We start from the raw sequence: 57,509 nt of genomic DNA on the forward strand, positions 1-57,509 counted from the left end.
CGGTGAGGACGTCGAGAACATCCTGTTGAAGCTCATCCAGGCCGCCGACTACGACGTCAAGCGGGCCGAGACGGGCATCATCTACATCGACGAGGTCGACAAGATCGCTCGAAAGAGTGAAAACCCGTCGATCACGCGCGACGTCTCCGGCGAGGGCGTGCAGCAGGCGCTGTTGAAGATCCTGGAGGGCACCACCGCATCGGTGCCACCGCAGGGCGGCCGCAAGCACCCGCACCAGGAGTTCATCCAGATCGACACGACGAACGTGCTGTTCATCGTGGCCGGTGCCTTCGCGGGCCTGGAGAAGATCATCCAGGACCGGGTCGGCAAGCGCGGCCTGGGCTTCGGTGCCGAGGTCCGCTCCAAGGCCGAGACGGACGCGGCGGATTACTTCGCCGACTCCATGCCGGAGGACCTGATCAAGTTCGGTCTGATCCCCGAGTTCATCGGGCGTCTGCCGATGGTCGCCTCCGTCACGAACCTCGACAAGCCGTCGCTGGTGCAGATCCTCACCGAGCCGAAGAACGCGCTGGTCAAGCAGTACCAGAAGCTCTTCGAGATGGACGGGGTCGAGCTGGAGTTCACCAAGACCGCGCTCGAGGCGGTGGCCGACCAGGCCATCCTGCGCGGGACCGGTGCCCGAGGGCTCCGCGCGATCATGGAAGAGGTCCTGCTCCCGGTGATGTACGACATCCCGAGCCGCACGGACGTCGCCAAGGTCGTGATCACCGAGCAGACGGTGAAGGAGAACGTGAACCCGACCATCGTGGCCCGGCAGCCCTCGCGCCGGGAGCGTCGGGAGAAGTCCGCGTAGTACTCGCTCGTGAGAAGGGCGCCGGTGAGCTCACCGGCGCCCTTTCGCGTTTCCGGGGGGATCGGGATGTCGTTCGACGCGCGGGTGGCCGCTCACGGGGCCGTGTCCACGGCGCTGGCCGGTCTCGGGGACGAGGAGCTGGCCGCTCTCGTGGCCGCGGCCAGGCCGCTGGGGGCGGGGATCGGCGGGACGTCGGCGTTGCTGCACGTCGACGGGGTTCCGGTCTTCGTCAAACGGGTGCCGCTGACCGAGCTGGAGCTGCGGCCGGAGCACGTCCGGTCCACGGCGAACCTCTTCGGCCTGCCCGCCTTCTGCCACTACGGCGTCGGGCTCGTCGGCGCGCCGGGGTTCGGTGCCTGGCGCGAGCTCGCCGTGCACGAGCTGACGACGGACTGGGTGCTCGCGGGCGACCACGAGGGCTTCCCGCTGCTGCACCACTGGCGGGTCCTGCCGCACCTCGGGCAGTCGCTGCCCGACGAGCTGGCCGACGTCGACGGGGCGGTGGCCTACTGGGAGGACACGCCGGCGGCGCGGCACCGGATCGAGGCGCTGCGGGACTCCACGGCGAGCATCGCGTTGTTCCTGGAGCACTTCCCGCACGACCTGCACGACTGGTTGCGGCAGCAGGTCCGCGCCGGCGCCGAGGCCACCGCGAACGCTTGCGCGATGGTCGAGCGGGAGCTGGCGGCCGGGATCGCCGCCATGAACGCCCGCGGCCTGCTGCACCTCGACGCCCACTTCCGCAACGTCCTGACCGACGGCGAACGGCTGTACTTCGCCGACTTCGGTCTCGCGCTGACCGCGGACTTCGACCTGGCCCGGGACGAGGCGGACTTCTTCGCCGGGCACCAGGGCTACGACCGCGACTACGCCGCCACCCACCTGGTGCTCTGGCTGACCGCCGAGCTGTACGGGCACCGCGGCGCCGAGCACAGCGCGTTCCTGCGCGCGTGCGCCCGCGGGGAGCGTCCGGCGGGGGTGCCGCGGCAGGTCGCCGACGTCCTCGTCCGCCACGCGCCGACCGCCGAGCTGATGACCGGCTTCTACCGCCGCTTCCAGCAGGAGAGCCGGCACGTTCCGTACCCGGCGGCCACTAGGGTGGTGCCATGTCGCTGCCCCACGTGCTCCTGATCCACGGCTGGACCGGTTCGGGCCCCGAACACTGGCAGAGCAAGCTCGCCCACGCGGTCGCCGAACACGGCGGCCTGGTCGACATGCCGCACTTCAGCGACCCCGACCAGCCTGACCTGACCACGTGGCTGCGGGAGCTCGACACCCACCTCGAAGCCGCGCCGGCCGACCGCGAACGGGTGGTCATCGCCCACTCGCTGGGCTGCTACCTGTGGCTGCACCACGCGGCCCGCGAGGGCATCGCGCACGTCGACCGGGTCCTGCTGGTCGCCCCGCCCGCCCCGGACTACCCCGAGCCCGCCATCAAGACGTTCTTCCCGGCACCGCTCGACCCGGCCGGGCTGCGGCGCGCGGCCACCGACACGCGGCTGGTGCTCGGCGAGGGCGACCCGTACCTGCCGGTGGCGGCCGGGAAGCAGCTCGCGGAGTCGTTGCGGATCGAGGTCGACGTGGTGCCGGGTGCGGGGCACATCAACGTGGACGCGGGCTACGGCGAGTGGCCGGCGGTGCTCAAGTGGGTCCGGTCGAAGACGGTGCCGCTGACGCCCCGCTAGGCGCTAGACGGCCTGCTTCGCGTACTTGGCGAGGAACCGGACCACGTCCGGCGTGATCTTGCGGTAGAAGCCGTCGTCGTGCCCGCCGGGCTTGACCGTGCCCACCTCGGGCCGTTCGTCGCGGATGAACTGCCGCGTGCCCACGATGAACCGGTCGCGGTCGCCGATCCACACGCCCAGCGCGGTCGGACCGGTCGCGCGCGGGTGCCGCAGCGGGTCCAGCGCGGCCCACTCGGCCTCGCTCTTGAACGCCCTGCGCTTGGCCATCTCCGGCCACGACGTGAGCAGGCCGGGGGAGATGGCGGCGGCCGCGGTGACCGGGTCGCCGCGCTCGGCCCTGCGGCGGGCGTACAGCAGCGCGCCGAAACCGCCCATGGAGACCCCGGTGATCGCGAACGGGTCGCCGTAGCCGCGGTCGTGCAGCCAGGTGGGGACCTCGTCGAGCAGCATCTTCATCGGGTCGTCGCCGGGGACGTTCTCGTGCCAGTAGTTGTCGCCGCCGTCGACCGCGACGAAGCCGAACGCGGGCACCGAGCCCTTGGCGACGGCATCGGCCAGGTTCTCGGCGAGGCTGCCGACCGCCGCGTCGCGAGCGCTGCCGTGCAGGCCGTGCAGCAGGATCGACATGGGCAGGCCGCGTGGGGCCTTGTTCGTCGGGGTGAAGAACGCGAGCGTGATCTCACGGCGGCGCGCGGACGAGTAGACCCGCTCGAAGCGGATGGCGGGTTTCGCACCGGACTTGGTGGCGACGCGGTTGGCGGTGGCGACCTGGTGCTGCGCCGCGCGGTGAGCGGAGACGTACACGGCGGTGCCGACGGCCATCGCGACGACGACGCCGACAGCCGCCAGCAGTGTGCGGCGACGGCGGTGGTTCGGTTCCCCCATGCTCACCTCATCGCGCAGGTTCCTGTCCTCGTTTCCAGAAGACGGAACGCGCGCGCAACGAGGTCAGTTCCTCGTCGGAGCATCCCAGCCAGCGGAGCACGCGGTCATTGTGCTCGCCGAGGGCGGGCACCGCACCCGGTGACCACTCCCAGCCGCGCACCGGCGGCGGCAGCATCCGCACCGAACCACCGGGCACCGCGACGTCCGTCCACGCGCTGAGCTGCGGGTGTTCTGGCAGCTCGGTGATCGAGCGGGTCAGCGCGGCCGGCACGTCGGCCTCGTCCAGCGCGGCCAGCAGCTGTGCGGCGGTCATGTCCGCGAACGCCCGTTCGAGCAGTGCCTGCAGCTCGCCGCGGTGCTCCACCCGTGAGCTCACTGTGGCGAACCTCTCCTGCGGGGCGAGGCCGATGAGCGTGCTGAGACGCTGCCACTGGCCGTCGTTCTGCACGGCCAGGTGCACCGCGCCGTCCGCACAGGCCACCGGCCCGTAGGGCGCGATGCTCGGGTGGTGCGCGCCCGACCGCGGCGCGGCGGCTCCCGTGCCGACGGCGTAGAGCATCGGCTGGTGCATCCACTCCGCGAGCGCGTCGAACAGCGACAGCCGCAGCCGGGTGCCCAGTCCCGTGCGCGCCTTCTGCAGCAACGCCGCCAGCACCGCCGCGTGCAGCTGCACCCCGGCCGCGATGTCGGCCACGGAGATGCCGGCGCGCGCCATCACGTCGCCCTCGCCGGTCAGCGACACCAGGCCCGCCTCGGACTGCACCAGCGCGTCGAACGCCTTGCGGTCCGCGTACGGGCCGTCCCAGCCGTAGCCGGACAGCTCGGCCACCACGAGCGTCTCGGGCAGCTCCAGCCCCAGCCGGTCCCACACCCGCGGCGACAGGTTGCACAGCAGCACGTCGGCGCGGTCGACGAGCCGGTCGAGCCACGCCCGGCCGTCCGGGTGGAAGACGTCGAGCGACACCGACTCCTTGCCGACGTTCGTCCACGCGAAGTACGACGACACCTCGCCGCACGCCGAGTCGTAGTGCCGCGCGAAGTCACCGCTGCCGGGTCGTTCGACCTTGATGACGCGGGCGCCCAGGTCGGCCAGCAACCGCGTCGCGTACGGCACGGCGACGGCCTGCTCCAGGCTCACCACCACGACGCCGTCAAGCGGCCTCAACGACGCGCTCCCCGCCGGTGTAGACGTTCATCGAGTCGCCGCGCAGGAACCCGACGAGGGTCATGCCCTGCTCCTCGGCCAGCTCGACGGCGAGCGACGACGGCGCCGACACCGCGGCCAGCAGCGCGATCCCGGCCATCGCGGCCTTCTGCACCAGCTCGAACGACGCCCGCCCGGACACCATCAGCACCGACCCGGTCAGCGGCACCAGGTCCTGCAGCACCGCCCAGCCCAGCACCTTGTCCACGGCGTTGTGCCGGCCCACGTCCTCGCGCACGACCAGCGGCTCGCCGTCGCGGAACAACCCGGCCGCGTGCAGCCCGCCGGTGGAGGAGAAGACCTTCTGCCTGGCCCGCAACGCGTCCGGGAACGCCGTCAGCTCCTCCGGGGTGACCCGCAGCGGGTCGGCGGCGGGCGAGAAGCGGGTCTTGAGCTTCACCGCGTCCAGCGCGCCCTTGCCGCACACCCCGCACGACGACGTGGTGTAGAAGTTCCGCTCCACTCCGGTGTCCGGCTCCGGGACACCGGGTGCCAATGTGACGTCGAGCACGTTGTAGGTGTTCATCCCGTCCGGCCCGGTGCCCTCGCAGAACCGCGCGACCGACACGTCCTGAGCGGCCCCGATCACGCCCTCGCTGAGCAGGAAGCCGTGCGCGAGCTCGACGTCCTGGCCGGGCGTGCGCATCGTGACGGCCAGCGCCCGCCCGTTGACCCGCAGCTCCATCGGCTCCTCGGCGGCCAGCGCGTCGACCCGCCGCCGCCGGTCACCCGGCGACACCCGCTCGACCGCCCGGCGCACCGTCACTCGGCCCATGTGCACCTCTCCTTCGGACCGCTATGTTCCCCACGACCAGGCTACGTGGGAGGGATCTCGGGGCATGGACGACGTCGTGATCGTGGGAGGCGGCCACAACGGGCTCGTGGCCGCCGCGTACCTGGCCGGGGCCGGCCGGTCGGTGACCGTGCTGGAGAAGCTCCCGCACGTCGGCGGCGCCGCTGTGAGCGCGTCGCCGTGGGCCGGTGTCGACGCCCGGCTCTCCCGCTTCTCCTACCTGGTGAGCCTGCTGCCGGACCGGATCGTCTCCGACCTCGGGCTGAGGCTGGCGCTGCGGTCGCGGGCCGCGTCCTCCTACACGCCCGGTGGCGGGTCCGGGCTGCTCGTCGAGCGGTCACCGGGCGAGGCGACCACCCGGTCGTTCCAGGAGGTGTGCGGTGACCTCGGCGACTGGGAGCGCTGGCAGCGCTGGTACGCCGACCTCGACCTGATGGCCCGCGCGCTGGCGCCGACGCTGCTGGAGCCGCTGGTCTCCCGCGAGCACCTGCGCGTGCACGTCGACGCGGTGGCGCGCGGCCGGGTGTGGGAGCAGGTCTTCGAACGGCCGATCGGCGCGACGCTGCGGGAGCTGTTCGAGAACGACCTGGTGCGCGGCGTCGTCGCGACCGACGCGTTGATCGGCACGCACTCGTCGCTGCACTCGTTGCAGGCCAACAGGTGCTTCCTCTACCACGTGATCGGCAACGGCACGGGGGAGTGGAAGGTCCCGGTCGGCGGCATGGGAGCGGTCACCGCCGAGCTGGAACGGGCGGCGCGCGCGGCCGGCGCGAAGATCGTCACCGGCGCCGAGGTGACCTCCGTCGAAGCCGACGGGAAGACGGCCTCCGTGGCGTACAACGGCACCTCGGTGGACGCGAGGTTCGTGCTGTCGAACGTGGCCCCGTCCGTGCTGGGACGGTTGCGGGGCAAGGAGGTCCACGACTCGCCCGGCTGCCAGCTGAAGATCAACATGCTGCTGCGCAGGCTGCCCGCGCTCAAGTCCGGTGTGGACGCGCGGCTCGCGTTCGCCGGCACGTTCCACCTCGACGAGTCCTACGACCAGCTGGAGACCGCCTACCGGGAGAGCGCCGCCGGACGGGTGCCGTCGGTGCTGCCGGGCGAGATGTACTGCCACTCGCTGACCGACCCGTCGATCCTCGGCCCGTCGCTCGCGGGCCACGAGACGCTGACGCTGTTCGGCCTGCACCTGCCGGCGGCGCTGTTCGAGGGCCGCAACGAGGAGCTGCGCGACCGGCTCGTCGAGCGCTACCTCGACCAGCTCAACGCCCACCTCGTCGAGCCGGTGCAGGACTGCCTGGCGGTGGACGCCGACGGCAGGCCGTGCATCGAGGCGCGCACACCGCTCGACCTGCAGGAGGAGCTGGGCCTGCCGGGCGGCAACATCTTCCACGGCGAGCTCGCGTGGCCGTTCGCCGAGAGCGAGGACGAGGTCGGCCGCTGGGGCGTGGAGACCGACGTGGACAACGTCTTCGTCTGCGGCGCGGGCTCCCGGCGCGGCGGCGGGGTCAGCGGCATCGGCGGCCACAACGCGGCGCGGGCCGTGCTGGAACGCGGCTGAGACATTCTCGATGACGTCAGTCGTCATCTCTGGTTACAGTGGTGCCCGTGGGGGACTTCTACGGGATCGCGGAGATCGCCGACGCCATGGGCCTGAGCCGCCAGCTCGTCACGGTGTGGCGCAAGCGCCGTTCGCACGGCATCCCGGAGCCGGACGCGGAGCTCGCGTCCGGCCCGATCTGGCGCCGGGAGACGGTCGAGCCGTGGATCGATCGCACCCGCGGCCGGCTGGGGCTCGCCGGCGGCCCGGAGTCGGCGTCGCGCAGCCTGCGGTTGCGCACGAGCCGGCGGGTCCTGCGGCTGGCGGCACTGATGCTCGAAGAACCCCTGCGCCCGCGCGTGCTCAACGAGGCCGCCGCCCAGCTGCGCGACCTGGCGCACGAGATCGACTCCACGGCGGACGACGTCGTGGGGGCGTTGCTGCGCGAGCTGGTCGAGCCGGTGCGTGACCCCGACGTGCCCGCCGAGCTGCTGCGGGTGCCGGTCATCGAGTCGTTGCCGCTGGTCACGGCGGTGGCCCGGAACTCGCCGGACTGGTGACGCGGCTATCTCAAGACTTCTATATCAAGAAACCTTGCTAAGGGTTCCTTGATACGCGTACCGTCGTGTCATGACCGACGCTCCCATCACCGACCCCAAGGCGCTCCGGGCGCTGTCGCACCCGTTCCGCTGGAAGGTGCTCCAGCTGCTCACCGAGCAGGGGCCGCAGACCGCGACCCAGTGCTCGGCGGTGCTCGGTGAGAGCGTCGCGAGCTGCTCGTACCACCTGAACATGCTGGCCAAGTACGGCTTCGTCGAAGAGGTCGAGGGACCGGGCAGGCAGAAGCCGTGGAAGATCGTCCCGAAGCGCCAGTCCATCTCGACCGAGGGCCTGGAGGGTGAGGCGGCGCTCGCGGCCGAGGCGGCGTCGACGGCCTACCTGGACCAGGAGTTCGAACGCATCCGGTCGAGCCTGCGCCAGTTCGACCGGATGCCCGCGGAGTGGCGCCCGGCGATCGGCACCGAGGGCACGGTCAAGTTCGTCACCCCCGAGGAGGCCGTCGCCCTCGTCGAGGAGCTGCGGGCCGTCTTCGAGAAGTACGGCGAGCGCAAGCTGAACCCCGGGCTGCGCCCCGAGGGCGCGCGGGCGGTCCGGTTCTTCCTGAGCCACACGGTCGCACCCGAGTAACCAACCGACTCGAAGGAGAGCTCGCATGATCCCGCACGACCACGTGTTCGCAATCGCGAAGTCCCGTCAGCAGGACTTCGAGGCCGACGCCGCCGCGCGCCGGCTCGTCAGGAAGACCGAGCAGGAACCCGCGGCCGAACCCGAGCGGCGCCGGTTACGGCTGTCCGTCCGGGTCCGGCACGCCTGATCAGGCCGCCGGCTCCAGCCGCACGACCACCGACTTGGAGGTCGGCGTACCCGAGATGTCGGCCTTGGAGTCCAGCGGCACCAACGGGTTCGCCTCAGGGAAGTACGTCGCCGCGCACCCGCGCGCGGTCGGGTACGACACGATCCGGAACGACTCGGCGCGGCGTTCGACGACGCCCGTCGGGTCGTCCTTCCACTCCGAGACGATGTCGACCATCTGGCCATCGGAGAACCCGAGCGCCTTGAGGTCGTCCGGGTTGACGAACACCACGCGCCTGCCGTCCTTGACGCCCCGGTAGCGGTCGTCCAGGCCGTAGATCGTGGTGTTGTACTGGTCGTGGCTGCGCAGGGTCTGCATGAGCAGCCGGCCCTCCGGCACCTCCAGCACGGTCAGCTCGTTCGCCGTGAAGTTGGCCTTGCCGGTGGCCGTCGCGAACTCCTGCGAGTCGCGCGGCGGGTGCGGCAGCACGAAACCGTCCGGCTGGCGCACGCGCGTGTTGTAGTCGGTGCAGCCCGGCACGACGCGCGCGATGTGCTCGCGGATGACGTCGTAGTCCTTCTCGAACTCCTCCCAGGCGACCGGGTGCGCGGCGCCGAGCACCTTGCGCGCCAGCCGGCAGACGATCGAGACCTCGGACAGCAGCCGGTCGGAGGCGGGCGCCAGGCGGCCCCGCGAGCGGTGCACGACCGACATCGAGTCCTCGACCGTCACGAACTGCTCGCCGGAGTGCTGCACGTCGCTCTCGGTGCGGCCCAGCGCGGGCAGGATCAGCGCGGTGCGGCCGTGCACGACGTGCGAGCGGTTGAGCTTCGTGGAGACGTGCACGGTCAGCGAGCACTGCTCCAGCGCCTTCTCGGTCACCGGGGTGTCCGGGGTGGCGCTGACGAAGTTGCCGCCCATCGCGATGAACACCTTGCCGCGGCCGTGGCGCATGGCGTTGATCGCGTCGACGGTGTCGAAGCCGTGCTTGCGCGGGACGGAGATGCCGAACTCGTTCTCCAGCGCCAGCAGGAACTTCTCCGGCATCTTCTCGTAGATGCCCATCGTGCGGTCGCCCTGCACGTTCGAGTGGCCGCGCACCGGGCACAGGCCCGCACCCGGCTTGCCGATCATGCCGCGCACGAACATCACGTTCGTGATCTCGCGGATCGTCGGCACGCTGTGCTTGTGCTGCGTGAGGCCCATGGCCCAGCACGCGATCGTGCGCTGCGAGTCGACGAACATGCCGGCGACCCTGGTGATCTGCTCGCGGGTCAGGCCGGTCGCGGTGAGCACGCGGTCCCAGTCGAGCTCGCGCAGGCTCTCGGCGTAGGCCTCGAACCCGTGCGTCTTCGCGGCGATGAACGCCTTGTCGAGCTTGTCCCACTGCAGCAGCAGGTGACCGACCGCCTGGAACAGCGCCTGGTCGCCGCCGACCTTGATCTGCACGAACTCGTCGGACAGCGCGGTGCCGCGGCCGACGACGCCGGCGACGTTCTGCGGGTTCTTGAACCGCATCAGGCCCGCCTCCGGCAGCGGGTTGATCGCGATGATCTTCGCGCCGTTCTTCTTGGCGTCCTCCAGCGCGCTGAGCATGCGCGGGTGGTTCGTGCCGGGGTTCTGGCCGATGACCACGATCAGGTCGGCGAGGTCGAAGTCCTTGATCGACACCGAGCCCTTGCCGATGCCGATTGTCTCGTTCAGTGCGGAGCCGGACGACTCGTGGCACATGTTCGAGCAGTCCGGCAGGTTGTTCGTGCCGAACGAGCGGACCAGCAGCTGGTAGAGGAACGCGGCCTCGTTGCTGGTGCGGCCGGAGGTGTAGAAGATCGCCTCGTCCGGCGCTGACAACGCTGTCAGCTCGTCGGCGATGAGCGTGAACGCGTCGTCCCAGTCGATGGGCGTGTAGTGGGTGGCGCCGGGGCGCAGGACCATCGGCTCGGTGATCCGGCCCTGCTGCCCGAGCCAGTAGTCGGTCTTCGTCCGCAGGCTCTCGAGGGAGTGGGCGGCGAAGAACTCCGGCCCGATGCGGCGCTTGGTCGCCTCCTCGGCCACGGCCTTCGCGCCGTTCTCGCAGAACTCCGCCATCTTGCGGTGGCCCTGCGGCTCCGGCCACGCACAGCCGGGGCAGTCGAACCCCTCGCGCTGGTTGAGCAGGCGCAACGTCTTGACCGTCCGGGTCACGCCCATCTGCTCGACCGCGCGGTCGAGCGAGACGAGGACACCCGGAACACCCGCTGCCCAGCTCTTCGGCGTGGACACTTCGAGCGCGGACTCGTCGACGTCGTGCTGCGGAGGCTTGCTGCTCATGTCCTTCATTCAACGCCGATGGACGTCGGCGCCGCCAGCGCCCCCGAAGAACGCGGCGGCGTCGCCATCACGGGCCCCAAGGGGTTGAACGGTCCGTGACAGTCAATTGTGATCGCCGTCACGGTCGATCGGCACCTCTGAACGAGTGATCAGTGGCATCCGCTCTCGGTGGGGATCGGCGCGTCGGACGCGAACCACTCGTCGGGCCCGCGTCCGCTGCCCCCGTCGTCCCGCTGCCGCTTCTCGGTGAACATCGGCGCCAGGTAGCCGTCCTTCGACGCCTGGCAGGCCATCAGGTAGTGGTAGCCGTCGACCCTGGTGACCCACAGCCCCTCGGCGTCGAGCTGGAAGTCCACGTCCGCCCGCACCATCGCGAGCAGGTCGGTCTGCTCGAACAGCGAGTTCCGCATCTCGCCCGGCTCGAACGCGTAGGCGAACCGGTAGCTGGTGTGCACGACCGGCAGCCCGTTCTCGTCCTGGCCCGGCCACATCCGCCCGTCCACCTTGACCGGCACCGGCAGCAACGCCGTGCCCGCCTTGGTGCGCGTCCACAGGACCGTGTCCTGCACCGGTTCGAAGTGGTCGGCGACCTCGGGTGCGAGCAGCGCGAGGAACGGCGCCCGGTCGCGCTCGACCACCATCCTCGGGTCCAGGTGCGCGGCGATGATCGCCCCGCGTGCCGCCTCGTAGATCGGCGCGTACCGCGGGTCCTGGTCCGGCGCGACGATCCCGGCCTCCCCGTCGGCCCACTTCTCGGCCGGTGTCCGCGCGTACGGCTGCGCGGTGTCGACGCCCTTGTGGGAACCCCGCAGGTCCGGCATCGACAGCTCGCCGAACGTGCCCGCCCTGTACAGCCCCACGACCACGCCGACGATGACGACGAGCGCGACCGCGGACACGACCTTGCCGCCGTGCCTGCGCATGCGGGCCTGTCTGCGCTGCCTGCGGATGTCCTGCTTCGCGCGTCTGTTCGCCGCGCGGAGCCAGGCGTCGTCCTTCAGGTCGGGATGGTCTTCGATTCCCCCCGGAATGCTCACAGCCCGCGGATCTTAGGGGCTCGCCCGTCCGTTAGCAGGTATCTCGGTGTAAGTCGATAGCCACGCCTCCGTAGACTTGTCAGCTGTGACTGAACTCGACACCGCAACCCAGCGTCCTGACCTCCCCGCCGCGTGGACTCCGGCGGAGGTAGAGGCGGAGCTGTACCAGCGGTGGGTCGACCGGCGGTACTTCGAGGCGGACGTCAAGAGCGACAAGCCGCCGTTCACGATCGTGCTGCCCCCGCCGAACGTCACCGGCAGCCTCCACATGGGCCACGCGATGAACCACAGCGTGATGGACGCCCTGACGCGCCGCCGCCGCATGCAGGGCTACGAGGTCCTGTGGCTGCCGGGCATGGACCACGCCGGCATCGCGACGCAGAACGCCGTCGAGCGCGACCTCGCGAAGCAGGGCCTGTCGCGGCAGGACCTCGGGCGCGAGAAGTTCGTCGAGCGCGTCTGGGAGTGGAAGGAGGAGTACGGCGGCAAGATCCTCGACCAGATGAAGCGGCTCGGCGACGGCATCGACTGGTCGCGCGAGCGCTTCACCATGGACGAGGGGCTGTCGCGCGCCGTCCAGACGATCTTCAAGAAGATGTACGACGACGGTCTGATCTACCAGGCCGAGCGGATCATCAACTGGTGCCCGCGCTGCCAGACGGCGCTGTCGGACATCGAGGTCGACCACAGCGACGACGAGGGCGAGCTCGTCTCGATCCGCTACGGCGACGGGGACGCGTCGATCGTCGTCGCGACCACGCGCGCCGAGACGATGCTGGGTGACACCGCGGTCGCCGTCCACCCCGACGACGAGCGCTACCGGCACCTGATCGGCACCGAGGTCGAGCTGCCGCTGACCGGCCGCCGCATCCCGATCGTCGCCGACGCGCACGTCGACCCGAAGTTCGGCACCGGTGCGGTCAAGGTGACGCCCGCGCACGACCCGAACGACTTCGAGATCGGCCAGCGCCACGGCCTGCCGAACCTCACGGTCATGGACGGCCGCGCCACCATCACCGTGCCCGGCCCGTTCCTCGGGCTCGACCGCTTCGAGGCGCGCCCGGCGATCGTCGCCGCGCTGCGCGCCGAGGGCCGGATCGTGGCGGAGAAGCGGCCGTACGTCCACTCCGTCGGGCACTGCTCGCGCTGCAACACCGTCGTCGAGCCGCGGCTGTCGCTGCAGTGGTGGGTCAAGGTCGAGGGCATCGCGGCCAAGGCGTCCGCCGCCGTCCGCGACGGCCGCACCAAGATCCACCCGGCCGAGCTGAACAAGCGCTACTTCGACTGGACCGACAACCTGCACGACTGGTGCATCTCGCGCCAGCTCTGGTGGGGCCACCGCATCCCGGTCTACTACGGCCCGAACGGCGAGGTCGTCTGCGTCGGACCCGACGACGAGGTGCCCACCGGTGAGGGCTGGCGCCAGGACGAGGACGTCCTCGACACCTGGTTCTCCTCGGGCCTGTGGCCGTTCTCGACGCTGGGCTGGCCGGACTCCACCGAGGACCTGAAGAAGTTCTACCCGACCAGCGTTCTGTCGACCGGCTACGACATCCTGTTCTTCTGGGTCGTCCGGATGATGATGTTCGGCCTGTACGCGATGGACGAGGTCCAGCCGTTCGACCACGTCTTCCTGCACGGTCTCATCCGGGACCAGCACGGCAAGAAGATGTCGAAGTCCAAGGGCAACGGCATCGACCCGCTGGACTGGATGGAGCGCTACGGCGCGGACGCCACCCGGTTCACGTTGCTGCGCGGCACGAACCCCGGTTCGGACATGGCCGTCGCCGAGGAGTGGGCGGCCGGCTCCCGCAACTTCACCACGAAGCTGTGGAACGCCACCAGGTTCGCCCTCTCCAACGGTGCGACGGTGGCCCGCCCGCTGCCCGCCCGCGACGAGCTGACGGCGGCTGACCGCTGGATCCTCGACGAGCTCGACGCCCTCGTGTCCACGGTGGACACGAACTTCGAGGCGTTCCAGTTCTCCCGCGCCTGTGAGGCGCTGTACAGCTTCACCTGGGACGAGTTCTGCGACTGGTACCTGGAGATCGCGAAGGTCCAGATCGCCGACGGCCGGGTCGAGGCCACGCAGTCGGTCCTGGGCCACGTCCTCGACACGCTGCTGCGCCTGCTGCACCCGGCGGTCCCGTTCATCACCGAGACGCTGTGGACCACGCTCACCGGCGAGGAGTCGCTCGTCGTCGCCGCGTGGCCGCAGGCCTCCGGTGCCGAGCGCGACGCGGACGCCAAGGCCGAGGTCGAGGGCCTGAAGAAGCTGGCCACCGAGATCCGCCGGTTCCGCTCGGAGCAGGGCCTCAAGCCGGGGCAGAAGGTCGCGGGCAAGGTCCGCGGCGCGTGCTGCGTCGGCCTGACCGACCAGGTGCCGTCGGTCCGCTCGATGACGCGCCTGACCGAGCCGGGCGAGGACTTCACCGTCTCCGCCACGCTGGAGGTCGGCCTGCCCAAGGGAGCGGTGAAGGTCGAGCTGGACCTGTCCGGCGCGATCGACGTCGTGGCCGAGCGCAAGCGCCTCGAGAAGGACCTCGCGGCAGCGCAGAAGGAGCTCGCCCAGACCTCGGGCAAGCTCGGCAACGCGGGCTTCCTCGCCAAGGCGCCGGCCGACGTCGTCGCCAAGATCGAGGAGCGCAAGGCCACCGCCGAGGCCGACATCACCCGCATCAACGAGCGCCTGGCCGCGCTGCCGGAGAAGTAACCGATGGACACCAACCTCGACGAGTTCCTCGACGTCGAGAACGAGCTCAACCAGCGCTGGCCCGAGACCAAGCTCGAGCCGTCGCTGGACCGGATCAAGGCGCTGGCGCACGTGCTGGGCGACCCCCAGACGAGCTACCCGGTCGTGCAGCTGACGGGCACGAACGGCAAGACGTCGACGTCGCGCATGGTCGACGCGCTGTTCACGCGCATCGGCCTGCGCACCGGCCGCTACACCAGCCCGCACCTGCAGCTGGCCACCGAGCGGATCAGCCTCGACAACCAGCCGATCAGCCCCGAGCGCTACGTCGAGGTCTTCCGCGACATCGAGCCGTACGTAGCGATGGTGGACGCGCGGTCCGAGATCCGGATGAGCAAGTTCGAGGTGCTCACCGGCATGGCCTACGCCGCCTTCGCCGACGCACCGGTCGACGTCGCGGTCGTCGAGGTCGGCATGGGCGGCACGTGGGACGCGACCTCGATCGCCGACGCGAAGATCGCGATCCTCACGCCGATCTCGATCGACCACACCGAGTACCTGGGCAACCGGATCGAGGACATCGCGACCGAGAAGGCCGGGATCATCAAGCCCGGCTCGGTCGCCGTCATCGGCGAGCAGACGCCCGAGGCGATGCGGGTCGTCCTGGAACGCGTGGCCGAGGTCGACGCCACGGTCGCGCGCTTCGGCAGCGAGTTCGGCGTCGTCTCCCGCTCGGTCGCGGTCGGCGGCCAGCTCGTGACGCTGCAGGGCCTCGGCGGGGTCTACGAGGACATCTTCCTGCCGCTGCACGGGGAGCACCAGGCGGCGAACGCGGCGCTGGCGCTGGCCGCGGTCGAGGCGTTCTTCGGCGCGGGCACCGACCGGCAGCTCGACGTCGAGGCGATCCGCGAGGGCTTCGCGACGGTCGTCTCACCGGGCCGGCTGGAACGGGTCCGCTCCGCGCCGAACGTCTTCGTCGACGCCGCGCACAACCCGCACGGCGCCGCGGCACTGGCCAAGGCGCTGGAGTCGGAGTTCGGGTTCCGCAAGCTCGTGGCCGTCGTCGCCGTGATGTCGGACAAGGACGCCGAGGGCATCCTCTCGGCGCTGGAACCGGTGGTGTCCGAACTGGTCATCACCACGAACTCGTCGCCGCGCGCCATGGACCCGGACGTGCTGGCCGGTCTCGCCGTGCCGATCTTCGGCGAGGACCGCTTCGAGGTCCGCCCCCGCCTGGTCGACGCGATCGACGAGGCCATCCACCTCACCGAGGACGAGCTGTCCGGCGGCGGTGTCATCGTCACCGGCTCCGTCGTCACCGCCGGTGAGGCCCGCGCGTTGTTCGGAAAGGAACCGGCATGAGCGAGAACCCGGTGCCGGCACCGAAGAAGGACCCGATGAAGGCGTTCCGCGGCATCATGGCGGGCACCTTGATCCTCGAAGTCATCGTCGTGGCGCTGGCGTTGCCGGTCATCGCGAAGCTGCACGGCGGCGTCACCTCGCTCGTGGGCTGGGTGACGTTCGGCTTCATCGTCGCCTTCATCGCGCTGTGCGCGTTCGTCCGCCGCCCGTGGGCCATCGGCGTGCTGATCGGCCTGCACGTGCTGCTGATCGCGACGTGGGTCCTGCTGCCCGCGCTCGGCGTGATCGGCGTGATCTTCGCGCTGGTGTGGGCGTACCTGCTGTGGCTGCGCAAGGACCTGCTCAAGCGGATGGCCGAGGGACGGCTGCCGTCCCAGCAGCAGCAGGCTGGCTGACGAAGGACCGGTGAGAGGACGAGTTCGCGGCCCCCGCGAATTCGTCCTTTTTCTGTGAAGGCGGCGGGTCATGACCTGCCGAGCGCCGTCTGCGCGGGCCACGCAGTCGCCGCGGCAGCTGCCGGCCCGGCCGCTGGCTGGTGGTCAAGCACACCGGCCGGAACGAAGTTCACCCGCGGTTGGGGCTGTGGTCAGAACCGGCGACTAGAAACCGCCCATGACCTTCGACCGACGCACGTTGTTCAAGGCAGGCGCGCTGGGCACGGCGGCTGCGCTGGTGCCGACCGGGCCCAGCCTCGCGAAGACCGACCGGCCGCTGCTCACGCACGGCGTGCAGTCCGGTGACGTCACCTGGGACGGTGGCATCGTCTGGACCCGCGCCGACCGCCCCTCCCGGATGCTCGTCGAGGTGTCGAACGACCCGGGGTTCCGCTTCTCCCGGCGCATCCGCGGCCCGTTGCTCACGCCCGAGACCGGTGGCACCGGCCACGTCCGGGTGTCGAGCCTGCTGCCCGGCCGCCGCGCCTACTACCGCGTGACGGCGGAGAACCTGCACGGCCGCACCCGCAGCGCACCGGTCACCGGCAGCTTCACCACCGCGCCGCTGGGCCGTGACGAGGTGCGGTTCGTGTGGTCCGGTGACGTCGCTGGCCAGGGCTGGGGCATCAACCCCGACATCGGCGGCATGCCGATCTTCCGCGCGATGGCCGACCGCCGCCCGGACTTCTTCATCCACAGCGGGGACAGCGTCTACTCCGACAACCCGCTGAAGGAGTCGGTGACGCTGCCGGACGGCCGGATCTGGCGCAACGTCGTGACGCAGGAGAAGCTCAAGGTCGCCGAGACGCTCGACGAGTACCGCGGCCAGTTCGCCTACAACCTGCTCGACGACAACGTGCGCCGGTTCGCAGCCGAGGTCCCCGTCTTCGCGCAGTGGGACGACCACGAGGTCACGAACAACTGGTATCCGGGTGAGCTTCTCGACAATCCTCTTTACACCGAGAAACGCGTGGACGTGCTGGCGCAACGGGCGTTCCAGGCGTTCCACGAGTGGATGCCGATCGACCGCCACCGCGCCGTGGACGGCCGCGTCTACCGGAAGTTCGCCTACGGCCGCAACGTCGAGGTGTTCGTGCTCGACATGCGCACCTACAAGGACCGCAACACCGCGCCGAAGGACCAGCCGGGCGTGATCCTCGGTGCGGCGCAGGCGAAGTGGCTCGTCGACAACCTCGCGCGCAGCACCGCCACGTGGAAGGTCATCGCCGCCGACCTGCCCATCGGGCTGACCGTGCCGGACGGCACCGACATCGAGGGCGTGGCGAACGGCCTGCCCGGCGCACCGAACGGCCGTGAGCACGAGATCGCGTGGGTGCTGCGCGAGCTCAAGCGGCGCCGGGTGCGCAACACGGTGTGGCTGACGGCGGACGTCCACTACACCGCCGCCCACCACTACTCGCCGGAGCGGGCCGCCGTCGGCGACTTCGACCCGTTCTGGGAGTTCGTGTCCGGCCCGCTGCACTCCGGCGCGTTCGGCCCCAACACGCTCGACCCGACCTTCGGTCCCGAAGCCGTGTTCGTGCACGCACCGCCCGCCGCGAACACCAGCCCGCTCGACGCCTTCCAGCACTTCGGCGAGGTCAGGGCCGACCGGAACGAGCTCACGGTGTGGCTGCGTGACGCATCCGGCGCAGCGCTCTGGTCCACAACGCTCAACGCGCGCTGAAGATCGCAATAGGGTTGGTGCGTGCCCATCACGTTCGACACCACCGGCTTCCAGCAGCACGAAGAGAACTCCTGGCTCCACGGAGGCGGTGACCGGCTCGCGCTGACCGTCTACGACGGCCCGGCCGACCTGCCGGTGGGGCTGGACGACCTGCAGGGGCTGCGGCGTGAGCTCGCGGTCCGCTACGCCCCGACGGGCTGTCTCGTCGAGGCGCAGGTCGTCCAGCTCGGCGACGTGCCCGCGCTGCTGCAGATCGCCAAGGTGCCGCTGGGGAACCGGCCCGGCCAGGCGTTCGGCCTCTCGCTGACCGTGCAGGGGGTGAACGCGCACGCGGTGCTGTCGCTGGTGGCGGAGGAACGTGGCACGACCGGCGTGCGCGAGGGTGTGCTGGCCGCCGAGATCGGGTTCCAGCGCTGGGTCCTGCCGCACCCGTACGCGCCGCAGGTGCAGGGCCGGCTGCCGTTCCACGCGGGCGACGACCCGCGGTTCGACAGCCGCTTCCCCGACCACCCGCTGTCGCGCGTGCGCCGGTTGATGCACCAGCTCGTGAGCACCGCACGGGTCGACCCGGCGTTCGTGGCACCACCGGCGCCGCAGCTCCCGCCGGAGGTGGACGCGGTGTTCAACTCCCAGCTCGTCAATGCCGAGTGCGGCCTCCCGGTCAACGGCCACATCGCGCTGCAGATCGGCGAACGCACCACCTACTGGAAGCTGGTCGGCGAGGCCGTGCCGCACCGGCTCGGCCGTGGCACCCTGGGTCGCTCCCCACACGGCGAGGCCCGGTTCCGCGAGGTGCTCGTGGTCGACGAGCGCACCGGAACCGCCCTGATGATGGACCGGTTCATGACCGACGGCGCCTCCCTGGGCGTCCACACCCGGCTCCAGCCGGTCACCCGTGACGAGGCGTACGCGGCGGTCACGCCCGAGGCGCTCAAGGAGGCCTACCGCGGCCTCGGGCGGCTGGCCGACATGGCCGACGGCCGCAACGAGTACCTCACGATCGAACCGATCACGCACCAGGTCGGGCGGTCGGAGCCGTTCGCGGTGCTGAGCATGCAGCACCACGAGGGCGAGGACGTCGTGCTCGTCTCGTGCTCGCCGGCGCCCTCGGAGAACACGCCGTTCCAGGGCAGCCCGGGGATCAGGGCGCCCGTCACGGCGGAGAACCTGCGCGGCATCGGTGAGCTCGTCCTGCACGCGGCGCTCGAATGGGGCCCGCACCCGTTGGACATGGCGGTCACCTTCCACCGCCACGCGGGCACGACGGAGGCGCCGGGCACGCCGGAGAGCCTCGCGGACGAGGTGCGTGCGCAGTTCAGCGGGCAGCTGGCCACGGCGGTGCCGGGCATCCCGGTCGGCGGCTGCGTGGCGTTGCAGCAGGGGGAGCAGCGGACGTACTGGCGGTTGCCCGACGACGCGCTGTCGAGCCGGCTCGGTTCCGGGGTGCTGACCCGCGCCCACTCGCCGGGCCACCGGTTCCGCGACGTCGTGCTGCTCGACCAGGACACCGGCGAGCTGTTGATCCCGAACCGCTACGGCGACGCCACGACCGGGACCAAGACCGTGCTCACCGGGGTGAGCGAGGAGGAGGCGCTGGCGGCGGCGACACCGGAGGCGTGCCGGGAGGCGTTCGAACGGCTCGGCCGGTGCGTGTTCGCCGCGGCGAAACGCGGTGAGCACATCTTCGTCGAGCAGCTGGAGAACGAGCTGAAGCAGGACCCGTACGTGTTGCTGACCGTGCAGGGCCTCTTCGACGGCGACCCGGTCGCGATCGCCTCCGCGTCCCCCGCGCCGTCGGCGAACACCCAGTTCAACGGCCTGCCCACGCTGGAGGCCCCGGCGGCGGCGAACAACGTGGTCGGGCTGGGCCAGCTCGCGTTGCAGGCGATCACCGACTGGGGCGTCCACCCGCTGCACGTGGTGCCGACCTACCACCGCCCGACCCGCTGACCGCAAATGTTTGCACGCCCCGACGTATTGTTTCCCCCTGTTTCTCGTGGTTTCGTGCAGCAACCCTGCAAGAAGTTGCGACAAGGAGGTCGCGATGCGTCGGGTCGTCGCCGCGCTCGCTGCACTGGTCCTACTGCCTCTCACACCCGTCCAGGCCGTTGCCGCTCCACCGGAGCAACGCCTGGCCGTGGGGGAGGTGGTGGATATCGCGCCCGGTGTGCGCGCCGGTGACTTGAAACTCGCCTTGCCGCCCAAGCGGGACGACCTGCGGGGTGAGCGCTTCTACTTCGTGATGCCGGACCGGTTCGCGAACGGCGACCCCCGCAACGACCGCGGTCGCAGCAGCAGCGCCGAGAACGGGTTCAACCCGGCCGACAAGGGCTTCTACCACGGTGGCGACCTCAAGGGCCTGCACCAGAAGCTCGACTACCTCGACGGCATGGGCATCACGGCGATCTGGATGACGCCGATGTTCCTCAACCGCTGGGTGCAGGGCGACAGCGCCGCCTACCACGGCTACTGGACCATCGACTTCACCAAGCTCGACCCGCACTTCGGCACCACGCAGGAGATGCGCGAGCTGATCCGCGACGCGCACCGGCGTGGCATCAAGGTGTTCTTCGACATCGTCGCGAACCACACCGCCGACGTGATCAAGTACGCCGAGGGCAAGAACGCGTACGTGTCCACGGGCGCGCAGCCGTACCTGGACGCTTCGGGCAAGCCGTTCGACCTCGCCGACCACGCGGGGCGGAAGGACTTCCCGAAGCTGGACGCGGCCAAGTCGTTCCCGTACACGCCGGTCAAGGACGGCCCGACGAAGTTCCCGTTGTGGCTCAACGACTCCACGCTCTACCACAACCGCGGCGACTCGACGTTCTCCGGTGAGTCGAGCGAGCAGGGCGACTTCTCCGGGCTCGACGACCTGATGACCGAGCACCCGCGCGTGGTCAACGGCATGAAGGACATCTTCACCAGCTGGATCGACACGCTCGACATCGACGGCTACCGGGTCGACACGGTCAAGCACGTCAACCTGGAGTTCTGGCAGGCGCTCGCGCCGCACGTGAAGCAGTACGCGAACCGCAAGGGCAAGAAGGACTTCTTCGTGTTCGGCGAGGTCTTCGACTCCTCACCGGAGAACACCTCGAAGTACACGACCGAGGGCCGGATGCAGGCCACGCTGGACTTCCCGTTCCAGAGCAGCGCCGTGAGCTTCCTGGTAGGCAAGGGCGCCCAGCGCCTCGGCGAGGTGCTGCTCGACGACGACCGCTACACCGACGCCGACTCCAACGCCTCGTCGCTGCCGACGTTCCTGGGCAACCACGACATGGGCCGGGTCGCGTGGATGATCCGCAACGACCGGCCCGGCATCACCGACGCCGAGCTGCTGGAGCGCCTCAAGCTCGGCAACCGGCTGATGTACCTGTGGCGCGGCAACCCGGTCGTCTACTACGGCGACGAGCAGGGCTTCGCGGGCACGGGTGGCGACAAGCTGGCGCGCCAGGACATGTTCGCCTCGAAGACGCCCGAGTACGTGGCGGAGAAGCTGATCGGCTCCGACCGCACCGGCGCCGTCGACAACTTCAACACCGCGCACCCGCTGTACCAGCAGCTCAAGGCCCTCGCGGCGCAGGTCGACGAGGACCCCGTGTGGCGGGACGGCAACCAGGTGCTGCGGTACGCCGACGGGGACGTGTTCGCGTTCAGCCGCATCCTCGGTCGTGAGCACCTCGTCGTCGCGAACGCCGGAACCGCGCCTGCCACGGTGACGGTCCCGGTGTCCTCGGCGGGGTTCGAGAACGCCCAGGTCCAGAACGGCCGTGTCACGGTGACCGTGCCCGCGCTGTCGGCGTTGGTGCTCAAGGGCACCAGCGACGTCGCCAAGTCGAAGCCGGCGCCCGTGCTGGTCGCCCCGGCCGCCGGAACCGTGCTGGACGAACGGGTCGAGCTGCGTGCCGACGGCATCGGCACGGCCAACGCGGCCGCCACCTTCGCCGCTCGCGTCGAGGGCAAGTCCGACTGGACCGTGCTGGGCACCGACGACGCGGCGCCGTACCGGGTGTTCGCGGACCTGTCGGCGCTGCCGGGTGCGGCCGTGGGCAAGCGCGTCGAGCTGCGGGTGGTCGCGAAGTCCGGCGAGATCGGCGCGGACGGCGCGTTCGTGTCGCTCGTGGCCGCACCGCCGCTGCCGGACCCCGGCACGAAGAACCCGGACTGGCTGGTCGTGCACTACGCGCGCGGCGACTACGACGGCTGGGGCCTGCACGTCTGGGGCGACGTCGAGACGCCGACCGAGTGGAGCACGCCGCTGCCGTTCGCCGGCGAGGACACCTACGGGCGGTTCGCGTGGGTGAAGCTGAAGCCGGGCGCGAAGTCCGTCGGGATCATCGCGCACAAGGGCGACGAGAAGGACACGAACGCCGACCGGGTCGTCGACCCGAGCGTGACGCCCGAGGTGTGGCTGAAGCAGGGCGACCCGGCCGTGCACCCGTCCGAGCAGGCGGCCACCGGCAAGGCGGTCGTGCACCACGTCGGTGACTCCACGGGTGCCGTGGTGCGCGTGGCCGGACGTGCCGACGTGCCGTTCTCGAACGGGATCGCGGAACTGCCGCCGACCACCGACTTCTCGGTGGTGCGCGGGACGACCGTGGAGGCGTCCGGCAAGTTCACGAGCGGTCACGCGTGGGTGGCGAACGGCGAGGTGCACGCTTCCCCGGCCGCGGCCGAGAACCGGGCGGTGATCCACTACAACCGGCCGGACGGCGACTACACCGACTGGACGATGTACCACTGGACGGGCTCCGCGGAGCCGTCACCGGGCTGGAACCAGTCGCGGGTGCCGGACGGGCGGGACCGGTTCGGCGTGTACTGGTCGGTGCCGCTCGCCGCGGGCGCCGCGGGGCTGAGCTACCTCGTCCACCGCGGCGACGCCAAGGACCCCGGGCCCGACCAGTTCCTCGACCTGGGGCAGAAGGGGAACGAGGTGTGGCAGTTGCAGGGGAACGAGACCTACCTGCTGCCGCCGAACGCCGGTCCGGCCGCCGATGACGACCTGACCAAGGCGAAGGCGATCTGGATCTCGCGCGACAGGGTCGTGTGGGACGTGCCGGTCGTGCAGTCCGACGGCTACCGGCTGGAGCACGGCTCACGCGTGCTGAGGCTCTCGCCGACGACCGAGGCGGTGCCGGCGCGGCTCCCGCACCTCAAGGGCAAGCCGGTGTTCGCGGTGCGCGGGTTCGTCGACGAAGCGTTGCGGGACAAGCTCTCCGCCGTCCACGTCGACGCGGGCGGTGCGATCCGGCACCGGACGGGCGTGCAGATCGCGGGCGTGCTGGACGACCGCTATGCCGCCGCCGCGACGAAGCTGGCGTTCGGGCCGACCTTCGACCACGGCCGCGCATCGGTCCGGCTGTGGGCGCCGACGGCGAAGAACGTGAAGCTGCGCCTGTTCGACCAGCCCTCCGGTGAGCCGCGGAAGGTCGTGCAGCTCAAGCGCGACGACGCCTCGGGGTCGTGGACCGGTTCCGGCGACTGGGAGAACAGGTACTACCAGTTCGAGGTCACCAACTGGCAGCGCACGGTCGTGGTCACCGACCCGTACTCCGTGGCGCTGTCGGTGAACTCGACGCACTCGCAGTTCGCGGACCTCGAGGACAGCCGGACCATGCCCGCCGGGTGGTCCCGTGACGTCGCTCGCGGGATGGTCGGTGCGATCACCGAGCTGCACGTGCGGGACTTCTCGATCGGCGACGAGTCCGTTCCGGCCGCCGACCGCGGCACGTACAAGGCGTTCACGCACCGTGACTCGGTCGGCATGAAGCACCTCAGGACGCTGGCCGCGGCGGGCATGGACACCGTGCACCTGCTGCCGACGTTCGACATCGCGACGATCCCCGAGAAGCGCTCCGAGCAGGCCACGCCCGCGTGCGACCTGCCGTCGCTGCCCGCGGACTCGGACCAGCAGCAGGCCTGCGTGGGCGCGGTGGCCGCCCGTGACGGCTTCAACTGGGGCTACGACCCGTTCCACTACGACGTTCCCGAGGGCTCTTACGCCACGGCGGACGCGCAGAACGGCTGGGCCCGCTCGAAGCAGTACCGCGAGATGGTGAAGTCGTTGCACGACAACGGCAACCGCGTGGTCGTGGACGTCGTCTACAACCACACGGCGGCGTTCGGCGACGCACCGACCTCGGTGCTCGACAAGGTCGTGCCCGGCTACTACCAGCGGCTCAACCTCGACGGGTCGGTCGCGAACTCCACGTGCTGTGCGAACACGGCGACCGAGAACGCCATGATGGGCAAGCTCGTCGTCGACTCGGTGGTGCGGTGGGCCCGCACGTACAAGGTGGACGGGTTCCGGTTCGACCTGATGGGCCACCACCCGAAGGCGAACATCCTCGCCGTGCGCGCCGCTCTGGACGCGTTGACGGTGGAGCGCGACGGCGTGGACGGGCGCAAGATCGGCGTCTACGGCGAGGGCTGGGACTTCGGCGAGGTCGCGGGCAACGCCCGGTTCGAGCAGGCCACGCAGGCGAACATGGCAGGGACGGGCATCGGCACGTTCAGCGACCGGCTGCGCGACGCGGTGCGCGGCGGCGGGCCGTTCGACGACGACCCGCGCGTGCAGGGCCTCGGCTCCGGTCTGGCCGGTGACGTGAACTCCTCGCCCGCCAACGGGAACGTCGCGGCACGGCTGGAGAACTACAGCGACCTGGTGAAGCTCGGCATGGCCGGCAACATGGCGTCGTACCGCTTCCAGTCCACCGCCGGGCCGGTCGTCACCGGCCGGGACGTGCAGTACAACGGCACCGCCGCCGGGTACACCGGGCAGCCGTTGGAGGCCATCACGTACGTGGACGCGCACGACAACGAGGCGTTGTTCGACGCGTTGACGTACAAGCTGAAGCCCGAGACGTCGATGGCGGACCGGGTGAAGATGCAGACGGTGGCGCTGGCACCGGTGTTGCTGGGGCAGGGGCGGCCGTTCGTGCACGCGGGCACCGAGTTCCTGCGCTCGAAGTCGTTGGACCGCAACAGCTACGACTCCGGTGACTGGTTCAACCGGTACGACCCGTCGTTGCGCGACAACGGTTTCGGCCGTGGGTTGCCGCCCAAAGCCGACAACGAGGCGAAGTGGCCGTACGCGAAGCCGTTGCTGTCGCTGCCGAAGCCGGCGTCCGCGGACATGAAGGCCGCGCTGGACGCGACGCTGGAGCTGCTGCGGATCCGGCAGTCCTCACCGCTGTTCTCGCTCGGGTCGGCCGACCTGGTGCAGCAGAAGGTGTCGTTCCCGGCGGCGCGGTCCGGTGTGGTCGTCATGCACGTCGACGACACCGTCGGACCCGACGTGGACCCGGCCCGGCGCGGCGTGCTCGTGGTCATCAACCCGTACCCGGAAGACCAGGCCATCGCGCTGCCGCCGGGTGATTGGAAGCCGGTGACCAGCGAGAAGAAGGCGGGAGCCGCGCGGTCGGTCGTGGTGCTGGAGCGGTAGTACCGCTGGAAAACAGTTTATAACAAAATAGTTTGGTACCTTAGTGCTCATGGGCACGAAGGGGTGTACCGACCTGATGATGCTGTTGCACCGCACAGGTCACGCACTGGAGACCGAACTGACGGCGAGGCTCGCGGAGATCGGGTTGACTCCGCGAGCCCGCTGCGTCCTGGCGACCGCTCTCGACGCGGACCGCACGCAGACCGAGATCGCCGACATCGTCAGCATCGACAAGACGACCATGGTCGTGACGATGGACGCCCTGGAGGCCGCGGGGTTCGCCGAGCGCAGGCCGTCGCCGACGGACCGCCGCGCCCGCGTCGTCGTCGTCACCGAGCAGGGCCGGTCCATCTCGGAGCAGGCCGACGACGTGTACGCGGACGTCGTGAACAGCGTCCTGCTGTCGTTGCCGGAAGACGAGCGGTCCGGTCTCGTCAACGGCCTGACCAGGCTGGTCGAGGGTCGTCTCGGTGCCGTCGTCCCCTGTGAGAAGCCCCCGCGCAAGAGGGCGCTGCGCCAGGCGATCGGGTAACAGATAGTCCCGTAAAAAACTATCTGCTACGGTCCCTCTTATGACAACAGGGGGACCGAAGACGGATTCGCGCTGGCCGGCGCTGATCGTGCTGTGCGCGGGGATGTTGATGATCGTGCTGGACCAGACGATCGTGAACGTCGCGCTGCCCGCGATCGACGAGGACCTGAAGTTCGGCCAGGCGGGCCTCGCCTGGGTCGTGAACGCGTACCTGATCGCCTACGGCGGTCTGCTGCTGCTCGCCGGCCGCCTCGGCGACCTGGTCGGGCACAAGAGGGTGTTCCTGATCGGCCTCGGCGTGTTCACCGCCGCCTCGCTGCTGTGCGGCCTGTCGATCAGCTCCGAGATGCTCGTCGTGGCGCGGTTCGTGCAGGGCGCCGGCGGCGCGCTGGCCACGTCCGTGACGCTGGGCATGGTCGTGACGATGTTCCCGAAGCCCGACGAGCAGAGGCGCGCCATCGGCGTGTTCAGCTTCGTCGCAGCAGCGGGCGCGTCCATCGGCCTGCTGCTCGGCGGCGTGCTCACGGACGCCATGTCGTGGCACTGGATCTTCTTCGTGAACATCCCGATCGGCATCGTGGCCGCCCTTGCCGCCGTGCGCCTGGTGCCCGACTCACCCGGCCTGGGCCTGCGCGAGGGCGCGGACGTGCTGGGCGCGCTGCTGATCGTCGCCGCGGTGATGCTGGGCGTCTACACGATCGTCAAGGCCGAGCACTACGGCTTCGGCTCGGTGCACACCCTGGCCCTCGGCGCCGTGGCGGTGGCGTTGCTGGTGGCGTTCGTCCTGCGCCAACGACACGCCACCAAGCCGTTGCTGCCGCTGCGCGTGTTCCGTTCGCGGAACGTAACGGGTGCGAACCTCGTGCAGATCTCGATGGTCGCGGGCATGTTCGGCCTGTTCTTCCTCGGCACCCTGTACATGCAGCTCGTGCTGGCGTACACGCCGTTGCAGATCGGCCTGGCATTCATGCCCGTCGCCGTTGCCATCGCGGTGTTCTCGGTGTCGCTCTCGGCCCGCCTGAACACCCGGTTCGGCGAGCGCAACATGCTGATCCTCGGCCTGGTCCTGATGCTGGTGGGCATGGTCGTCTTCACGCAGGTGCCGGTCGACGGCTCGTACGTGGCCGACATCCTGCCCGCGGTCGCACCGGTCGGCATCGGCATGGGCCTGGCGTTCCCGTCGCTGATGACGCTGGCCATGTCCGGCGCCGCCCACGACGAGGCGGGCCTCGCCTCCGGCCTGGTGAACACCACCGCCCAGGTCGGCGGCGCACTGGGCCTCGCCGTCCTCGCCACCACCTCGACCACGTACACCTCGTCGCTGCTGGCGTCCGGCGTCGGCCGGCTGGAGGCGCTGACGTCGGGCTTCCACCTGGCGTTCTGGATCAGCGCCGGCCTGGTGGCGGTCGCGCTGGCACTGGCGGTGTTCGTGCTCCGGCAGGTCGCGGTGTCCCGCGACGCCCAGCCGGTGCTCGTGCACTGAGGGGGAGCGGGCGGTGGGTGGCGGCGCGTGCCACTCACCGCCCGTTTCGTTTCAGAACCGCGGATCGTTTGCGAGGTGATCGCATTGCCGATGCTCGTGTACCTGGACAAGCAGGCCGAGGACGGCAAGCTGGCGCGAGCGTGCTCAGCACCGGTGCGGCCCCCGAGCGGCTGGTCCACCAGAGCTGACGCCACCCGGCGTCAGTGGTCCGCCAGCTCCACCCGCTTGGTGACGTCCTCGGAGCGCAGGATCGCGAACTCGCGGTCCTGCGCCTTGAGCACCTTGAGGTAACCGGGGCTCGTCTCGAACACGTAGACGTCCTCGGAGTCGTTGATCCGCTCCTTCGGCACCCACGGCGTGCTGACGACCGCCGCCACCGCGAGCGCCGTCCCGGCCAGGAGCCACGCGAACCAGTGCAGCAACCACCGCGCGTTCCTGATGACCAGCACGAACACCACCCCCAGCGCGACCGCGCCGAGCGGCATCCACCACCGGTGGTACGTGAGCGTGTGCGACACCATCAACGCCACGAGCACGATCAACGTGAGCAACGCCGTCGTGTTCGCCCGCTCGGGGTCCTTGCGCGTGCGGAGGTAGAAGAAGAAGGTCGCCGGCGTGACCACCATCAGCAACACCGTGCTGATCCGGTCGTCCGCCATGAACGTGCCGAGGAACAACCCTGGCGCGTCATCCAGTTCCAGCGTGTGCAGCAGCGCGAACGCCGTGTGCCAATCATAGTGCGACACGGCCAGCAGCCTGAGCAGGACGAACAGAACGGCGGCGCCGGTCACCGCGGACCCGGTGTGCTTTGCATCCACCCGCAGAACTATGGCGTATCGCCGGTCACAGCCCTCCCGACGTGCACCGCGCGGGCGCGGCTACCCTGTGCGGACATCCCGTACCTGTTTTCGAGGAGTCACACCGTCGTGTCCGAGCGCACCCTGGTTCTGGTCAAGCCCGATGGCGTCGAGCGTGGTCTGGTCGGCGAGGTGATCGCCCGCATCGAGCGCAAGGGCCTCAAGCTCGCCGCGCTGGAGCTCCGCACGGCTGACCGTGCTACCGCCGAGCAGCACTACGCGGAGCACGACGGCAAGCCGTTCTACAACGACCTCGTCGACTTCATCACCGGCGGCCCGCTGGTCGCGCTCGTCGTCGAGGGCGTCCGCGCCATCCCGGCGTTCCGCCAGCTCGCCGGCGGCACCGACCCCGTCGAGAAGGCCACGCCCGGCACGATCCGCGGCGACTTCGGCACCGAGGTGCAGTACAACCTCGTGCACGGCTCGGACTCGGCGGAGTCGGCGGAGCGCGAGATCAAGATCTGGTTCCCGAACCTCTGAGGTTGTGAGGATTCTGCGTGAAGCGGTGAGCTGAGCGCGTTGAGCTTGGGCGCTTGAGCGTCCGAGCCGTCTGAGTTCGCCGGACCCCCTGGTTGTCAGACCCGCTGAGTACAGTCGGGTTGATCAGGGGGTCCTGTTTCTGAGGGGACGCCTGCGGGAGCGTGTCCTTGCGCTCGACATCCCCTCTCAGGCCCGGCAGGACCATCGGAGCGCTCGACGGGGAAGCCACCACCGCCAAAGCCCGAGGAAGAGCTCGAAACGCCTCGCCTTCGGCTCGATCAAAACCCAGCTCCCCGCCGAGGGCTTGACCCCAGCCCACCCGGCGAAGAGCCGTTCAACCGCGTCCCCTCGGGATGACCGAGCGGCAGGTACATCCACACGTCGTCCCAGCGGTCCGCCCCGACGGCGATCGCGTTGGGCATCCGCCCGCATTCGCGGAACCCGAGCTGCTCGTACAGCTCGATCGCCCCGTGGTTGTTGCCGCGCACGCCGAGCATGGCGATCTCGAACCCGGCCGCCCGCGCGCTGTCCACCAAGCCCTGCACCACCAGCCGCCCCAGCCCGAGCCCACGCGCGGCTGGGTGGGCCATGACCTGTTGAACCTCGCAGCGGTGCTGGAACACGGCGGTGCCCCCGCGCCGCCACAACCCGACGGCGCGCACCACGCCGTCGACCACGGCGGTCACGAACGCGGCGTCGCCGTCGCGTACCTGTTCCAGAACGCCGTCCAGCCACGCCGAGATCCGGTCCGGACCCGGCGGCGAGTGGTAGCCGACGGCGCCGCCGGCAGCGACCACGTCGTGCACGACGGTGTGGATCTCGGCGCGCAGCCGGGGGTTTGCCTCGTGCGGCCACCGCAGTTCGATCTCCGGCATGGGGCGATCGTAAATGCGTCGAGAATTGTCAGACCCCTTGGCTAACGTCGGGCGGGTGGAGAACCTCGTCGAGGCCAAGGCGCTCACCAAGCACTTCGGGGCGTTCGAGGCCGTGCGCGGCATCGACGTCGAGGTGCGCAAGGGGGAGGCGTTCGGGTTCCTGGGGCCGAACGGGGCGGGCAAGTCGTCGACCATGCGGATGATCTCGTGCGTGTCCGGGCGGACCGGTGGGGACCTGAAGGTGCTCGGCCTGGACCCGGACGTGGACGGGCCGAGGATCCGCGCGCGGCTCGGGGTGGTGCCGCAGCTCGACAACCTCGACACGGAGCTCACGGTCCGGCAGAACCTGCAGGTCTACGGCAGGTACTTCGGGATGTCGCGGCAGCGGTGCCGGGAGAAGGCCACCGAGCTGCTGGAGTTCGCCCAGCTCGCCGACCGCGCGGACCACGAGGTGGAGCCGTTGTCGGGTGGGATGAAGCGCAGGCTCACGATCGCGCGGTCGTTGGTCAACGACCCGGAGCTGCTGCTGCTCGACGAACCGACCACGGGGCTCGACCCGCAGGCGCGGCACCTGTTGTGGGACAGGCTGTTCCGGCTCAAGCAAGAAGGCGTCACGCTCATCATCACCACGCACTACATGGACGAGGCCGAGCAGCTGTGCGACCGGCTCGTGGTCATGGACGGCGGGCGGATCGCGGCCGAGGGGTCGCCCGCGGAGCTGATCAGCCGCTACTCCACGCGGGAGGTGCTGGAGCTGCGGTTCCGGCCCGGTGCGGAGAAACCGGACCTCGGGCGGTTCGCGGAGCGGGTCGAGGTGCTGCCGGACCGGTTGCTGCTGTACGCGCAGGACGGTGAGCGGGCGCTGCAAGCCGTGCACGACAACGGGGTGCAGCCGGTGTCCAGCCTGGTGCGGCGCAGTTCGCTGGAGGACGTGTTCCTCCGGCTCACCGGCCGGACGTTGGTGGACTGATGCGGACGTTGCGGGCCTCCTGGTACGGGTTCGAGAAGCACTGGACGTGGTACCGGCGCAACTGGCGGGCCACGGTCGTGTCGAGCTTCCTCACGCCCGTGCTGTTCCTGCTGGCGCTCGGGTTCGGGTTCGGGTCGCAGGTGCGGTCGACCGAGCTGCTCGGCGGCGTGCCGTACCTGCAGTACCTCGCGCCCGCGCTGGTCGTCGTCACGGCGTTGCAGGGCGCCACGTTCGAGTCGACGTACGCCATCATGTCGGCGTTCCTGTGGCAGAAGACGTACATCGGCATGGTGGCCACCCCGATCACGCCCGCTCAGGTGCTGTACGGGCAGGTCATGTGGATCGGCACCCAGCTCGTGGCGCGGTCCGCGGTGTTCGTCGTCATCGCCGCGGCGCTCGGAGCGGCGGCCGGACCGGGAATCCTGTGGGCGGTCCCGTTCGGGGCGCTGGCGGGGCTCGCGTTCAGCGCGCCGCTCATCGCCTACAGCGCGCGGCTGGACAAACCGGACAGCTTCACGACGGTCTTCCGGTTCGTGCTGATGCCGATGACCCTGTTCACCGGCGCGTTCTTCCCTGTCGCCCAACTGCCGGAGTGGCTGCTGCCGGTGGTGTGGCTGACGCCCGCGTGGCACGGCATCGAGCTGGCCAGGGGAGCGGCGTTCGGCACGCTCGGGGTGCTGCCCGCGCTCGGGCACGTCGCGTACCTCGCGGTGCTGGCGGCGGCCGGGCTCGCGCTCGGCGTCAGGTACTTCCGACGCAGGCTGGCGGTGTGAGATGACCGGGACCCTCGACCGGCGACGGGCCGTGCCCGCCAGCGTGGGGCTGCTGTGGCGGGTGATACCGCCGGGGCTCTACGGCGGGAAGGCGAGCGTGCTCGTCGAACGGGCCGCCGTCGTCAACCGGCGCGCGTGGTTCGTGCTGGTCGGCGGTGCCTTCGAGCCGATGCTGTTCCTGTGGTCGCTCGGGCTCGGGTTCGGCCAGATGGTCACGGCCGTCACCGGGCCGGACGGGCAGCCGGTCGGCTACGCGGCGTTCGTGGCGCCGGCGCTGCTGGCGGCCAGCGCGATGAACGGGGCCGTGTACGACGCCACGTTCAACGTGTTCTTCAAGTTCAAGTACCTGAAGCTCTACGACGCGATGCTGGCCACGCCGATGGGGCCGATGGACATCGCGATCGGCGAGATCGCCTGGGCGTTGCTGCGCGGCGGCCTGTACTCGGCCGGGTTCCTCGCCGTGATGCTCGGCATGGGTCTGATCGCGTCGCCGTGGGCGTTGCTCGCGCTGCCGGTGGCGTTGCTGGTCGCGTTCGCGTTCGCGGCGGTGGGCATGGCGGCGACGACGTTCATGCGCTCGTGGCAGGACTTCGACCTGGTGCAGCTGGCCGTGCTGCCGCTGTTCCTGTTCTCGACCACGTTCTACCCGCTGTCGGTCTACCCCGGCTGGGTGCAGGTCGTGGTCTCGTGGACCCCGCTCTACCACGCGATCGAGCTGATGCGCGGCCTCACGCTGGGCGTCGTGGGCTGGGGGATGCTCGGCCACCTCGCGTACTTCGCGGTGATGGCCGCGGTGGGCACGGTGGTGGCGGCGCGGCGGCTCGGCAAACTGCTGCTGGACTGAGCGGTGCGGCACGCGATTCGGCCGTCAACGTGGGGGCGGTTACTCTGGTCGCGTGAGTGCCGAGTCTGTTTTCCCCAGGTTGGAGCCCCTGCTGCCGCGGATCTCCAAGCCGGTGCAGTACGTCGGCGGGGAGCTCAACGCGACCGTCAAGGACTGGGACGAGGCGTCCGTGCGCTGGGCGTTGATGTACCCGGACGCGTACGAGGTCGGGCTGCCCAACCAGGGCGTCATGATCCTCTACGAGATCCTCAACGAGCTCCCGGACGTGCTCGCCGAGCGCACGTACGCCGTGTGGCCGGACCTCGAAGCGCTGATGCGCGAGCACGGGGTGCCGCAGTTCACGGTCGACGGGCACCGGCCGCTGAAGGCGTTCGACCTGATGGGCATCAGCTTCGCCACGGAGCTGGGCTACACGAACATGCTCACGGCGCTGGACCTCGCGGGCGTCCCGCTGCACGCCGCCGACCGCACCGAGGACGACCCGATCGTGGTCGCCGGTGGGCACGCGGCGTTCAACCCGGAACCGATCGCGGACTTCGTCGACGCGGCGGTGCTGGGCGACGGTGAGGAAGCCGTCCTCGAGATCACCGAGATCGTCAAGAACTGGAAGGCCGAGGGCCGCCCCGGTGGCCGCGACGAGGTGCTGACCCGCCTGGCCGAGACCGGCGGCGTCTACATCCCGCGGTTCTACGACGTGGAGTACCTGCCGGACGGCCGCATCCAGCGCGTGGTGCCCAACCGCGACCGGGTGCCGTACCGCGTCTTCAAGCGGACCACGATGGACCTCGACGCGTGGCCGTACCCGAAGCAGCCGCTGGTGCCGCTCGCCGAGAGCGTCCACGAGCGGATGAGCGTCGAGATCTTCCGCGGCTGCACCCGCGGCTGCCGCTTCTGCCAGGCCGGCATGATCACCCGCCCGGTGCGCGAGCGGTCCATCGAGGGCATCGGCGCCATGGTCCAGAAGGGCCTGGAGGCGACCGGTTTCGAAGAGGTCGGCCTGCTGTCGCTGTCCAGTGCGGACCACAGCGAGATCGCCGAGATCACCAAGGGCCTCGCCGACCGCTACGAGGGCACCAACACGGGCCTGAGCCTGCCGAGCACCCGCGTCGACGCGTTCAACATCGACCTCGCGAACGAGCTGTCCCGCAACGGACGGCGCTCGGGCCTCACCTTCGCGCCCGAGGGCGGCAGCGAGCGGATGCGGCGCGTCATCAACAAGATGGTGTCCGAAGAGGACCTCATCAGGACGGTGTCCGCGGCGTTCTCCAACGGCTGGCGGCAGGTGAAGCTGTACTTCATGTGCGGGCTGCCCACCGAGGAGGACGAGGACGTCCTGCAGATCGCCGAGATGGCCAAGAACGTCATCCGCGCCGGCCGCCAGGCCAGTGGCCGCAACGACGTCCGCTGCACCATCTCGATCGGCGGGTTCGTGCCCAAGCCGCACACGCCGTTCCAGTGGGCCCCGCAGTGCGACCCGGACGTCGTGGACGACCGGCTGCGCAAGCTCCGCGAGGCCGTCAACGCCGACCGCAGCCTCGGCCGCAACATCGGCATGCGCTACCACGACGGCAAGCCCAGCCTCATCGAAGGCCTGCTCAGCCGCGGTGACCGCCGCATCGGCAAGGTCATCGAGGCGGTGTGGCGCGACGGCGGCCGGTTCGACGGCTGGAGCGAGCACTTCTCCTACGAGCGCTGGACCACGATGGCCGCGCGCGAGCTGGAGCCGCTCGGCGTCGACCTCGCCTGGTTCACCACCCGTGAGCGCGAGGAGCTGGAGGTCCTGCCCTGGGACCACCTCGACTCGGGCCTCGACAAGGAGTGGCTCTGGGCCGACTGGCAGGACGCGCTCGACGAGCGCGAGCAGGACGACTGCCGCTGGACCCCGTGCTTCGACTGCGGCGTGTGCCCCGCGATGGGCACCGACATCGAGGTCGGCCCGACGGGCCGCAAGCTGCTGCCGATCTCCCCGGTCGGCGTCGGCTCGCCGGTGAAGAACCCGGCGCTCACCTCGAAGTGAACGACCCCGTGTCCTGAACGACGCCCCTGCTGCTCGAAGTAGCGGGGGCGTCGTTCAGTGCGGAATCGGGAGCGTCCGTGGCCTGCGACGTCACCTCGTGACGGCGGCCAGCGCGTCCACCAGACCGTGTCCGTAGAACGAGTTGTACTCCGAGTAGCCGGTGCAGAACGCGTCCTGCACCCCGGTCCCGTACAGGTCGTAGTCCGCAGGGCACGCCAGCGTCGTGGCCTGCACGTTCAGCATCCGGCCCAGCTGCAGCGCGTCGGCCTCCGGGTGGGCCGAGGCGATCAGCGCCGCCACCCCGGCCGCGTGCGGCGCCGCCATCGACGTGCCGCACGAGTAGTCGTAGCCGGACGGCACCGTCGACAGCACGCACCCGCCGGGGGACCGCGAGTCGCCACCGGGCGCCGTCACGTCGATCGCCCCCAGGCCGTACGAGCTGTACGAGGACTTGGTCTTGGTCGCGTCCACCGCCGACACGCCGACGACGTTCTTCAGCTGCACCGGCAGCACCACGCACGACGGGTCCACGGGCCGGGTCTGCGCCTCGCCGTTCGTCGGCGACACCGAGTCACGGCCCGGCCGCGACAGGTCGGCGGCGTTGTTGCCCGCGGCGGCGACGGTCAGCACGTTGCGCGAGGTCGCGTGGTCCACGGCACGCCGCACGGCCTCGTAGACGACCCGCTGACCCGGCGCGTTCTGGCACGTGAACAGGTACGGGTCGATGAAGTAGCTGTTGTTCGTGATGGTCATGCCCTGCGCGGCGGCCCACATGAAGCCGCACACCGCGTACTCGGGGTAGATGAACCCGTCGTCGTCGACGACCTTCACGGACGCGATGCGCACGCCGGGCGCCACGCCCGTGATGCCGCGGCCGTCGTTGGCCGCCGCGATCGTGCCGGCGACGTGCGTGCCGTGTGCCGACGTGGTCGGTGCCCAAGCCGCGGGGGAGGGGTCGGGCTTGCCGGTCAGGCAGCCCGCGGACAGCTCCGGTGCCAGCGCCGCGGCCAGGTCGGGGTGCCGGGCGACGCCCGAGTCGAGCACCCCGACCACCACGGACCGCGAACCGGTCGTGATCGAGTGCGCCGCCGGGGCGTTGATGAGATCCATGTCCCACTGCTCGCTCGACCGGGCGCCGGCGGGCTTCAGCAGCTCGGTGTCGTCCTTCTTGCGCTTCACCGTGCGCTTGGAGGCACCCTCGGCCTGGGCGCTGTAGGCGCGCTGCGGGCCGATCAGCCGGAGGAACGACGGGTCCGGTGACGTGGCCACGGCGACCGCGATCTCCGGGTAGTACACGGTGGTGGTGCCACACGCCCCAGCAATTTCCGACTGCGCCGTAGCAGGGGCCGTGAGCTGCGGGAACACCACGAGGTAGCGCAGCAGCGGACCCGGCTGGGTGCAGCTGGTGAGCACCGGCTCGGCGCCGGCGGGCGTGGACGCCACCAGTCCTGCGGCGAGCAGCGCGGTGGTCACCGCAGCCGCCCGTGCGCGGTGGAGCAGAGGCACCAGGGACCTCCAGGTTGGCGGGGCGTCCGGTCAGCCGGACCGTAACCACGCGCAACGATCTAGACAAGCTGAACGTCCTGAATCAAGTTCACGGTACCGTCCTACTGGACGAACAGCCTGCGCCGATGGGACCGCTCACCCGTCAGGCCCACCCGTGGGGAGCACCACTGAGCCGCCACCAGCCCAACAACCCGTCGGCAGCAGCCGTGCAGAAACTGCGCCTCCGCTACACCAAGCGGGGGAGGCTGCGCTTCACGTCGCACCGCGACATCGCTCGTACGTTCGAACGAGCACTGCGCAGGGCCGGCGTACCCATGGCGTACTCGCAGGGCTTCAGCCCTCACCCGAAGGTGTCGTGGGTCGGCGCGGCGCCGACCGGCGTCGCCAGCGAGGCGGAGTACGTCGAGGTGTCCGTGGTCGAGCAGGTTGACCCGGCGGCGCTGAAGCTCGCCCTCGACGCGGCGCTGCCACCCGGCATCGACGTGGTCGAGGTCGTGCAGGCCCGCGGGGGCAACCTCACCGAGCGGATCGACGCGAGCGAATGGCGGATCGAGCTCGACGGCGTCGACCCCGCTGAGCTCGCGAAGGCGGTCGAGCTCCTGCTCTCCGCCGAACGGGTGGAGGTCGAGCGGCTCACGAAGAACGGCGTGAAGACGGTCGACGTCCGGCCCGCGGTCGTGTCGGCACAGGTTGGGCCACGTTCGAGCGACGCCGGACACGATGACGCCGCAATGTCACCACCGTGTGGGATACTCATGACGGTCGTTCGGCAGGTAACGCCTACCGTCCGACCCGACGACGTGCTGAATGCGCTTCGTGTCGTCGCCGATCTCGTGCCACCGGTTCCTGCGAGAGCAATCCGGATGGCGCAGGGACGGCTCGACGACGAAGGCAGGCTGGCGGACCCGCTCCAGCAGGACAGAGAGTCCTGACGAGCGCCGGAACGCCGGTCAGCGACGCAAACAGGAGGAGCGGCGCTGGAGGCGGCGTCGTCGTGGGACCTGCGCAAGCGTGCGCCCGCTGAGGCGTCACGCCGCTGCGCACGAGGCAAGGATTCCCGCCGCGAGCATGCGGTGGAGAGAGACAAGAGAGGCCCCTGCGCGGCCGCGTCCTCACGGGACGCGCCCGGGGGTGGAGGAGCTGCATGTCGAACACGGAAAAGCCCGCCGGTGCGACCGGCGGGCAGGGCGTGGTTTCCGCACGCCCTGAGCTGGCCGATCTGCCTGACAAGCTGCGGGTGCACGCCTTGGCCAAACTGCTGGACGTCAGCAGCAAGGACGTGATGACGGCGCTGGCCGACCTCGGTGAGGTCGCGCGCAGTGCGCAGTCGAGCGTGAGCCGCGACGTCGCGCTGAAGGTCGCAGAGACCCTGCTGGACTGGGACGACGTCGTCACCGGTGAGATCACCGAGGACTACGAGGCCCCGGCGGTCCCCGCGTTCGAGGCCCCGGCGCTCGCGCCGGTCTTCGCCGCGCCGAGCGCGGTCTTCCTGCCGCCGACGCCGATCGAGCGGCCCAAGGCGTCCGCCTCGCCGTTCGTCGTCGAGCAGGAGCCGGTCGAGGACGAGAAGTCGGTGGGCGAGCTCGCCGCCGACGAGCTCGACGCCGCCGAGGCCGCCGACGTCGACGCGGACACCGACGGCGACATCGACGTCGACGGTGACGACGAGGGCGAGGGCCGTCGCCGGCGCCGCCGCGGTCGTCGTGGCCGTGGCCGTGGCAAGGGCGCGGATGCCGAGAACGGCGGTGAGGACGGCGACGACACCCAGTCCGAGGACGCCGAGGCGCCCGCGGAGGGTGCCGACGCCGACGACACCGCCGAGGACGAGGGTGACGAGGGCTCGACCCGCCGTCGCCGCCGTCGCCGCCGCCGCAAGACCGGCGCGGACGAGGACGTGTCGTCCGAGGACGACCCGCCGAACACGGTCGTGCACGTGCGCGAGGTGCGCGACGAGAAGGCCGACGACGCCGCCCAGAGCGAGGCCGCGCGCAGCGAGGTCCGCAGCATCCGCGGCTCGACCCGCCTGGAGGCCAAGCGCCAGCGCCGCCGCGACGGCCGCGAGGCCGGCCGCCGCCGCGCCCCGGTGCTGACCGAGGCCGAGTTCCTGGCCCGCCGCGAGGCCGTGGCCCGCACGATGGTCGTCCGCGAGCACGGCGACCGCACCCAGATCGGCGTGCTGGAAGACGGCGTGCTGGTCGAGCACTTCGTCACGTCGTCGGGCTCCGGCTCGATCGTCGGCAACGTGTACCTCGGCCGTGTGCAGAACGTGCTGCCGAGCATGGAGGCCGCGTTCATCGACATCGGCCGCGGCCGCAACGCCGTGCTCTACGCCGGTGAGGTCGACTGGGACGCCGCCGGTCTCGAGGGCAAGTCCCGCAAGATCGAGCAGGCGCTCTCCAGCGGCGACTCGGTGCTCGTCCAGGTCACGAAGGACCCGGTCGGCCACAAGGGCGCCCGCCTGACCACCCAGATCAGCCTGCCCGGCCGCTTCCTGGTGTACGTGCCGGGCGGCGGTGCCACGGGCATCAGCCGCAAGCTGCCCGACAACGAGCGCAAGCGCCTCAAGGACATCCTCAAGCGGGTCGTCCCCGAGGACGCCGGCGTGATCATCCGCACCGCGTCGGAGGGCATCTCCGAGGAGGAGCTGGCGCGCGACGTCACCCGCCTGCAGGCGCAGTGGAAGGTCATCAAGGAGAAGTCCGCCAGCACTTCCACCAAGGCGCCGACGCTGCTCTACGAGGAGCCGGACCTGCTGGTGAAGGTCGTCCGCGACCTGTTCACCGAGGACTTCGCGCAGCTCGTCGTCCAGGGCGACGAGGCGTGGGACGTCATCGACGGCTACGTCCGCCACGTGGCGCCGGACCTGCAGGACCGCCTGAAGAAGCACGTCGGCAACAACGACGCGTTCGTCGAGTACCGCATCGACGAGCAGCTGATGAAGGCGCTGGACCGCAAGGTCTGGCTGCCCTCGGGCGGCTACCTGATCATCGACCGCACCGAGGCGATGACGGTCATCGACGTCAACACCGGCAAGTTCACCGGGTCGGGCGGCAACCTCGAGGAGACCGTCACCCGCAACAACCTGGAGTCGGCGGAGGAGATCGTCCGCCAGCTCCGGCTGCGCGACATCGGCGGCATCATCGTCATCGACTTCATCGACATGGTCCTGGAGTCGAACCGCGACCTGGTGCTGCGCCGCCTGACCGAGTGCCTCGGCCGCGACCGCACCCGCCACCAGGTCGCCGAGGTCACCTCGCTGGGCCTGGTGCAGATGACCCGCAAGCGGGTCGGCACCGGCCTGCTGGAGGCGTTCAGCCAGACCTGTGAGCACTGCCGCGGCCGTGGCGTCGTCGTGTCGACCGAGCCGGTGCACTCGCACGGCGGTGGCGGCGGCAACGGTGGCCAGCAGCAGCAGTCGCAGGGCGGTGGCCGCAAGTCGCGCCGCAACAAGGGCGGCGACCAGGCCGCGGAGACCACCGAGGTGGTGGAGGCGGCCGTCGAGGCCCCCGAAGCGCCGGTCGAGCCGCAGGTCGTGGAGCCGGCCGAGCCCGAGGACACCTCCGAGGACGCCGTCGCGGCCGACCAGGAGCACGAGGGCCACGGCCGTCGCCGCCGCCGTCGTCGTGGCCGCGACAAGGAGCCGCAGGCCGTTGTCGACGCGGTCGTCGTCGAGGAGCAGGCGCTCAACGGCGACGTGCCGCACGAGGTCGCCGAGGACCCCGAGCCGGTCGAGATCGACCCGGTCGTCGAGCCCGAAGCGGTCGCCGAGCCTGCCCCGGTCGTCGAGTCGGCCCCGGCCGTCGAGCCTGAGGCGGCCGTCGAGCCCGAGGTGGTCGAGGAGACCGCGGCGGAGCTCGTCGAGCCGGTCGCCCCTGAACCCGTGAAGCCGGTCGTGACCGGCCGCATCGGCTCCCAGCTGGCCAAGCCGGTGGCCGAGCCCGAGCAGGAGGCCGTCGCGGCCCCGCAGCCGGTCTCGGCACCCGAGCCCGTCGCGCCGGTCGCCGTGCAGCCTCCCGCGGCCCGTCCGCGGCGTCGTGCGGCCAAGCGCGCCGCCGGTGCCCCGCCGGCCGTCGAGGCGCCCCCCGTGGTGGTCGCCGAGGTCCCGAAGCAGCCCGAGGTCCAGCTGCCCGCTCCGGTGGTCACCACCACCCGCAGGCGCCGTGCCGTGTCGCGGCCCGCGGGCCCGCCGGTCCAGGAGGACTGAGGTCAGCAACCGTCGAACCGGGGTCGCTCACGCGGCCCCGGTTCTGCGTTGTCAGGGGTGCGCGACCGCACCTGTGAGGGACCGCACAGCCTGCGGAAACAGGTTCAGGGGACCCCAGTTTGCTCCGGGTGCACCCACTCCCGTAACCTTGTCTGCGGCCCGCCATCCGACGGGTCCTGTCGTGTGCCTCCTCTGCTGGTTTCTCGCAGACGGTTTGGCGCATGGCCCGTCACCATCGAGTAGCAGGAGACTTCCGTCCTGATGTACGCGATCGTCAAGACCGGCGGCAAGCAGTACAAGGTCGCTGTCGGCGACATCGTCGAGGTCGAGAAGCTCGAGGGCGAGCCGGGCACCGAAATCTCCCTCCAGACGCTGCTCGTGGTCGACGGCACTGACGTCACCGCTGACGCGGCGGCCCTGGAGAAGTTCTCGGTGACCGGCAAGGTCGTCGAGCACACCAAGGGCCCGAAGATCCGCATCCACAAGTTCAAGAACAAGACCGGGTACCACAAGCGGCAGGGTCACCGTCAGAAGTTGACCCGCGTCGAGGTCACCGGCATCACCGGTAAGTGAGGACCTGACTTCTCATGGCACACAAAAAGGGTGCATCCAGTTCCCGCAACGGCCGTGACTCCAACCCCCAGTACCTGGGTGTGAAGCGGTTCGGCGGTCAGGTCGTCAAGGCCGGCGAGATCCTGATCCGCCAGCGCGGCACCAAGTTCCACCCCGGCGTCGGTGTGGGCATCGGCAAGGACGACACGCTGTTCGCCCTGCTGCCGGGTGCGGTGGAGTTCGGCACGAAGCGCGGTCGCAAGACCGTCAACATCGTTCCGGTCGCGGTCTGAGGATCGTTTCCGCAACGTAGCTAGACCTCGGCGAGGGGCGGGACCGGTCATCCGGCACCGCCCCTCGTCGCTTGTTCCAGAACTTTGAGAGGAAGTAGTTCCGTGGCTCGTTTTGTTGACCGGGTGGTGATCCACGCTGCCGCCGGCAACGGGGGCAACGGCTGTGCTTCCGTGCACCGCGAGAAGTTCAAGCCCCTCGGCGGCCCGGACGGCGGCAACGGGGGCAGTGGCGGCAACGTCATCCTCGTCGTCGACTCGCAGGTGCACACCCTGCTGGACTTCCACTTCCGCCCGCACGCCTCCGCCACCAACGGCAAGGCGGGCGCGGGTGCGAACCGCGACGGCGCGAACGGCGAGGACCTGGTCCTGCGCGTCCCGGACGGCACGGTCGTGCTGACCGAGGACGGCGAGGTCGTCGCGGACCTCGTCGGCGAGGGCACCCAGCTGATCGCCGCCGCCGGTGGCCGGGGCGGCCTGGGCAACGCGTCGCTCGCGTCCAAGGCGCGCAAGGCCCCCGGCTTCGCGCTGCTCGGCGAGCCCGGTGAGACCCGCGACCTGGTGCTGGAGCTCAAGTCCGTCGCGGACGTCGGTCTGCTCGGCTTCCCGTCGGCCGGCAAGTCGTCGCTGATCTCGGTGCTCTCCGCCGCGAAGCCGAAGATCGCCGACTACCCGTTCACCACGCTGGTGCCGAACCTCGGCGTGATCACCGCGGGCGACACCGTCTTCACGATGGCCGACGTCCCCGGCCTGATCCCCGGCGCCTCGCAGGGCAAGGGCCTCGGCCTGGACTTCCTGCGCCACATCGAGCGCACCGCCGTTCTCGCGCACGTCGTCGACTGCGCCACGTACGAACCGGGCCGCGACCCGATCGCGGACATCGACGCGCTGGAGAAGGAGCTCTCGGAGTACACGCCGTCGCTGGGCGGCAACTTCGAGGACCGCCCGCGCGTGGTGATCCTCAACAAGGTCGACATCCCGGACGCGCAGGACCTCGCCGACATCGTCCGCCCGGAGATCGAGGCCCGCGGCCTGCCGGTCTTCGAGGTGTCGACCGTGTCCCGCCAGGGTCTGCGCGAGCTGACGTTCAAGCTGGCCGAGGTCGTGCGCGAGTACCGCGCGGCCCAGCCGAAGAAGGAGTCGACCCGAATCGTGCTGCGGCCGACCGCCGTGGACGACCAGGGCTTCACCGTGACCGAGGACCCCTCGGTCGAGGGTGGCTTCATCGTGAAGGGCGAACGCCCCGAGCGCTGGATCCGCCAGACCGACTTCTCCAACGACGAAGCCGTCGGTTACCTCGCGGACCGCCTCAACAGGCTGGGCGTCGAGGACAAGCTCGTGAAGATGGGCGCCGTTCCCGGCTGCCAGGTCACCATCGGAGACCTGGTCTTCGACTGGGAGCCGACCACCCCGGCCGGCATCGCGATGACGATGACCGGACGTGGCACGGACGCCCGTCTCGAGCGCAACGACCGCATCGGCGCCCACGAGCGCAAGGCCCTGAAGAAGGCCCGCCGCGCGCCCGGCGCCGGTGACGACGGTGACGACTTCGACGAGGAGTGAACCCGTGACGGCCCCCGTGGTCTCACCAGCTCGCACCGCGGTCGCCTCGGCGAACCGCATCGTGGTCAAGGTCGGGTCTTCCTCCCTGACCACAGCGGAAGGGGGGCTCGACCCGGCGCGTCTCGACGCGCTGGTCGACGCCCTCGCCGCGCGGTGTGCGGCGGGCAGCCAGGTCGTGCTCGTGTCCTCCGGCGCGATCGCCGCTGGCCTGGCGCCGTTGAAGATCTCCCGCCGCCCGCGCGACCTCGCCACCCAGCAGGCCGCGGCGAGCGTCGGCCAGCTGACGCTCGCGCACGCGTACGCGAACTCGTTCGGCCGGTACGCGCTGACCGTCGGCCAGGTGCTGCTGACGGCGGACGACGTGGTGCGCCGTGCCCACTACCGCAACGCCCAGCGCACGTTCGACCGCCTGCTCGCCCTCGGTGCGGTGCCGGTCGTGAACGAGAACGACACCGTTGCCACCGAGGAGATCCGCTTCGGCGACAACGACCGCCTCGCCGCGCTGGTGGCGCACCTCGTCGGCGCGGACGCGTTGTTCCTGCTGTCCGATGTGGACGCGCTGTACTCCGGTGACCCGCGTCAGCCCGGTGCGGTGCGCATCTCCGAGGTCGCGTCCGCCGCGGACGTGGACGGTGTGCGGGCCGGGAGCGTCGGCGCGTCCGGCCTGGGCACCGGTGGCATGGCCTCCAAGCTCGCCGCGGCACGGCTGGCGTCCTCCGCAGGCATCCCGGTGCTGCTGACCGGCGCCACCGAGGCCCACCGCGCGCTGACCTCCGCCGACGTCGGCACCGCTTTCGCCGCAACGGGTTCACGGCTCACCGCCCGCCGCTTCTGGCTCGGGTACGCCACCGACGCCAACGGCCGCCTGCACCTCGACGACGGCGCTGTCGCCGCTGTCGTGGGCCGGCGCCGGTCGCTGCTGGCCGCGGGCATCACCGGTGTGGACGGCGACTTCGAGGCGGGTGACGTCGTCGAGCTGGTCAGCCTCGCCGGTGACGTGGTGGCCCGCGGTGTCGTGGGCTACGACTCGGCGGAGCTGCCGTCGGTGATCGGCCGCAAGTCCCACGACCTGCCCGCGGAACAACGCCGCGAGGTCGTGCACGCCGACGACCTGGTGCCGCTGCACCGCTAGCCTCGGTCGCATGGCCCGGATGCACGACGTCGTCATCGACTGCGCCCACCCCGCCTCGCTCGCCCGGTTCTGGGCGGCGGTGCTGGACGACCACGAGCTCGCGCCGTACACCGATGAAGAGCTGGAACGGTTGCGCGGCAAGGGGATCACCGACCCCGAGGACGACCCGTCGGTGTTGCTGGACGGGTCGCCCCGGTTCTTCTTCAACCGCGTCCCGGAACCCAAGACCGGCAAGAACCGCGTGCACGTCGACCTGTGGTGCGACGACGTCGAGGCCGAGGTGGCCCGGCTCGTCGCCCTCGGCGCCGCGGTGATCAGCCGGGACGGCGTGTGGTTCGTGCTCGCCGACCCCGAGGGCAACGAGTTCTGCCTCAGCTCAACCGAACACCCCTTGTCTCCGGAAGGGTGAGGATCGCCAGGAACGTGATCACCGCCGCCACCGCCACGTACCAGAAGAACGTGGTGCCCGGCAGCGCCTGGATCACCAGCGGCGCCGTGCCACCGAACAGCGCAACCGTGAGGTTGTACCAGGCGCCGATCCCGAGCCCGCGCAGCTCCGTCGGGAACAGCTCGCTCATCAACGCCGGTGCGATCGACGTGATCGTCGTGTAGAGCCCCAGGCCCACGCAGAACACCACGAGCAGGTTCCCCAGCCCCGGCTGCACCAGCGTGGACAGCGGTACGATCAGCACCGCCGTCACCGCCGACCACACCAGGATCTGCGGCTTGCGCCCCACCCGGTCCGCCAGCCAGCCCATCGGGTACTGCAGGACGATGAACACACCGGTGGCGATCGACAACGCCAGGAACACGTCGACGTCGTCCGCACCGCGGGTCTTCACCGCGAACGGCGTCAGCGCCGAGAAGAACGTGTAGAAGCACAGCGTCGACAACAGCGTGAAGCCCACCAGCTGCCCGACCGCTTTGGGGTGTTCGCGCAGCGTGGTCAGCAACGGGTTCTTCAGCTTCTCCGCCTTCGCACGGTTCTCCTCGAACTGCTCGGTCTCCGGCAACGCCCGCCGCAGCCACAGCCCGATCAGCCCGAGCACGCCGCCGACCAGGAACGGCACCCGCCACCCGTAGGACGCCATCGCCGCCGCGTCGAGGCTGCGGCTGAGGAAGAACCCGAGCAGCGACGCCACCAGCACCGCGGCACCGGTCGAGATGTAGAAGAACGACGAGTACCGCCCGCGGTGGCTCGGCTTGGCGATCTCACCTAGGTACGCCGACGCGTTGGAGACCTCGCCGCCCAGCGCCATGCCCTGGGCGATCCGCGCCAGCACCAGCAGCGCCGGGGACAGCCACCCGACCTGCTCGAACGTCGGCAGCAACCCGATCACCACCGACCCGCCCGACATGAGCACGATCGTCAGCAGCATCGCGGTCCGCCGCCCGCGGACGTCCGCGAACCGGCCGAGCAGGTACCCGCCGAGCGGGCGGAAGAAGAAGGCCAGCGCGAACGTCGCGAACGTGCTCAGCAGGGCAGCGGCCTCGTTGCCCTTCGGGAAGATCTGCGTGGCGAAGTAGATGCTGAACGCGGTGTAGATGCCCCAGTCGTACCACTCGACCGCGTTGCCGGCCGAGGCCGCGACCAGCTTGCGCACGGGCAGTCGATGCGTTTCCGAAGTAACCGCCATGCGATCACCCTGTCACACAGCGCAATCCCCTGTGGGTGCGTCTCATCAGGCGGGGAGGGCGATACTCGTCGGCGTGCGATCCATTGGTTTGGTGACGTTGGTGGTCCGCGACTACGACGAGGCGATCCGCTTCTACGTGGACGGTCTCGGGTTCACACTGGTCGAGGACACGCCGCAGGGCGACAAGCGCTGGGTGGTGGTGTCGGCGGGCGACGGTGCGTCGTTGTTGTTGGCGGAGGCCACATCGGAGGAACAGGCCGCACGCGTCGGTGACCAGACCGGTGGCCGGGTCGGGTTCTTCCTCACCACCGACGACTTCGACCGCGACCACGCCCGCATGACCGCGTTCGGCGTGCGCTTCCTGGAGACGCCACGCGACGAGGTCTACGGCAAGGTGGCCGTGTTCGAAGACCTCTACGGCAACCGCTGGGACCTGCTTCAGCCCGCGCGGGCCTGACCGGGCGAGACGCCGACGACGCGTTTGAACGCCCGGCTGAACGCTGCCTCCGACTCGTAGCCCAGGCCGCGTGCGATCTCGCTGACCGTGGAGTCGCGGTCCTGCAAGCGGTTCATCGCCACGTGCATGCGCCACCGCGTCACGTACCGCATCGCCGGCTCACCGACCAGGCCGGTGAAGCGGGCCGCGAACGCCGAACGGGACATCGCGGTCCGCTGGGCGAGGCGGTCGACGGTCCACGGGTGCGCGGGATCGCGGTGGATCAACGCGAGCGCCTGGCCGATCTGCCGGTCCTGCAACGCGCCCAGCCACCCGGTGCGCGCCGCCGGGTCGTTCGCGAGCCAGGAGCGGATGGTCTGGGTCACCAGCACGTCGGCGAGGCGGGTGATGACCGCCTCCCCGCCGGGGCGCAGCGTCCGCGCCTCGGCGGCCATCAGGTCGATGATCGCGCGCATGTCGTCGGCCTGGCGGACGTGCAGGACCTGCGGCAGCACCTCGACCAGGTGCTGGGCGGCCGGGTGGTCGAACCGCACCGTGCCGCACACCAGGTGCGTCACGCCGCCACCGCCGCCATGGCGCAGGATCGCGTAGTTGTCGGTCTCGAACTCGTGCGACAAGGTCGTCACCACCGGCGACGCGGCGTCCGCGGTGCTGAACAGGCGGTGGCCCTGGCCGCCGGGCACCAGCAGGACGTCACCGGGGGCGAGGACGGTGGTCCCGCCGTCGGCCTCGACCTGGCAGCGACCGCTCGTGAGCACGTGGAACCACAGGCAGTCCGCCATGTCGGGCATCGTGAGGCCCCACGGCTCGGTCAGCTCGTTCCGGCAGTAGAAGGTGCCGGACATGCGCAGCAGGTGCAGGGCTTCGGCCAGCGCGTCCGTCATGCCCGTCATCCTGGACGATCGAGCAAAGCTGCGCGATGAACTGTCATTGAGAGTCCACGCTGATCGGGACAGGGTTGGCATCATGGACACCACCACGCTCATCGCAACCGCCGCAACCGGTCTGATGGCCGGCGTCTTCTTCGCGTTCTCCACCTCGGTGATGCCCGGTCTCGCGGACCTTCCGCCCGAACACGGCCGCGCGGCCATGCGGCGCCTGAACGCCCGCATCCAGAACCCGGTGTTCCTGCTCGTCTTCCTCGGTACCGCGGTGGTGTGCGGGATCGAGGTCGTCCAGGGGCGCCATGTCGGCGGCCTGCTTTACCTCGTCGGCGTGTTCGTGCTGACGATGGTCGTCAACGTGCCGATGAACAACCGTCTCGAACGGACCGACGACGCCTACTGGCCCGAGTACCTGCGCCGGTGGACGTTGTGGAACCACGTGCGCGGCGTCGCCGGTCTCGCCTCGGCGGTCACCCTGCCACTCGGACTTTGATGCCTTGCTTCGGTCGCATCGCCGCCAGGCTCACCGGTGTGACCCGCTGGGCGAGCAACACCGGTTTCGGCCGCTGCAGCAAAGCCTTCAGCATCACGGTCAGCTCCGTCACCGCGAGACCGGCACCGATGCACCGGTGCGGCCCGCCGCCGAACGGCAGGAACTCGTGCGGCGCGGGCTTGTGCTCCCAGCGGTCCGGGTCGAACCGCAGCGGATCCGGCCACACCTCGGGCAACCGGTGCGTGACGTACGGGCTGTACAGCAGGAAGGTGCCCTGCTCGATCCGCTTCCCGGCGAACTCGAAGTCCCGCGTCGCGGTCCGCGCCGATACCACCGCGGGCGGGTAGAGCCGCAGCGTCTCGTTCACGACGTTGCCGAGGAACTCGTCGTCCTCCGCCGCGCGCTCCCAGATCCCGTTGTGCCGCAACAGGTTGAACACCGACCACGCCATCGCGGCACTCGTCGTCTCGTACCCGGCGGCGATCAGCGTCACCACCTGGTCGCGCACCTCCAGGTCGCTCAGCCCGTCGTCACCCCCGCCGTGCACGAGCGCCGCGAGCACGTGGTCGTCCTCGGCCGTCCCCTTCTCCCGCGCCTCCTCGATCGCCCGGTACACCCGCGCGTCGACGGCCCGCCGCGCCCGCATCGCGTTGCGCCAGGCAGGGGCGTTCAGCCGGCGCAGCACCGTCACCACGGCCGGGTTGCGGTCGATCAGGTTGATCAGCACCTGCAGGTGCGCCCCGAAGAAGTCCGCGTCCCCGGCGAGCTCCGCCCCGAACAACGCCTCGATCGTGCTGCGCCGGATCGCCCGCCGGAACTCCTGGTAGACGTCGACCACCGCACCGGGCCGCCACGCGTCGAGCGCCGCCTCGGCGTTGGCCGCCATCACCGGTGCGTACCCGGCGATCCGCCGGTGCGCCAACGCCGGCTGCACGAGCCGGCGCCGCCGCCCGTGGTCCTCGCCGTCGCTGACGATCAACGACGTCGGCCCGTCGACCGGCACCAGCGACTGGAACGCCCGCTCCACCCCGAACAGCCCGGAGTTCGCGAACACGAACCGGTTCGCCTCCGGCCCGAGCAGGTAGGTGTACGGCCCCAGCCGCACGACCGGCCCGAACCGCCGGTGTGCCGCGAGGAGGAGCTCGGCCCGCCGGAACCGCACGACACCCGCAGTCATGCCGAGGACACTGCCACAGAGGCCCCTTCGGCAGGTGGCCTACCGCAGCGGTCGACCCGCCACGGCTGGTCGGTGAGCACCAACGTGAACACCACAGCGATGCTGTTCATCGAGTCCTACAGGGCGTGCGGGAACGACACCCCGAGGTGCGCGGCGAACAGCCGCCCGGTGAGCATGAAGTGCTCGCGCCCGCTCCGGTCCGTCAGCCGGGAAAGCCCCGTCTTCGGTCCACGCTCACCCCGAACACGTCCGGTCTCGCCCTGAGCCCGTCCGGGTCGAGCTCCCGCCGCGCACCGCGCACCTCCGCGGGGTCGATGTCGGCGATCACGAGCCGCTCCTCGCCCCGCACGGGTGCCACCAGCCACCGGCCGTCCGGCCCCGCGATCGCCGACCCGCCGTCGTAGGGCGAGCGGTGCCGGGCCGCAAGAATCTCGTCCCGCAGCGGGAAACCGGCGGGCACGTCCGCGTAGTCGACCACCGCTCCGGCCGCGAGCGAGTACACCCCGCCCTCCAGCGCGACGAACCGGGTGATGTCGCCGGTCAGCCTGGTGGAGCCCGGCCACACCGACACGTGCAGGTCCGGTGCCTGCGCGTAGAGGGTGTGCCGCGCCAACGGCATCCAGTTCTCCCAGCAGCACAGGCCGCCGACGCGCACACCGCCGACCTCGTGCACCTGCAGGCCGTGCCCGTCCCCGTTGCTCCACACCGCCCGTTCCTCCGGCGTGGGCACCAGCTTGCGGTGCACTCCGCACACACCGGTCACCGGGTCGATGGCCAGCAGCGTGCAGTACACGGTGCCGCGCCCCGGCCCGCGCTCGGCGATCCCGAGGTAGGTGAACACTCCGTGGTCCCGGACGGACTCGACGACCACCCGCACCTCGGGTCCGCTCAGCTCGACCGCGAGCTCCCGGTACGCCGCGCAGGCCGCCTCCTGCCGGTCGTCGGCGAACTCCACACCACCGGCCTCGCTGAGCCAGATCGGGTAGCCCGGCAAGAAGGTCTCCGAGAACACGACGAGCTCCACACCCTCCGCCGCGGCCCGCCCCACGAAGTCGACCACCTTGCGCACCCCTGCCTCGCGGTCCAGCCACGGACAGCGGGCCTGGGCAGCGGCAACGCGCACGACGACCTCCTCTAGGTTGACGACATGGCTGTCTCCCAACGCGACCTGCTGCGCTGGCAGTTCGAGCTGACCTGGTCGCTGTTCGAGCACCACCTGGAGCTGCTGGACCCCGCGGACCTCCTCTGGGAACCGCAGACCCCTGCCGTGTTCACCATGCGCCACAACGGCACGGCGTGGGACCGCGACTGGCCCACGCCCGAGCAGGAACCCACCGGCGTGGCCACGGCAGCCTGGCTGACGTGGCACATCGGCTGGTGGTGGACGGCCGCGGTCGACCACGTGCGCGGGGACGAGCCGCGAGAGGTGGTGTGGCCGGGGCCGGAGCTGGCCGTGGAGTGGTTGCGCGGATTGCGCGCGCAGTGGCTGGACGTGCTGGCGACCGCCGACCTGGAGGCGACCACCGGCTTCCCGTGGCCGGACGGGACGATGTCCGTCGCGCACACCCTCGCCTGGGTCAACGCCGAGCTGATGAAGAACGTGGCCGAGATCGGACAGCTCCGGCGGCTGGCCGCCCGCTAGCCGGTTCCTGGACCCGCCGTCAGTTCGTCACCGCCAGCGCGAACGGCAGCACCGCGGGCACCCCCTCCCTCCTGAGCAGCCGGGCGGCCACGGTCATCGTCCAGCCGGTGTCGACGTGGTCGTCCACCAGCAGCACCGGACCGTCCACACCGGACAGGTCGGGGACCTCGCCGGACCGCACCAGGCCGGCCAGCCGCTGGGCGCTGTTGGCCCGGTGCGTCGACTCGCCGAGCCAGACCGTGCCCAGCAACGGCAGCCGGCCGATCGACGAGATGCGCTGACCGAAGCTGCCCACCAGGGACGGGCGGTTGCGGGAGCCGACCACCACCACGCCGACCGGGCGCTCGTCCCAGCCCCACGCCGACAGCACCTTCACGCAGGCCGCGAACACGTCGTCGGGGATCTCCCGGTCGGCGCCGTCGGCGAGCAGGTCGCGCAGCCGGTTGCCCCAGCCGATGTCGGTGAGCCGGCCCAGCGCCCGTCCCGTGGCCGCCACCTCGGACGCGGGGATCTTGCCGGACAGGTCGACGCCGATCGCCTTCATGCCGGTCGGCCACATCTTGCGCGGCGCCACGTCGACGCCCGGCCGCAGCAGCCGTTCGCGGGCAGCGCCGGCCGCGGTCTCGGACACGTCCACCGACAACCGCTCGCCCGTGCAGTTGTCGCAGCGGCCGCAGTCGTGCGCGGTCGGGTCGTCGAGCTGGTCCTGCAGGAACCGCATCCGGCACGCCGACGTCCGCTGGTACTCGATCATCACCTGCTGCTCGGCGCGGCGGGCTTCGGCGATCCGCGCGTACCGCTCGCCGTCGTACTCCCACGGCCGCCCGGTCGCCTCCCAGCCACCGCGCACCCTGCGGACGGCGCCGTCCACGTCCAGCACCTTGAGCACGACCTCGAGCCGCCCGCGCGACAGCTCGACCACCGGCTCCAGCGCGGCCGTCGACAGCGCCCTGCCCGCCCCGGACAACGCGGACAGCACCTGCCGCACGACCACCTCGGCCGGGAACGCCAGGGACGCGAAGTACGCCCAGATGTCCCGGTCCTCGTGGCCGGGCAACAGGATCACCTCGGCGCGTTCGACACCGCGGCCCGCCCGGCCGATCTGCTGGTAGTAGGCGATGGGGGAGGAGGGCGCGCCGACGTGCACGACGAACCCCAGGTCCGGCTTGTCGAACCCCATGCCCAGCGCGGAGGTGGCCACGAGGGCCTTGACCCTGTTGGCGAGCAGGTCCTCCTCGGCCCGCTGCCGTTCGGCCGGCTCGGTCTTGCCCGAGTACGCGGCCACCGCGAAGCCCCGGTCGGACAGGAACGCGGCGATGTCGTCCGCCGCCGCGACCGTGAGGGTGTAGATGATCCCCGAGCCCGGCAGCCGCTCCAGCCGCTCGGCGAGCCAGCCCAGGCGCGCCTCGGCGGTCGGCAGCTGCGCCACGCCCAGCCGCAGGCTGTCGCGGTCCAGCGGCCCGCGCAGCACCAGCGTGCCCTCCTCGGCACCGAGCCCCAGCTGCTCGGTGACGTCGTGGACCACCCGGTCGTTGGCCGTCGCCGTCGTCGCCAGCACCGGCACGCCCGGCGGCAGCTCCGCCAGCAGCGTCCGCAGCCTGCGGTAGTCCGGCCGGAAGTCGTGGCCCCAGTCGGAGATGCAGTGCGCCTCGTCGACCACGAGCAGACCGGCCGAGGCCGTCAGCGAGGGCAGCACCGAGTCGCGGAAGTCCGGGTTGTTCAGCCGTTCCGGGCTCACCAGGAGCACGTCGACCTCACCGGCGGCGACCTGCGCCTGCACCGCGTCCCACTCGTCGGTGTTGGCGGAGTTGATCGTCACCGCGTGCACCCCGGCCCGCGCCGCCGCGTCGACCTGGTTGCGCATCAACGCGAGCAACGGCGAGACGATGACCGTCGGGCCCTCACCGAGCTGCCGCAGCAACGCCGTGGCGATGAAGTACACCGCCGACTTGCCCCACCCCGTGCGCTGGACGACCAGCGCCCTGCGGCGCTGCGCCACGAGGGTGTGGATCGCCGTCCACTGGTCCTCGCGCAGCACCGCCTCCGGGCCCGCCAGTGCCCGGAGCCGCTCCTCCGCCAGTTCCCGCAACGCGATGTCGTCCATGGGGAGCAAGCTTGCCAGGTAGGTCTGACAATTGTGATTGCCGCAGGTCGTAAGCTGTGCGGCGTGACTGAAGACCTGCGCGACCAGGTGCACGCCGCAGCCCGCCGCGCCCGCGTCGCCGCCGACGACCTCGTCCTCGCCACCCGTGAGCGCAAGGACGCCGCGCTGCACGAGATGGCCGCCGCCCTCCGCGCGCGCACGCCGGAGATCATCGAGGCCAACGGGAAGGACCTCGAAGCGGGCAGGGCGGCCGGTCTGCCGGAAAACATCCTCGACCGGCTCACGCTGACCGAGGCGCGCGTCGACGCCGTGGCCAAGGGCCTGGAGACCGTCGCGGGACTCGCCGACCCGGTCGGCGAGGTCGTGCGCGGCTCGATCCTGCCGAACGGGCTGGAGCTCAAGCAGGTCCGCGTCCCGATGGGCGTCGTCGGCATGGTCTACGAGGGCCGCCCGAACGTCACGGTCGACGCCGCCGGTCTCGCGCTGAAGTCGGGCAACGCCGCTCTGCTGCGCGGTTCCTCGACCGCAGAGCACTCGAACACGACGCTCGTCGCCGTCCTGCGCGACGCGCTCGAAAGCGTGAACCTGCCGGCTGACTGCGTACAGCTGCTGCCGTGCCACGACCGCGCGTCCGTCACGGCCCTCATCACCGCACGCGGCCTGGTCGACCTGGTGATCCCGCGCGGCGGCTCCGGCCTGATCAACGCCGTCGTCGAGCAGGCGACCGTGCCCACGATCGAGACCGGCGTCGGCAACTGCCACGTCTACGTGGACGCGCACGCCGACCTCGACATGGCCGAGGCCATCGTCCTCAACGCCAAGACCCGGCGCACCAGCGTGTGCAACGCGGCCGAGTCCCTGCTGGTGCACAAGGACGTCGCCGCGGAGTTCGTCCCGCGCATCACCAAGGCGCTGCAGCAGGAGGACGTCACCGTCCACGGTGACGACCAGTTCGCGCAGCAGCCCGATGTCGTGCAGGCCAACGACGACGACTGGGGCACCGAGTACCTGAGCCTCGACATCGCCGCGAGGGTGGTCGACTCCCTCGACGACGCGGTCAAGCACATCGCCCAGCACGGCTCCGGGCACAGCGAGGCCATCGTGACGAACGACGTCGCGGCGGCACGCAGGTTCACCGCCCGTGTGGACGCGGCGGCGGTGTTCGTCAACGCCTCCACGGCCTTCACCGACGGCGCCGAGTTCGGCATGGGCGCGGAGATCGGCATCTCCACGCAGAAGCTGCACGCCCGCGGCCCGATGGGCCTGACCGAGCTGACGTCCACGAAGTGGGTCGCGTGGGGCGAAGGGCACACGCGCCCGAAGGCGTAGCCCTACCTTCGGGGACATGGCTCCCACCTACCCGTTCTCCGAACCCGACGGCCTGGCCCTCGACCCGGCGTATGAACGGTTACGGCGCGAAGAACCCGTTGCGCGCGTGATGTTCCCCTACGGCGGCGAGGGCTGGCTCGTCACGTCGTACGAAGAGACGAAGTTCGTCCTGGGCGACCCGCGGTTCAGCCGCGCCCGCACCGTCGGGCGGGACGTGCCGCGGATGCAGCCCCTCATCGCGCCCGGCGGGTCGATCCTGACCTCCGACGGCGAGGACCACGCCCGCCTGCGCCGCCTCGTGTCGAAGGCGTTCACCGTGCGGCGGGTCGAGGCGCTGCGGCCGCGTGCCCAGGAGATCACCGAGGACCTGCTCGACCGCCTCGACAACCCCGGCGACCTGGTCGAGGGCTTCACGACGCCGTTCCCGGTCACGATCATCTGCGAGCTGCTCGGCGTGCCCTTCGCGGACCGCGCGGAGTTCCGCACGTGGTCGAACCAGGTCATGGGCACGGTCGGCGGCAACACGCCCCAGGAGGCGGCGGAGGGCGTCGCGAAGCTCCACGCCTACTTCACCGCACTGGTGGCGAAACGCCGTGCGCAGCCCACGGACGACCTGTACAGCGCACTGGTCGCCGCCCGTGACAACGACGACCGGCTCAGCGAGGACGAGCTGGTCCGGTTCGGCATCACGCTGCTCGTCGCCGGTCATGAGACCACCGCGAACATGCTCGGCAACAGCATCCTCACGCTGCTGGAACACCCCGGCGTCTGGCAGCGGCTGGTCGACGACCCCCAGGAAGTTCCCCGCGCGGTCGAGGAGCTGCTGCGGTTCGTCCCGCTGGGCAGCGGCGCCGGCTTCCCGCGGATCGCGACCGAGGCCGTCCGGATCGGGGACGTGCGGGTCGAGGAGGGTGACGCGCTGCTGGTCGTGGTGTCGTCGGCCAACCGCGACGAGTCCGTGTACCGCGACAGCGCCGAGTTCGACCTGGACCGCGAGACCGGTCAGCACCTGCAGTTCGGCCACGGCGTCCACTTCTGCCTCGGTTCGCAGCTCGCGCGGATGGAGCTGCACGTCGCACTGGCCGCGGTGCTGCGCAGGATGCCGGGGCTGCGGCTGGCCGAACCCGTCGAGTTCCGCAAGGGTTCGCTGGTCAGGGGCCCGTTGCGGCTCGTGGCGAGCTGGTGAGAAAAATCTTCACGAAGTCGCGTAATGGGGGAGCGGCGGGTGCGTTTCCCCGGTGCGCGGCTCTGCTTCGGGGTGGGCCGCGACCCGCACGGCCCGTCCTCCCCCTGGGCCGTGCGGTGTGATCAGCACGACGGGCGCCGGAGCTCGGGAGCGGTCCGGCGCCCGTCTACGCTGTTTCGATGCGCATCGGCGTCATGGGCGGCACGTTCGACCCCGTCCACCACGGCCACCTCGTGGCCGCCAGCGAGGTGCAGGCCAGGTTCGACCTGGATCGCGTGATCTTCGTGCCGACCGGTCAGCCCTGGCAGAAGGCGTCGCGCGAGGTCTCCCCGGCCGAGGACCGCTACCTGATGACGGTCATCGCCACCGCGTCCAACCCCCGGTTCTCGGTCAGCCGCGTGGACATCGACCGCGAGGGCCCCACCTACACCGTGGACACGCTGACCGACCTCAAGGCGCAGTACCCGGACGCCGAGCTGTTCTTCATCACCGGCGCGGACGCGCTCGAGCAGATCCTGTCCTGGAAACGCGCGGAGGACGCGTTCGCGTTGGCCCACTTCATCGGAGTCACCCGTCCGGGCTACACGTTGGACGACCACCACCTGCCGCCGGGCGCCGTCTCGTTGGTCGAGGTCCCGGCCATGGCGATCTCCTCCACGGGCTGCCGCGACCGCACCGCCTCGGGCCAACCGGTCTGGTACCTCGTACCGGACGGGGTGGTCCAGTACATCGCCAAGACGGGCCTGTACTCCGAGTCGTAATCACGTTCGAGTGGATTTTGCGTGCATCCGAGGGCCCGGGGAGCAACAATCGACGGGTTGTTGCTGGTTCGTGGAAGGCAAGACTTTGGCTACAGGCACCGTGAAGTGGTTCAACGCCGAAAAGGGCTTCGGGTTCATCGCGCCCGACGACGGCTCGGCTGACGTCTTCGTGCACTACTCGGAGATCCAGTCCAAGGGGTTCCGCTCGCTCGAGGAGAACCAGAAGGTCGAGTTCGAGGTCGGTCAGGGCCAGAAGGGCCCGCAGGCCCAGCAGGTCCGCCCGATCTAGTCTTCGGCGCAGGTGAAGGCCACCTCAGGGCGCTGAGGTGGCCTTCGTCATGCCTGGGCGTGAAGTACCCGTTTGGCGCTCGCCGGTACCCTCAGTAACTCGTGCGGGCGTATCGACGTCCGCCGGAAGTCAGAGGAGTGACGTGGCAGCCACCGACGAGGCACGACGGCTGGCGCTGGTCGCGGCGAACGCAGCGGCCGACAAGAAGGCGCACGACGTGACGGTGCTCGACGTCTCCGACCAGCTCGTGATCACCGATGTGTTCGTGATCGCGTCCGCTCCCAACGAGCGGCAGGTCGGAGCGATCGTCGACAACATCGAGGAGAAGCTGCGGGAGGCCGGCACGAAGCCGGTGCGCCGCGAAGGGGCCCGCGAGGGCCGGTGGGTGCTGCTGGACTTCGTGGACGTCGTCGTGCACGTGCAGCACACCGAGGAGCGCAGCTTCTACGGCCTGGAGCGGCTGTGGAAGGACTGCCCGCGCATCGAGTTCGAAGCGGACGTCCCCGCCGACACCGCGGCCGAGCAGGGGTAGCCGATGGCCCTGAGCCGGCTCGTGCTGTGGCGGCACGGCGAGACCGACTACAACGCGACCGGCCGCCTGCAGGGCCACCTGGACTCGGCGCTCACCGAGACCGGCCTCAACCAGGCGCGCTTCGCCGTTCCGGTGCTCGCCGGCTTCGAACCGGAGGTCGTGGTCGCCTCCGATCTGCAACGTGCGCGCGACACGGCGCGTGTGTTCACCACGTCCGCGGACGTGCCGTTGCGCATCGACGCGCGGCTGCGCGAGACGCACCTGGGCAAGTGGCAGGGGCTGACCACGGCCGAGGTGGACCAGGAGTGGCCGGGTGCGGTCACCGTGTGGCGCACCGACCCCACCTACACGCCGCCGGACGGTGAGTCGCGGGTCGAGGTCGCCGAGCGGGCCATCAAGGTCGTGCAGGAGGTCGACGCGGAGTTCTCCGAGACCGTCCTGCTGTGCGCGCACGGCGGCCTGATCAGCGCGTTGACCGGGCGGCTGCTCGAACTGCCGGTGGAGAACTGGTCGCAGCTCGGCGGCATCTCGAACTGCCACTGGACCGTGTTCACCCGGCGCAACGACCGGTGGCGGCTGTCGTCGTACAACGCGGGCACCACGCGTTGAGACTGCTCGTCCTGGGCGACTCGCTGTCGTTCTTCGGACCGTCCGGGCCGTTGCCCGCCGATCATCCGCGGCTGTGGCACAACCTCTGTGCCGCGGCCCTGGGCGGGTCGGCGGAGCTGGCCGCGGGGTTCGGGTGGACGGCGCGGGACGCCTGGTGGGCGTTGACGGGTGATCCGCGGATCTGGTCGTTGCTGCCGTCCACGGACGTGCTGATCTTCGCGGTCGGCAGCATGGACACGCTGCCGTCGCCGCTGCCGACCTATCTGCGCGAAGGGCTGCGTTATGTGCGGCCTGACTGGTTGCGACGGTGGGTGCGCGCGCGTTACATCGCCGCGCAGCCACTGTTGGCGCCGTATGCGCGCGTTGCCCTGCCTCCGGCGCTGACGGCTCGTTATCTGCGCGACTCGCTGCAGTCGGTGCGCAATCTCCAGTACAAGATGCCCGCGATCGGGATGGTGCCGTCAGTGCACCGGGCCGAGTCGTACGGGTTCGTGCACTCCGGGCACGCGGCTGCGGTGCGGGCCGTGCGCGGGTGGGCCGCACGTGCGGAGGTGCCCCTGCTGGACCTGCCCGCGGTGATCGGTCCGCACGTCCGTTCGGGTGCGGGCAACCCCGATGGGATGCACTGGGGCTGGGAGGGGCACGAGCTGGTGGGCGCGGCCATGGCCGCGCTCATCTCGTCCGTGGCGGTCAATCACACGGAGGAGTGAGGGCCGTAGGCTCGTCGCTCGTGCGCATCTCCATCGTCACCGACTCCACGGCGTATCTGCCCGAGGGGTTCGCGCAGCGCCATTCGATCACCGTGGTGCCGTTGCACGTCGCGGTGGACGGTGCCGGGCGTCTCGACGGCGTCGACTTCGGCCCGGCCGAGCTCGCCGCCGCGCTGGCGGAGCACCGCCGGGTGACCACGTCGCGTCCGACACCGGGCGAGATGGCCGACGTGTACCGGGACGTGTTGTCGTCGTCCGACGCGATCGTGTCCGTTCATCTCTCACGCGAGCTCTCGGGGACGTGGGAGGCAGCACGGCTCGCGGCGGATGAGATCGACCCGTCCCGCATCCGCGTGGTCGACTCGCGGTCGACGGGC

Annotated in this window: 51 protein-coding genes (2 of these 51 cut by a window edge); 38 read left to right on the forward strand and 13 right to left on the reverse strand. The window is 70.6% G+C overall.

What is annotated here, in order from left to right; all coding sequences use genetic code 11:
* From clpX to ACZ7CH_RS36410, 3 genes are all read left to right on the forward strand, one after another.
* On the forward strand, window positions 1–814 hold the 3' portion of the coding sequence (gene clpX, locus ACZ7CH_RS36400) for an ATP-dependent Clp protease ATP-binding subunit ClpX (RefSeq protein WP_360399493.1). Its footprint begins 467 nt before the window's first position; the window shows 814 of its 1,281 coding nt (coding positions 468–1,281); its start codon lies beyond the left edge, outside the window; the stop codon is at window positions 812–814.
* Between the two features lie 66 nt (window positions 815–880).
* Entirely contained in the window at window positions 881–1,945 is a 1,065-nt protein-coding gene (locus tag ACZ7CH_RS36405; protein WP_470376014.1) for a BUD32 family EKC/KEOPS complex subunit, read from the forward strand.
* Window positions 1,921–2,499, forward strand: coding sequence for an RBBP9/YdeN family alpha/beta hydrolase (locus ACZ7CH_RS36410; protein ID WP_458433942.1), 579 nt, complete (start codon window positions 1,921–1,923; stop codon window positions 2,497–2,499). Before ACZ7CH_RS36405 ends, ACZ7CH_RS36410 begins: the two co-directional genes overlap by 25 nt.
* 3 nt (window positions 2,500–2,502) lie before the next feature.
* Here the strand turns inward: ACZ7CH_RS36410 and ACZ7CH_RS36415 are convergent, their stop codons facing one another.
* The 3 genes from ACZ7CH_RS36415 to fdhD are packed head-to-tail and all read right to left on the reverse strand — an operon-like array spanning window position 2,503 to window position 5,363.
* Window positions 2,503–3,384, reverse strand: coding sequence for an alpha/beta hydrolase (locus ACZ7CH_RS36415; protein ID WP_360399484.1), 882 nt, complete (start codon window positions 3,382–3,384; stop codon window positions 2,503–2,505).
* Between the two features lie 7 nt (window positions 3,385–3,391).
* Complete coding sequence (locus ACZ7CH_RS36420) at window positions 3,392–4,549, reverse strand: CaiB/BaiF CoA transferase family protein (RefSeq protein WP_360399481.1); 1,158 nt, start codon at window positions 4,547–4,549, stop codon at window positions 3,392–3,394.
* Complete coding sequence (gene fdhD / locus ACZ7CH_RS36425; protein WP_470372162.1) at window positions 4,536–5,363, reverse strand: formate dehydrogenase accessory sulfurtransferase FdhD; 828 nt, start codon at window positions 5,361–5,363, stop codon at window positions 4,536–4,538. Before fdhD ends, ACZ7CH_RS36420 begins: the two co-directional genes overlap by 14 nt.
* Before the next feature lie 64 nt (window positions 5,364–5,427).
* Here fdhD and ACZ7CH_RS36430 point away from each other — a divergent pair, with 64 nt between their 5' ends.
* From ACZ7CH_RS36430 to ACZ7CH_RS36445, 4 genes are all read left to right on the forward strand, one after another.
* Window positions 5,428–6,942 carry a phytoene desaturase family protein gene (locus ACZ7CH_RS36430; RefSeq protein ID WP_458433940.1) on the forward strand — a complete coding sequence of 505 codons (1,515 nt, stop codon included), beginning with the start codon at window positions 5,428–5,430 and terminating at the stop codon, window positions 6,940–6,942.
* Between the two features lie 47 nt (window positions 6,943–6,989).
* Window positions 6,990–7,481: a hypothetical protein gene (locus ACZ7CH_RS36435; RefSeq protein ID WP_360399472.1), complete on the forward strand. Its 492-nt coding sequence runs from the start codon at window positions 6,990–6,992 to the stop codon at window positions 7,479–7,481.
* A 70-nt stretch (window positions 7,482–7,551) separates the two neighbouring features.
* Entirely contained in the window at window positions 7,552–8,109 is a 558-nt protein-coding gene (locus ACZ7CH_RS36440) for a winged helix-turn-helix domain-containing protein (protein WP_470376015.1), read from the forward strand.
* 25 nt (window positions 8,110–8,134) lie between these two features.
* A complete protein-coding gene (locus ACZ7CH_RS36445) occupies window positions 8,135–8,296 on the forward strand; it encodes a hypothetical protein (protein ID WP_360399466.1) in 162 nt (53 codons plus the stop codon).
* On the opposite strand, the gene ACZ7CH_RS36450 is transcribed toward ACZ7CH_RS36445, so the two are convergent.
* Together ACZ7CH_RS36450 and ACZ7CH_RS36455 are read right to left on the reverse strand one after the other, a co-directional pair.
* A complete protein-coding gene (locus tag ACZ7CH_RS36450) occupies window positions 8,297–10,585 on the reverse strand; it encodes an FdhF/YdeP family oxidoreductase (protein ID WP_470376016.1) in 2,289 nt (762 codons plus the stop codon).
* 149 nt (window positions 10,586–10,734) lie between these two features.
* A complete protein-coding gene (locus ACZ7CH_RS36455; protein ID WP_470376017.1) occupies window positions 10,735–11,622 on the reverse strand; it encodes a hypothetical protein in 888 nt (295 codons plus the stop codon).
* An 85-nt stretch (window positions 11,623–11,707) separates the two neighbouring features.
* On the opposite strand from ACZ7CH_RS36455, the gene ACZ7CH_RS36460 reads away from it, so the two are divergent.
* From ACZ7CH_RS36460 to ACZ7CH_RS36495, 8 genes are all read left to right on the forward strand, one after another.
* Entirely contained in the window at window positions 11,708–14,335 is a 2,628-nt protein-coding gene (locus ACZ7CH_RS36460) for a valine--tRNA ligase (protein WP_470372167.1), read from the forward strand.
* 3 nt (window positions 14,336–14,338) lie between these two features.
* Window positions 14,339–15,676, forward strand: a complete 1,338-nt coding sequence (folC, locus tag ACZ7CH_RS36465; protein WP_458433937.1) for a bifunctional tetrahydrofolate synthase/dihydrofolate synthase — start codon at window positions 14,339–14,341, stop codon at window positions 15,674–15,676.
* A complete protein-coding gene (locus ACZ7CH_RS36470) occupies window positions 15,673–16,071 on the forward strand; it encodes a DUF4233 domain-containing protein (RefSeq protein ID WP_360399451.1) in 399 nt (132 codons plus the stop codon). The genes folC and ACZ7CH_RS36470 overlap by 4 nt, the downstream gene beginning before the upstream one ends.
* A gap of 217 nt (window positions 16,072–16,288) precedes the next feature.
* On the forward strand, window positions 16,289–17,797 hold the full coding sequence (locus ACZ7CH_RS36475) for an alkaline phosphatase D family protein (protein WP_470376018.1): 1,509 nt from the start codon (window positions 16,289–16,291) through the stop codon (window positions 17,795–17,797).
* Window positions 17,798–17,818: 21 nt separating this feature from the next.
* Window positions 17,819–19,747 carry a hypothetical protein gene (locus tag ACZ7CH_RS36480; protein WP_470376019.1) on the forward strand — a complete coding sequence of 643 codons (1,929 nt, stop codon included), beginning with the start codon at window positions 17,819–17,821 and terminating at the stop codon, window positions 19,745–19,747.
* Between the two features lie 94 nt (window positions 19,748–19,841).
* Entirely contained in the window at window positions 19,842–25,244 is a 5,403-nt protein-coding gene (gene pulA, locus ACZ7CH_RS36485; protein ID WP_470376020.1) for a pullulanase-type alpha-1,6-glucosidase, read from the forward strand.
* 49 nt (window positions 25,245–25,293) lie between these two features.
* A complete protein-coding gene (locus tag ACZ7CH_RS36490) occupies window positions 25,294–25,776 on the forward strand; it encodes a MarR family winged helix-turn-helix transcriptional regulator (RefSeq protein ID WP_470376021.1) in 483 nt (160 codons plus the stop codon).
* Between the two features lie 40 nt (window positions 25,777–25,816).
* Entirely contained in the window at window positions 25,817–27,259 is a 1,443-nt protein-coding gene (locus ACZ7CH_RS36495; RefSeq protein WP_470376022.1) for a DHA2 family efflux MFS transporter permease subunit, read from the forward strand.
* A gap of 200 nt (window positions 27,260–27,459) precedes the next feature.
* On the opposite strand, the gene ACZ7CH_RS36500 is transcribed toward ACZ7CH_RS36495, so the two are convergent.
* Complete coding sequence (locus ACZ7CH_RS36500; protein WP_458433931.1) at window positions 27,460–28,077, reverse strand: DUF4153 domain-containing protein; 618 nt, start codon at window positions 28,075–28,077, stop codon at window positions 27,460–27,462.
* A gap of 108 nt (window positions 28,078–28,185) precedes the next feature.
* Between ACZ7CH_RS36500 and ndk the strand changes: the two genes are divergently transcribed.
* Window positions 28,186–28,596, forward strand: a complete 411-nt coding sequence (gene ndk / locus ACZ7CH_RS36505; protein WP_053735616.1) for a nucleoside-diphosphate kinase — start codon at window positions 28,186–28,188, stop codon at window positions 28,594–28,596.
* A gap of 278 nt (window positions 28,597–28,874) precedes the next feature.
* Here the strand turns inward: ndk and ACZ7CH_RS36510 are convergent, their stop codons facing one another.
* Window positions 28,875–29,471 carry a GNAT family N-acetyltransferase gene (locus ACZ7CH_RS36510; RefSeq protein ID WP_470376023.1) on the reverse strand — a complete coding sequence of 199 codons (597 nt, stop codon included), beginning with the start codon at window positions 29,469–29,471 and terminating at the stop codon, window positions 28,875–28,877.
* 55 nt (window positions 29,472–29,526) lie between these two features.
* Here ACZ7CH_RS36510 and ACZ7CH_RS36515 point away from each other — a divergent pair, with 55 nt between their 5' ends.
* From ACZ7CH_RS36515 to ACZ7CH_RS36530, 4 genes are read left to right on the forward strand one after another with little or no spacing between them, the layout of a single operon-like run.
* A complete protein-coding gene (locus ACZ7CH_RS36515) occupies window positions 29,527–30,441 on the forward strand; it encodes an ABC transporter ATP-binding protein (RefSeq protein ID WP_470376024.1) in 915 nt (304 codons plus the stop codon).
* Complete coding sequence (locus tag ACZ7CH_RS36520) at window positions 30,441–31,214, forward strand: ABC transporter permease (RefSeq protein ID WP_360399382.1); 774 nt, start codon at window positions 30,441–30,443, stop codon at window positions 31,212–31,214. Before ACZ7CH_RS36515 ends, ACZ7CH_RS36520 begins: the two co-directional genes overlap by 1 nt.
* 1 nt (window position 31,215) lies before the next feature.
* Window positions 31,216–32,058, forward strand: a complete 843-nt coding sequence (locus tag ACZ7CH_RS36525; protein WP_470376025.1) for an ABC transporter permease — start codon at window positions 31,216–31,218, stop codon at window positions 32,056–32,058.
* Between the two features lie 52 nt (window positions 32,059–32,110).
* Window positions 32,111–34,075, forward strand: a complete 1,965-nt coding sequence (locus ACZ7CH_RS36530) for a TIGR03960 family B12-binding radical SAM protein (protein ID WP_360399376.1) — start codon at window positions 32,111–32,113, stop codon at window positions 34,073–34,075.
* 90 nt (window positions 34,076–34,165) lie between these two features.
* On the opposite strand, the gene ACZ7CH_RS36535 is transcribed toward ACZ7CH_RS36530, so the two are convergent.
* Window positions 34,166–35,581, reverse strand: a complete 1,416-nt coding sequence (locus ACZ7CH_RS36535; protein ID WP_470376026.1) for a S8 family peptidase — start codon at window positions 35,579–35,581, stop codon at window positions 34,166–34,168.
* 206 nt (window positions 35,582–35,787) lie between these two features.
* Here ACZ7CH_RS36535 and ACZ7CH_RS36540 point away from each other — a divergent pair, with 206 nt between their 5' ends.
* From ACZ7CH_RS36540 to ACZ7CH_RS36570, 7 genes are all read left to right on the forward strand, one after another.
* Window positions 35,788–36,513: a TIGR03936 family radical SAM-associated protein gene (locus tag ACZ7CH_RS36540; RefSeq protein WP_360399586.1), complete on the forward strand. Its 726-nt coding sequence runs from the start codon at window positions 35,788–35,790 to the stop codon at window positions 36,511–36,513.
* Between the two features lie 212 nt (window positions 36,514–36,725).
* Window positions 36,726–39,785: a translation initiation factor IF-2 N-terminal domain-containing protein gene (locus tag ACZ7CH_RS36545; protein WP_360399370.1), complete on the forward strand. Its 3,060-nt coding sequence runs from the start codon at window positions 36,726–36,728 to the stop codon at window positions 39,783–39,785.
* Window positions 39,786–40,046: 261 nt separating this feature from the next.
* Complete coding sequence (gene rplU, locus ACZ7CH_RS36550) at window positions 40,047–40,358, forward strand: 50S ribosomal protein L21 (RefSeq protein ID WP_030468121.1); 312 nt, start codon at window positions 40,047–40,049, stop codon at window positions 40,356–40,358.
* A 14-nt stretch (window positions 40,359–40,372) separates the two neighbouring features.
* A complete protein-coding gene (gene rpmA, locus ACZ7CH_RS36555; protein ID WP_053735607.1) occupies window positions 40,373–40,630 on the forward strand; it encodes a 50S ribosomal protein L27 in 258 nt (85 codons plus the stop codon).
* A gap of 102 nt (window positions 40,631–40,732) precedes the next feature.
* Window positions 40,733–42,190 (forward strand): GTPase ObgE, encoded by a 1,458-nt coding sequence (obgE, locus tag ACZ7CH_RS36560; protein WP_360399365.1) that lies wholly within the window; start codon window positions 40,733–40,735, stop codon window positions 42,188–42,190.
* Between the two features lie 4 nt (window positions 42,191–42,194).
* A complete protein-coding gene (gene proB, locus ACZ7CH_RS36565; RefSeq protein WP_360399362.1) occupies window positions 42,195–43,322 on the forward strand; it encodes a glutamate 5-kinase in 1,128 nt (375 codons plus the stop codon).
* A 10-nt stretch (window positions 43,323–43,332) separates the two neighbouring features.
* Complete coding sequence (locus tag ACZ7CH_RS36570) at window positions 43,333–43,731, forward strand: VOC family protein (RefSeq protein WP_360399359.1); 399 nt, start codon at window positions 43,333–43,335, stop codon at window positions 43,729–43,731.
* Here ACZ7CH_RS36570 and ACZ7CH_RS36575 read toward each other — a convergent pair.
* Window positions 43,694–44,959 (reverse strand): MFS transporter, encoded by a 1,266-nt coding sequence (locus ACZ7CH_RS36575; RefSeq protein WP_470376027.1) that lies wholly within the window; start codon window positions 44,957–44,959, stop codon window positions 43,694–43,696. The genes ACZ7CH_RS36570 and ACZ7CH_RS36575 overlap by 38 nt on opposite strands.
* 73 nt (window positions 44,960–45,032) lie before the next feature.
* Here ACZ7CH_RS36575 and ACZ7CH_RS36580 point away from each other — a divergent pair, with 73 nt between their 5' ends.
* A complete protein-coding gene (locus ACZ7CH_RS36580) occupies window positions 45,033–45,416 on the forward strand; it encodes a VOC family protein (protein WP_360399353.1) in 384 nt (127 codons plus the stop codon).
* Here the strand turns inward: ACZ7CH_RS36580 and ACZ7CH_RS36585 are convergent.
* Window positions 45,398–46,300 (reverse strand): AraC family transcriptional regulator, encoded by a 903-nt coding sequence (locus ACZ7CH_RS36585; protein ID WP_470376028.1) that lies wholly within the window; start codon window positions 46,298–46,300, stop codon window positions 45,398–45,400. The two genes, ACZ7CH_RS36580 and ACZ7CH_RS36585, sit on opposite strands and share 19 nt — an antisense overlap.
* On the opposite strand from ACZ7CH_RS36585, the gene ACZ7CH_RS36590 reads away from it, so the two are divergent.
* On the forward strand, window positions 46,299–46,793 hold the full coding sequence (locus ACZ7CH_RS36590; RefSeq protein ID WP_470376029.1) for an anthrone oxygenase family protein: 495 nt from the start codon (window positions 46,299–46,301) through the stop codon (window positions 46,791–46,793). The genes ACZ7CH_RS36585 and ACZ7CH_RS36590 overlap by 2 nt on opposite strands.
* Here ACZ7CH_RS36590 and ACZ7CH_RS36595 read toward each other — a convergent pair.
* Complete coding sequence (locus tag ACZ7CH_RS36595; RefSeq protein WP_470376030.1) at window positions 46,771–47,970, reverse strand: cytochrome P450; 1,200 nt, start codon at window positions 47,968–47,970, stop codon at window positions 46,771–46,773. The two genes, ACZ7CH_RS36590 and ACZ7CH_RS36595, sit on opposite strands and share 23 nt — an antisense overlap.
* A gap of 202 nt (window positions 47,971–48,172) precedes the next feature.
* Window positions 48,173–49,093: a carbon-nitrogen hydrolase family protein gene (locus tag ACZ7CH_RS36600; protein ID WP_470376031.1), complete on the reverse strand. Its 921-nt coding sequence runs from the start codon at window positions 49,091–49,093 to the stop codon at window positions 48,173–48,175.
* A gap of 24 nt (window positions 49,094–49,117) precedes the next feature.
* Between ACZ7CH_RS36600 and ACZ7CH_RS36605 the strand changes: the two genes are divergently transcribed.
* Entirely contained in the window at window positions 49,118–49,612 is a 495-nt protein-coding gene (locus ACZ7CH_RS36605) for a DinB family protein (RefSeq protein ID WP_470376032.1), read from the forward strand.
* A gap of 19 nt (window positions 49,613–49,631) precedes the next feature.
* Here ACZ7CH_RS36605 and ACZ7CH_RS36610 read toward each other — a convergent pair whose 3' ends face one another.
* Complete coding sequence (locus ACZ7CH_RS36610) at window positions 49,632–51,716, reverse strand: RecQ family ATP-dependent DNA helicase (protein WP_360399331.1); 2,085 nt, start codon at window positions 51,714–51,716, stop codon at window positions 49,632–49,634.
* Between the two features lie 63 nt (window positions 51,717–51,779).
* Here ACZ7CH_RS36610 and ACZ7CH_RS36615 point away from each other — a divergent pair, with 63 nt between their 5' ends.
* The 8 genes from ACZ7CH_RS36615 to ACZ7CH_RS36650 form a co-directional block, all read left to right on the forward strand.
* Window positions 51,780–53,045, forward strand: coding sequence for a glutamate-5-semialdehyde dehydrogenase (locus ACZ7CH_RS36615; protein ID WP_470376033.1), 1,266 nt, complete (start codon window positions 51,780–51,782; stop codon window positions 53,043–53,045).
* Window positions 53,046–53,061: 16 nt separating this feature from the next.
* Window positions 53,062–54,231 carry a cytochrome P450 gene (locus ACZ7CH_RS36620; protein ID WP_470376034.1) on the forward strand — a complete coding sequence of 390 codons (1,170 nt, stop codon included), beginning with the start codon at window positions 53,062–53,064 and terminating at the stop codon, window positions 54,229–54,231.
* 179 nt (window positions 54,232–54,410) lie between these two features.
* Window positions 54,411–54,992, forward strand: coding sequence for a nicotinate-nucleotide adenylyltransferase (gene nadD, locus ACZ7CH_RS36625; RefSeq protein WP_360399323.1), 582 nt, complete (start codon window positions 54,411–54,413; stop codon window positions 54,990–54,992).
* Between the two features lie 85 nt (window positions 54,993–55,077).
* Window positions 55,078–55,281: a transcription antiterminator/RNA stability regulator CspE gene (cspE, locus tag ACZ7CH_RS36630; RefSeq protein ID WP_053735596.1), complete on the forward strand. Its 204-nt coding sequence runs from the start codon at window positions 55,078–55,080 to the stop codon at window positions 55,279–55,281.
* Window positions 55,282–55,423: 142 nt separating this feature from the next.
* Window positions 55,424–55,813, forward strand: a complete 390-nt coding sequence (gene rsfS, locus ACZ7CH_RS36635) for a ribosome silencing factor (protein WP_360399320.1) — start codon at window positions 55,424–55,426, stop codon at window positions 55,811–55,813.
* A 3-nt stretch (window positions 55,814–55,816) separates the two neighbouring features.
* Window positions 55,817–56,422, forward strand: coding sequence for a histidine phosphatase family protein (locus ACZ7CH_RS36640; protein ID WP_360399317.1), 606 nt, complete (start codon window positions 55,817–55,819; stop codon window positions 56,420–56,422).
* The gene (gene octT, locus ACZ7CH_RS36645; RefSeq protein ID WP_470376035.1) at window positions 56,419–57,132 is read left to right on the forward strand and encodes a diglucosylglycerate octanoyltransferase; all 714 of its coding nucleotides are present in this window, start codon (window positions 56,419–56,421) and stop codon (window positions 57,130–57,132) included. The genes ACZ7CH_RS36640 and octT overlap by 4 nt, the downstream gene beginning before the upstream one ends.
* Before the next feature lie 20 nt (window positions 57,133–57,152).
* Window positions 57,153–57,509, forward strand: the start of a protein-coding gene (locus ACZ7CH_RS36650; protein ID WP_470376036.1) for a DegV family protein. It continues 537 nt past the right edge of the window; only the first 357 of its 894 coding nucleotides appear in the window; its start codon is at window positions 57,153–57,155; the stop codon falls past the right edge of the window.

Source organism: Lentzea sp. NPDC037011 (genome assembly GCF_055607425.1).

Excerpts from the sequence above, each read along its gene's own strand:
- ACZ7CH_RS36405 (WP_470376014.1), top strand. The coding sequence starts at position 881 with ATGTCGTTCGACGCGCGGGTGGCCGCTCACGGGGCCGTGTCCACGGCG.
- ACZ7CH_RS36410 (WP_458433942.1), top strand. The coding sequence starts at position 1,921 with ATGTCGCTGCCCCACGTGCTCCTGATCCACGGCTGGACCGGTTCGGGC.
- ACZ7CH_RS36415 (WP_360399484.1), bottom strand. The coding sequence starts at position 3,384 with ATGGGGGAACCGAACCACCGCCGTCGCCGCACACTGCTGGCGGCTGTC.
- fdhD (WP_470372162.1), bottom strand. The coding sequence starts at position 5,363 with ATGGGCCGAGTGACGGTGCGCCGGGCGGTCGAGCGGGTGTCGCCGGGT.
- ACZ7CH_RS36430 (WP_458433940.1), top strand. The coding sequence starts at position 5,428 with ATGGACGACGTCGTGATCGTGGGAGGCGGCCACAACGGGCTCGTGGCC.
- ACZ7CH_RS36440 (WP_470376015.1), top strand. The coding sequence starts at position 7,552 with ATGACCGACGCTCCCATCACCGACCCCAAGGCGCTCCGGGCGCTGTCG.
- ACZ7CH_RS36445 (WP_360399466.1), top strand. The coding sequence starts at position 8,135 with ATGATCCCGCACGACCACGTGTTCGCAATCGCGAAGTCCCGTCAGCAG.
- ACZ7CH_RS36450 (WP_470376016.1), bottom strand. The coding sequence starts at position 10,585 with ATGAGCAGCAAGCCTCCGCAGCACGACGTCGACGAGTCCGCGCTCGAA.
- folC (WP_458433937.1), top strand. The coding sequence starts at position 14,339 with ATGGACACCAACCTCGACGAGTTCCTCGACGTCGAGAACGAGCTCAAC.
- ACZ7CH_RS36470 (WP_360399451.1), top strand. The coding sequence starts at position 15,673 with ATGAGCGAGAACCCGGTGCCGGCACCGAAGAAGGACCCGATGAAGGCG.
- ACZ7CH_RS36475 (WP_470376018.1), top strand. The coding sequence starts at position 16,289 with ATGACCTTCGACCGACGCACGTTGTTCAAGGCAGGCGCGCTGGGCACG.
- pulA (WP_470376020.1), top strand. The coding sequence starts at position 19,842 with ATGCGTCGGGTCGTCGCCGCGCTCGCTGCACTGGTCCTACTGCCTCTC.
- ACZ7CH_RS36490 (WP_470376021.1), top strand. The coding sequence starts at position 25,294 with ATGGGCACGAAGGGGTGTACCGACCTGATGATGCTGTTGCACCGCACA.
- ACZ7CH_RS36495 (WP_470376022.1), top strand. The coding sequence starts at position 25,817 with ATGACAACAGGGGGACCGAAGACGGATTCGCGCTGGCCGGCGCTGATC.
- ACZ7CH_RS36510 (WP_470376023.1), bottom strand. The coding sequence starts at position 29,471 with ATGCCGGAGATCGAACTGCGGTGGCCGCACGAGGCAAACCCCCGGCTG.
- ACZ7CH_RS36520 (WP_360399382.1), top strand. The coding sequence starts at position 30,441 with ATGCGGACGTTGCGGGCCTCCTGGTACGGGTTCGAGAAGCACTGGACG.
- ACZ7CH_RS36525 (WP_470376025.1), top strand. The coding sequence starts at position 31,216 with ATGACCGGGACCCTCGACCGGCGACGGGCCGTGCCCGCCAGCGTGGGG.
- ACZ7CH_RS36545 (WP_360399370.1), top strand. The coding sequence starts at position 36,726 with ATGTCGAACACGGAAAAGCCCGCCGGTGCGACCGGCGGGCAGGGCGTG.
- rplU (WP_030468121.1), top strand. The coding sequence starts at position 40,047 with ATGTACGCGATCGTCAAGACCGGCGGCAAGCAGTACAAGGTCGCTGTC.
- rpmA (WP_053735607.1), top strand. The coding sequence starts at position 40,373 with ATGGCACACAAAAAGGGTGCATCCAGTTCCCGCAACGGCCGTGACTCC.
- ACZ7CH_RS36570 (WP_360399359.1), top strand. The coding sequence starts at position 43,333 with ATGGCCCGGATGCACGACGTCGTCATCGACTGCGCCCACCCCGCCTCG.
- ACZ7CH_RS36575 (WP_470376027.1), bottom strand. The coding sequence starts at position 44,959 with ATGGCGGTTACTTCGGAAACGCATCGACTGCCCGTGCGCAAGCTGGTC.
- ACZ7CH_RS36590 (WP_470376029.1), top strand. The coding sequence starts at position 46,299 with ATGCCCGTCATCCTGGACGATCGAGCAAAGCTGCGCGATGAACTGTCA.
- ACZ7CH_RS36585 (WP_470376028.1), bottom strand. The coding sequence starts at position 46,300 with ATGACGGACGCGCTGGCCGAAGCCCTGCACCTGCTGCGCATGTCCGGC.
- ACZ7CH_RS36595 (WP_470376030.1), bottom strand. The coding sequence starts at position 47,970 with ATGACTGCGGGTGTCGTGCGGTTCCGGCGGGCCGAGCTCCTCCTCGCG.
- ACZ7CH_RS36605 (WP_470376032.1), top strand. The coding sequence starts at position 49,118 with ATGGCTGTCTCCCAACGCGACCTGCTGCGCTGGCAGTTCGAGCTGACC.
- ACZ7CH_RS36610 (WP_360399331.1), bottom strand. The coding sequence starts at position 51,716 with ATGGACGACATCGCGTTGCGGGAACTGGCGGAGGAGCGGCTCCGGGCA.
- ACZ7CH_RS36620 (WP_470376034.1), top strand. The coding sequence starts at position 53,062 with ATGGCTCCCACCTACCCGTTCTCCGAACCCGACGGCCTGGCCCTCGAC.
- nadD (WP_360399323.1), top strand. The coding sequence starts at position 54,411 with ATGCGCATCGGCGTCATGGGCGGCACGTTCGACCCCGTCCACCACGGC.
- ACZ7CH_RS36640 (WP_360399317.1), top strand. The coding sequence starts at position 55,817 with ATGGCCCTGAGCCGGCTCGTGCTGTGGCGGCACGGCGAGACCGACTAC.